62 protein-coding genes, 1 tRNA gene and 1 pseudogene (2 of these 64 cut by a window edge) are annotated in these 54,319 nt (G+C 60.8%); 37 read left to right on the top strand and 27 right to left on the bottom strand.

The features are described from left to right. From G9X67_RS23485 to truA, 6 genes are all read left to right on the top strand, one after another. Positions 1-431: the final stretch of a globin-coupled sensor protein gene (locus G9X67_RS23485; protein WP_171599819.1), read on the top strand. The gene continues 1,054 nt to the left of window position 1, outside the view; the window shows 431 of its 1,485 coding nt (coding positions 1,055-1,485); the start codon falls outside the window, past its left edge; its stop codon occupies positions 429-431. Positions 432-528: 97 nt separating this feature from the next. Continuing rightward, the gene (def, locus tag G9X67_RS23480; protein ID WP_020397424.1) at positions 529-1,044 is read left to right on the top strand and encodes a peptide deformylase; all 516 of its coding nucleotides are present in this window, start codon (positions 529-531) and stop codon (positions 1,042-1,044) included. A 63-nt stretch (positions 1,045-1,107) separates the two neighbouring features. Then, a complete protein-coding gene (locus G9X67_RS23475) occupies positions 1,108-1,392 on the top strand; it encodes a plasmid stabilization protein (protein ID WP_171599818.1) in 285 nt (94 codons plus the stop codon). Beyond that, on the top strand, positions 1,389-1,811 hold the full coding sequence (locus G9X67_RS23470) for a type II toxin-antitoxin system VapC family toxin (protein ID WP_171599817.1): 423 nt from the start codon (positions 1,389-1,391) through the stop codon (positions 1,809-1,811). The genes G9X67_RS23475 and G9X67_RS23470 overlap by 4 nt, the downstream gene beginning before the upstream one ends. Before the next feature lie 20 nt (positions 1,812-1,831). Further along, positions 1,832-2,767 carry a methionyl-tRNA formyltransferase gene (gene fmt, locus G9X67_RS23465; RefSeq protein WP_138388327.1) on the top strand — a complete coding sequence of 312 codons (936 nt, stop codon included), beginning with the start codon at positions 1,832-1,834 and terminating at the stop codon, positions 2,765-2,767. Continuing rightward, complete coding sequence (gene truA / locus G9X67_RS23460) at positions 2,767-3,585, top strand: tRNA pseudouridine(38-40) synthase TruA (RefSeq protein ID WP_171599816.1); 819 nt, start codon at positions 2,767-2,769, stop codon at positions 3,583-3,585. Before fmt ends, truA begins: the two co-directional genes overlap by 1 nt. A gap of 6 nt (positions 3,586-3,591) precedes the next feature. Here truA and G9X67_RS23455 read toward each other — a convergent pair whose 3' ends face one another. The 3 genes from G9X67_RS23455 to dapD form a co-directional block, all read right to left on the bottom strand. Continuing rightward, positions 3,592-4,188, bottom strand: coding sequence for a hypothetical protein (locus G9X67_RS23455; RefSeq protein ID WP_171599815.1), 597 nt, complete (start codon positions 4,186-4,188; stop codon positions 3,592-3,594). Beyond that, positions 4,175-5,368 carry a succinyl-diaminopimelate desuccinylase gene (gene dapE / locus G9X67_RS23450; RefSeq protein ID WP_171599814.1) on the bottom strand — a complete coding sequence of 398 codons (1,194 nt, stop codon included), beginning with the start codon at positions 5,366-5,368 and terminating at the stop codon, positions 4,175-4,177. The genes G9X67_RS23455 and dapE overlap by 14 nt, the downstream gene beginning before the upstream one ends. Positions 5,369-5,468: 100 nt before the next feature. Continuing rightward, positions 5,469-6,329 (bottom strand): 2,3,4,5-tetrahydropyridine-2,6-dicarboxylate N-succinyltransferase, encoded by an 861-nt coding sequence (dapD, locus tag G9X67_RS23445; protein ID WP_171599813.1) that lies wholly within the window; start codon positions 6,327-6,329, stop codon positions 5,469-5,471. 193 nt (positions 6,330-6,522) lie between these two features. Between dapD and G9X67_RS23440 the strand changes: the two genes are divergently transcribed. Beyond that, positions 6,523-7,389: an LOG family protein gene (locus tag G9X67_RS23440; protein ID WP_138332330.1), complete on the top strand. Its 867-nt coding sequence runs from the start codon at positions 6,523-6,525 to the stop codon at positions 7,387-7,389. A gap of 75 nt (positions 7,390-7,464) precedes the next feature. On the opposite strand, the gene G9X67_RS23435 is transcribed toward G9X67_RS23440, so the two are convergent. Together G9X67_RS23435 and G9X67_RS23430 are read right to left on the bottom strand one after the other, a co-directional pair. Further along, positions 7,465-8,103 (bottom strand): EF-hand domain-containing protein, encoded by a 639-nt coding sequence (locus G9X67_RS23435; protein WP_138388323.1) that lies wholly within the window; start codon positions 8,101-8,103, stop codon positions 7,465-7,467. 104 nt (positions 8,104-8,207) lie between these two features. Beyond that, positions 8,208-8,915, bottom strand: a complete 708-nt coding sequence (locus tag G9X67_RS23430; RefSeq protein ID WP_138332332.1) for a pyrimidine 5'-nucleotidase — start codon at positions 8,913-8,915, stop codon at positions 8,208-8,210. A gap of 102 nt (positions 8,916-9,017) precedes the next feature. On the opposite strand from G9X67_RS23430, the gene G9X67_RS23425 reads away from it, so the two are divergent. Next, a complete protein-coding gene (locus G9X67_RS23425) occupies positions 9,018-10,091 on the top strand; it encodes a trifunctional transcriptional activator/DNA repair protein Ada/methylated-DNA--[protein]-cysteine S-methyltransferase (RefSeq protein WP_171599812.1) in 1,074 nt (357 codons plus the stop codon). Continuing rightward, on the top strand, positions 10,088-10,858 hold the full coding sequence (locus G9X67_RS23420) for an isocitrate lyase/phosphoenolpyruvate mutase family protein (RefSeq protein ID WP_171599811.1): 771 nt from the start codon (positions 10,088-10,090) through the stop codon (positions 10,856-10,858). Before G9X67_RS23425 ends, G9X67_RS23420 begins: the two co-directional genes overlap by 4 nt. A 170-nt stretch (positions 10,859-11,028) precedes the next feature. Here the strand turns inward: G9X67_RS23420 and G9X67_RS23415 are convergent, their stop codons facing one another. After that, complete coding sequence (locus tag G9X67_RS23415; RefSeq protein ID WP_130700798.1) at positions 11,029-12,177, bottom strand: alpha-hydroxy acid oxidase; 1,149 nt, start codon at positions 12,175-12,177, stop codon at positions 11,029-11,031. A 69-nt stretch (positions 12,178-12,246) separates the two neighbouring features. Then, positions 12,247-13,134, bottom strand: a complete 888-nt coding sequence (gene argB / locus G9X67_RS23410; protein ID WP_011650234.1) for an acetylglutamate kinase — start codon at positions 13,132-13,134, stop codon at positions 12,247-12,249. 143 nt (positions 13,135-13,277) lie between these two features. Here argB and G9X67_RS23405 point away from each other — a divergent pair, with 143 nt between their 5' ends. The 3 genes from G9X67_RS23405 (at position 13,278) to G9X67_RS23395 (ending at position 15,225) form a co-directional block, all read left to right on the top strand. After that, positions 13,278-13,817: a sigma-70 family RNA polymerase sigma factor gene (locus G9X67_RS23405; protein ID WP_138332336.1), complete on the top strand. Its 540-nt coding sequence runs from the start codon at positions 13,278-13,280 to the stop codon at positions 13,815-13,817. Beyond that, entirely contained in the window at positions 13,814-14,533 is a 720-nt protein-coding gene (locus G9X67_RS23400; RefSeq protein WP_171599810.1) for an anti-sigma factor, read from the top strand. The genes G9X67_RS23405 and G9X67_RS23400 overlap by 4 nt, the downstream gene beginning before the upstream one ends. Before the next feature lie 137 nt (positions 14,534-14,670). Next, positions 14,671-15,225, top strand: coding sequence for a fasciclin domain-containing protein (locus tag G9X67_RS23395; RefSeq protein ID WP_171599809.1), 555 nt, complete (start codon positions 14,671-14,673; stop codon positions 15,223-15,225). A gap of 272 nt (positions 15,226-15,497) precedes the next feature. On the opposite strand, the gene G9X67_RS23390 is transcribed toward G9X67_RS23395, so the two are convergent. The 8 genes from G9X67_RS23390 to rpmH all read right to left on the bottom strand — a co-directional run bounded on the left by G9X67_RS23390 (position 15,498) and on the right by rpmH (position 21,083). Further along, complete coding sequence (locus G9X67_RS23390) at positions 15,498-16,574, bottom strand: histidine kinase dimerization/phosphoacceptor domain -containing protein (RefSeq protein ID WP_138332338.1); 1,077 nt, start codon at positions 16,572-16,574, stop codon at positions 15,498-15,500. A gap of 121 nt (positions 16,575-16,695) precedes the next feature. After that, the gene (locus tag G9X67_RS23385; protein ID WP_003556110.1) at positions 16,696-16,971 is read right to left on the bottom strand and encodes a hypothetical protein; all 276 of its coding nucleotides are present in this window, start codon (positions 16,969-16,971) and stop codon (positions 16,696-16,698) included. 121 nt (positions 16,972-17,092) lie between these two features. After that, on the bottom strand, positions 17,093-17,317 hold the full coding sequence (locus tag G9X67_RS23380) for a hypothetical protein (protein WP_024323875.1): 225 nt from the start codon (positions 17,315-17,317) through the stop codon (positions 17,093-17,095). Between the two features lie 132 nt (positions 17,318-17,449). Beyond that, positions 17,450-17,659, bottom strand: coding sequence for a cold-shock protein (locus tag G9X67_RS23375; protein ID WP_003545000.1), 210 nt, complete (start codon positions 17,657-17,659; stop codon positions 17,450-17,452). 267 nt (positions 17,660-17,926) lie between these two features. Continuing rightward, positions 17,927-18,580, bottom strand: a complete 654-nt coding sequence (yihA, locus tag G9X67_RS23370) for a ribosome biogenesis GTP-binding protein YihA/YsxC (RefSeq protein WP_062939810.1) — start codon at positions 18,578-18,580, stop codon at positions 17,927-17,929. A 153-nt stretch (positions 18,581-18,733) separates the two neighbouring features. Then, the gene (gene yidC, locus G9X67_RS23365) at positions 18,734-20,527 is read right to left on the bottom strand and encodes a membrane protein insertase YidC (RefSeq protein WP_171599808.1); all 1,794 of its coding nucleotides are present in this window, start codon (positions 20,525-20,527) and stop codon (positions 18,734-18,736) included. Further along, positions 20,527-20,928, bottom strand: a complete 402-nt coding sequence (rnpA, locus tag G9X67_RS23360) for a ribonuclease P protein component (RefSeq protein ID WP_029873867.1) — start codon at positions 20,926-20,928, stop codon at positions 20,527-20,529. Before rnpA ends, yidC begins: the two co-directional genes overlap by 1 nt. Before the next feature lie 20 nt (positions 20,929-20,948). Beyond that, on the bottom strand, positions 20,949-21,083 hold the full coding sequence (gene rpmH, locus G9X67_RS23355) for a 50S ribosomal protein L34 (protein ID WP_003545006.1): 135 nt from the start codon (positions 21,081-21,083) through the stop codon (positions 20,949-20,951). Between the two features lie 419 nt (positions 21,084-21,502). On the opposite strand from rpmH, the gene G9X67_RS23350 reads away from it, so the two are divergent. From G9X67_RS23350 to G9X67_RS23335, 4 genes are all read left to right on the top strand, one after another. Further along, entirely contained in the window at positions 21,503-23,500 is a 1,998-nt protein-coding gene (locus G9X67_RS23350; protein ID WP_171599807.1) for a methyl-accepting chemotaxis protein, read from the top strand. 218 nt (positions 23,501-23,718) lie between these two features. Next, on the top strand, positions 23,719-25,239 hold the full coding sequence (locus G9X67_RS23345; RefSeq protein ID WP_171599806.1) for a HAMP domain-containing sensor histidine kinase: 1,521 nt from the start codon (positions 23,719-23,721) through the stop codon (positions 25,237-25,239). Between the two features lie 122 nt (positions 25,240-25,361). Further along, positions 25,362-25,438: transfer RNA gene (locus G9X67_RS23340), tRNA-Arg, on the top strand. Positions 25,439-25,913: 475 nt separating this feature from the next. After that, a complete protein-coding gene (locus G9X67_RS23335; RefSeq protein ID WP_171599805.1) occupies positions 25,914-27,785 on the top strand; it encodes an adenylate/guanylate cyclase domain-containing protein in 1,872 nt (623 codons plus the stop codon). Between the two features lie 22 nt (positions 27,786-27,807). Here G9X67_RS23335 and G9X67_RS23330 read toward each other — a convergent pair whose 3' ends face one another. Continuing rightward, a complete protein-coding gene (locus G9X67_RS23330) occupies positions 27,808-28,002 on the bottom strand; it encodes a hypothetical protein (protein ID WP_138388315.1) in 195 nt (64 codons plus the stop codon). A 386-nt stretch (positions 28,003-28,388) separates the two neighbouring features. Here G9X67_RS23330 and G9X67_RS23325 point away from each other — a divergent pair, with 386 nt between their 5' ends. Further along, complete coding sequence (locus G9X67_RS23325; protein WP_171599804.1) at positions 28,389-29,420, top strand: adenylate/guanylate cyclase domain-containing protein; 1,032 nt, start codon at positions 28,389-28,391, stop codon at positions 29,418-29,420. Next, positions 29,350-30,279 (top strand): tetratricopeptide repeat protein, encoded by a 930-nt coding sequence (locus G9X67_RS23320; protein WP_171599803.1) that lies wholly within the window; start codon positions 29,350-29,352, stop codon positions 30,277-30,279. Before G9X67_RS23325 ends, G9X67_RS23320 begins: the two co-directional genes overlap by 71 nt. On the opposite strand, the gene G9X67_RS23315 is transcribed toward G9X67_RS23320, so the two are convergent. Both G9X67_RS23315 and G9X67_RS23310 read right to left on the bottom strand, forming a co-directional pair. After that, positions 30,269-30,514, bottom strand: coding sequence for a DUF982 domain-containing protein (locus G9X67_RS23315; protein ID WP_064245140.1), 246 nt, complete (start codon positions 30,512-30,514; stop codon positions 30,269-30,271). The genes G9X67_RS23320 and G9X67_RS23315 overlap by 11 nt on opposite strands. A 175-nt stretch (positions 30,515-30,689) precedes the next feature. After that, positions 30,690-31,211: a hypothetical protein gene (locus G9X67_RS23310; RefSeq protein WP_171599802.1), complete on the bottom strand. Its 522-nt coding sequence runs from the start codon at positions 31,209-31,211 to the stop codon at positions 30,690-30,692. Between the two features lie 201 nt (positions 31,212-31,412). Between G9X67_RS23310 and G9X67_RS23305 the strand changes: the two genes are divergently transcribed. Together G9X67_RS23305 and G9X67_RS23300 are read left to right on the top strand one after the other, a co-directional pair. Beyond that, positions 31,413-31,595: a hypothetical protein gene (locus tag G9X67_RS23305; protein ID WP_017958768.1), complete on the top strand. Its 183-nt coding sequence runs from the start codon at positions 31,413-31,415 to the stop codon at positions 31,593-31,595. 32 nt (positions 31,596-31,627) lie between these two features. After that, positions 31,628-31,924 carry a hypothetical protein gene (locus G9X67_RS23300; RefSeq protein ID WP_171599801.1) on the top strand — a complete coding sequence of 99 codons (297 nt, stop codon included), beginning with the start codon at positions 31,628-31,630 and terminating at the stop codon, positions 31,922-31,924. 26 nt (positions 31,925-31,950) lie between these two features. Here G9X67_RS23300 and G9X67_RS23295 read toward each other — a convergent pair whose 3' ends face one another. Both G9X67_RS23295 and G9X67_RS23290 read right to left on the bottom strand, forming a co-directional pair. Further along, positions 31,951-33,429 carry a hypothetical protein gene (locus tag G9X67_RS23295; RefSeq protein ID WP_171599800.1) on the bottom strand — a complete coding sequence of 493 codons (1,479 nt, stop codon included), beginning with the start codon at positions 33,427-33,429 and terminating at the stop codon, positions 31,951-31,953. A gap of 214 nt (positions 33,430-33,643) precedes the next feature. After that, positions 33,644-34,069: a hypothetical protein gene (locus G9X67_RS23290; protein ID WP_171599799.1), complete on the bottom strand. Its 426-nt coding sequence runs from the start codon at positions 34,067-34,069 to the stop codon at positions 33,644-33,646. A gap of 280 nt (positions 34,070-34,349) precedes the next feature. Between G9X67_RS23290 and G9X67_RS23285 the strand changes: the two genes are divergently transcribed. Further along, positions 34,350-34,937, top strand: coding sequence for a hypothetical protein (locus G9X67_RS23285; protein WP_171599798.1), 588 nt, complete (start codon positions 34,350-34,352; stop codon positions 34,935-34,937). A gap of 89 nt (positions 34,938-35,026) precedes the next feature. Here the strand turns inward: G9X67_RS23285 and G9X67_RS23280 are convergent, their stop codons facing one another. Beyond that, positions 35,027-35,725: a class I SAM-dependent methyltransferase gene (locus G9X67_RS23280; RefSeq protein WP_011650257.1), complete on the bottom strand. Its 699-nt coding sequence runs from the start codon at positions 35,723-35,725 to the stop codon at positions 35,027-35,029. Positions 35,726-35,924: 199 nt separating this feature from the next. Between G9X67_RS23280 and G9X67_RS23275 the strand changes: the two genes are divergently transcribed. The 13 genes from G9X67_RS23275 (at position 35,925) to G9X67_RS23215 (ending at position 46,707) form a co-directional block, all read left to right on the top strand. Then, positions 35,925-36,245, top strand: coding sequence for a hypothetical protein (locus tag G9X67_RS23275; protein WP_029873856.1), 321 nt, complete (start codon positions 35,925-35,927; stop codon positions 36,243-36,245). Positions 36,246-36,434: 189 nt separating this feature from the next. Beyond that, positions 36,435-36,806 carry a hypothetical protein gene (locus G9X67_RS23270; protein WP_062939820.1) on the top strand — a complete coding sequence of 124 codons (372 nt, stop codon included), beginning with the start codon at positions 36,435-36,437 and terminating at the stop codon, positions 36,804-36,806. A 154-nt stretch (positions 36,807-36,960) separates the two neighbouring features. After that, the gene (locus G9X67_RS23265) at positions 36,961-37,263 is read left to right on the top strand and encodes a hypothetical protein (RefSeq protein WP_138388306.1); all 303 of its coding nucleotides are present in this window, start codon (positions 36,961-36,963) and stop codon (positions 37,261-37,263) included. Between the two features lie 332 nt (positions 37,264-37,595). Next, a complete protein-coding gene (locus G9X67_RS23260) occupies positions 37,596-38,267 on the top strand; it encodes a methyltransferase domain-containing protein (RefSeq protein WP_171599797.1) in 672 nt (223 codons plus the stop codon). A gap of 19 nt (positions 38,268-38,286) precedes the next feature. Next, positions 38,287-38,922, top strand: a complete 636-nt coding sequence (locus tag G9X67_RS23255) for a TetR family transcriptional regulator (protein ID WP_171599796.1) — start codon at positions 38,287-38,289, stop codon at positions 38,920-38,922. Positions 38,923-39,231: 309 nt separating this feature from the next. After that, positions 39,232-40,113 (top strand): aldo/keto reductase, encoded by an 882-nt coding sequence (locus tag G9X67_RS23250; protein ID WP_003545036.1) that lies wholly within the window; start codon positions 39,232-39,234, stop codon positions 40,111-40,113. A 726-nt stretch (positions 40,114-40,839) separates the two neighbouring features. Next, positions 40,840-42,117: an alpha/beta hydrolase gene (locus G9X67_RS23245; RefSeq protein ID WP_171599795.1), complete on the top strand. Its 1,278-nt coding sequence runs from the start codon at positions 40,840-40,842 to the stop codon at positions 42,115-42,117. A 183-nt stretch (positions 42,118-42,300) separates the two neighbouring features. Beyond that, on the top strand, positions 42,301-43,551 hold the full coding sequence (locus G9X67_RS23240; protein ID WP_171599794.1) for an FAD-binding oxidoreductase: 1,251 nt from the start codon (positions 42,301-42,303) through the stop codon (positions 43,549-43,551). Between the two features lie 9 nt (positions 43,552-43,560). Further along, the gene (locus tag G9X67_RS23235; RefSeq protein ID WP_171599793.1) at positions 43,561-44,271 is read left to right on the top strand and encodes an SDR family oxidoreductase; all 711 of its coding nucleotides are present in this window, start codon (positions 43,561-43,563) and stop codon (positions 44,269-44,271) included. Positions 44,272-44,286: 15 nt separating this feature from the next. Further along, on the top strand, positions 44,287-45,324 hold the full coding sequence (locus G9X67_RS23230; RefSeq protein ID WP_171599792.1) for a 4-hydroxyproline epimerase: 1,038 nt from the start codon (positions 44,287-44,289) through the stop codon (positions 45,322-45,324). 50 nt (positions 45,325-45,374) lie between these two features. Then, positions 45,375-45,737 (top strand): pentapeptide repeat-containing protein, encoded by a 363-nt coding sequence (locus G9X67_RS23225; RefSeq protein ID WP_138332361.1) that lies wholly within the window; start codon positions 45,375-45,377, stop codon positions 45,735-45,737. A gap of 280 nt (positions 45,738-46,017) precedes the next feature. Continuing rightward, positions 46,018-46,296 carry a hypothetical protein gene (locus G9X67_RS23220; protein WP_138332362.1) on the top strand — a complete coding sequence of 93 codons (279 nt, stop codon included), beginning with the start codon at positions 46,018-46,020 and terminating at the stop codon, positions 46,294-46,296. Positions 46,297-46,353: 57 nt separating this feature from the next. Continuing rightward, positions 46,354-46,707, top strand: coding sequence for an ADP-ribosylation/crystallin J1 (locus G9X67_RS23215; RefSeq protein ID WP_138332363.1), 354 nt, complete (start codon positions 46,354-46,356; stop codon positions 46,705-46,707). 278 nt (positions 46,708-46,985) lie between these two features. Here G9X67_RS23215 and G9X67_RS23210 read toward each other — a convergent pair whose 3' ends face one another. Next, positions 46,986-47,654 carry a TetR/AcrR family transcriptional regulator gene (locus G9X67_RS23210; protein ID WP_138332364.1) on the bottom strand — a complete coding sequence of 223 codons (669 nt, stop codon included), beginning with the start codon at positions 47,652-47,654 and terminating at the stop codon, positions 46,986-46,988. 81 nt (positions 47,655-47,735) lie between these two features. On the opposite strand from G9X67_RS23210, the gene G9X67_RS23205 reads away from it, so the two are divergent. Continuing rightward, positions 47,736-48,476, top strand: coding sequence for an SDR family oxidoreductase (locus G9X67_RS23205; RefSeq protein ID WP_129417765.1), 741 nt, complete (start codon positions 47,736-47,738; stop codon positions 48,474-48,476). A gap of 148 nt (positions 48,477-48,624) precedes the next feature. Here the strand turns inward: G9X67_RS23205 and G9X67_RS23200 are convergent, their stop codons facing one another. Then, entirely contained in the window at positions 48,625-49,440 is an 816-nt protein-coding gene (locus tag G9X67_RS23200; protein ID WP_171599791.1) for an oxidoreductase, read from the bottom strand. 488 nt (positions 49,441-49,928) lie between these two features. Here G9X67_RS23200 and G9X67_RS23195 point away from each other — a divergent pair, with 488 nt between their 5' ends. After that, positions 49,929-50,561 (top strand): TetR/AcrR family transcriptional regulator, encoded by a 633-nt coding sequence (locus G9X67_RS23195; RefSeq protein ID WP_171599790.1) that lies wholly within the window; start codon positions 49,929-49,931, stop codon positions 50,559-50,561. Positions 50,562-50,623: 62 nt separating this feature from the next. Here the strand turns inward: G9X67_RS23195 and G9X67_RS23190 are convergent, their stop codons facing one another. Both G9X67_RS23190 and G9X67_RS23185 read right to left on the bottom strand, forming a co-directional pair. Then, positions 50,624-50,920, bottom strand: coding sequence for a YciI family protein (locus G9X67_RS23190; RefSeq protein WP_171599789.1), 297 nt, complete (start codon positions 50,918-50,920; stop codon positions 50,624-50,626). A gap of 242 nt (positions 50,921-51,162) precedes the next feature. Next, positions 51,163-51,555: pseudogene (locus G9X67_RS23185) on the bottom strand (TetR/AcrR family transcriptional regulator); the annotation flags it as partial. 1 nt (position 51,556) lies between these two features. Here G9X67_RS23185 and G9X67_RS23180 point away from each other — a divergent pair. Then, positions 51,557-51,724 (top strand): hypothetical protein, encoded by a 168-nt coding sequence (locus tag G9X67_RS23180; RefSeq protein WP_246413135.1) that lies wholly within the window; start codon positions 51,557-51,559, stop codon positions 51,722-51,724. 53 nt (positions 51,725-51,777) lie between these two features. Here G9X67_RS23180 and G9X67_RS23175 read toward each other — a convergent pair whose 3' ends face one another. Both G9X67_RS23175 and G9X67_RS23170 read right to left on the bottom strand, forming a co-directional pair. Beyond that, complete coding sequence (locus G9X67_RS23175) at positions 51,778-53,322, bottom strand: EAL domain-containing protein (protein ID WP_171599788.1); 1,545 nt, start codon at positions 53,320-53,322, stop codon at positions 51,778-51,780. A 469-nt stretch (positions 53,323-53,791) separates the two neighbouring features. Continuing rightward, on the bottom strand, positions 53,792-54,319 hold the 3' portion of the coding sequence (locus G9X67_RS23170; RefSeq protein ID WP_171599787.1) for a hypothetical protein. It continues 147 nt past the right edge of the window; the window shows 528 of its 675 coding nt (coding positions 148-675); its start codon lies off the right edge, out of view; it ends in the stop codon at positions 53,792-53,794.

Genomic DNA, 54,319 nt, shown 5'->3' with positions numbered 1-54,319 from the left:
CCGGTGATGCCGGCAAGGGTTTTGCCGTCGTCGCCCAGGAAGTCCGCCAGCTCGCCCAGCGCACCGCGGAGGCGGCCAAGGAGATCAAGAACCTGATCTCGCAGAGCTCGACCCAGGTCAATCAGGGCGTCGGCATCGTCTCCAGCACCGGCGAGGCGCTGAATGACATGATCAGTCGCATCGACATCATCAACCGTTTCGTCGCCGATATCGCCGCCGCCGCCCGCGATCAGGCGACCGGCGTCAACGAGGTCAGCCTCGCCGTCCGCAACATGGGTGCGATCACCCAGCAGAATTCGGACATGGTCGAGCACTCTTCGGCGGAAACCCGCCGCCTCAAGGACGAGGTGGAGACCCTGATCGAGTTGCTGCAGCGCTTCCGTGCCCGGCCGGAGGGCCGTTCCGCCGGTGCTGCCCGCCGGGCGGCCTGAGGCGAATATGGCGAAATTCCAGGCGGGGATGCAAAAAAGCGTATTCCCCGGCTGCCGGATAATTCCATAGTCGGAAAAGATGGGTTATGGGAACGCCATGACCATCAAGCCACTCATCATTCTTCCCGATCCCGTTCTCCGCCAGCTGTCCAAGCCGATCGAGCGGGTGGATTCCGACCTGCAGCGTCTTGCCGACGATATGCTGGAAACCATGTATGACGCGCCGGGCATCGGCCTTGCCGCGATCCAGATCGGCGTGCCGCGCCGTATGCTCGTCATCGACATCTCGCGCGAGGGCGAGGAAAAGCAGCCGCAGGTCTTCATCAATCCTGAGATCGTCAAATCCTCCGACGAGCGCTCCGTCTATGAGGAAGGCTGTCTTTCGATTCCGGATTATTATGCCGAGGTCGAGCGTCCGGCTGTCGTCTCGGTCAAATATCTCGACCGGAACGGCAAGGAACAGACCGTGGAAGCCGACGGCCTGCTCGCCACCTGCCTGCAGCACGAGATCGACCACCTGAACGGCGTGCTGTTCATCGATTATATCTCGCGGCTGAAGCGGGAGATGGTGATCAAGAAATTCACCAAGGCGGCGAAGTCGAAGGCGCTCTGACGCTGCGTTGAAAATTCACTGCCGAGGCACTATGATATCACTGATATCATAGTGAGGCGCCGAATGGGTGATTTTCTGATCAGAAATATTTCCGAAGCAATGAAGCGAGGCATTGCGGAATCGGCGCAGCGGAGCGGAAACAGCCTTTCTGACGAGGCCAAGGAGCTTTTGCGGGAAGCGCTGAAAAGAAAAACAGAAGCAAAGCCCGAAACTTTGTCGGCGTATGAAGCAATACGCGCCGCTTTCGTCAGCGAAAACGCAGTCGACGATGAATTTGCTGCAATCATGGACGAAATCGAGGCCGCGCGGAAAAAGGATTTCGGCCGGCCGTTCGAGGATTTCGAATGATCGTTCTCGATACGAATGTGATTTCCGAGTTCGCCAGGCCAGTGCCGAATGAAAAGGTGAAGGCCTGGATGTTGCGGCAGGATGGCGCGAGAATCTGGCTTTGCACGGTTGGCTTGATGGAGCAGATTTACGGAGCCGAAAGGGTTTTCTTGAAGACAGGATCGGACCGCTTCTTTCGCGCGATCGAGAATTTGGTGAAAGGCCAGTTTCGCGATCGTATCGCCGGCTGGGATTCGGAAACGGCCATGGCAACCGGTCGCTTGCGGGCGAAACGTGAAAACATGGGGCGGCCGATTTCGGTCCAGGATGCCATGATTGCCGCCATCTGCTTTGAAAACGGCGCGACGCTTGCGACCCGCAACACCAGAGATTTCGAAGGGCTTGATCTCAAGCTCGTAAACCCGTTTGAAGACGGTTGATCCTCAATTGGCGATATAAAATGTCTCTTCGCATCATCTTCATGGGAACCCCGGAGTTCTCGGTTCCGACCCTGCGCCTGCTCGTCGATGCCGGCCACAGGATCGTTGCGGTCTATACGCAGCCGCCACGGCCGGGAGGGCGGCGCGGCCTCGATCTGCAGAAATCGCCGGTGCATCAGGCGGCCGAACTGCTCGGCCTGCCGGTCTTCACCCCGGTCAATTTCAAGGACCCCGAGGAGCGCGAGAGGTTTCGTGGCCTGAATGCCGATGTCGGCGTCGTCGTTGCCTACGGACTGTTGCTGCCGGAAGCGATTTTGAACGGCACCCGCGATGGCTGTTACAACGGTCATGCCTCGCTGCTGCCGCGCTGGCGGGGTGCGGCACCGATCCAGCGGGCGATCATGGCCGGTGACGCAAAGACCGGCATGATGGTGATGAAGATGGACAAGGGTCTGGATACCGGCGCCGTGGCACTCACCCGCGAGATCGAGATCGGCCTGAACATGACGGCTGGCGAACTGCACGACCGGCTGATGCTGGTCGGCGCCAAGGCGATGGCGGAAGCCATGGTGAAACTCGAAATGAACGACCTGCCGCTGACGCCGCAGCCGGAAGACGGCGTGCTCTATGCCGCCAAGATCGACAAGGCCGAGACGCGCATCGATTTTTCCAGGGATGCCAGCGACGTGCACAATCACATCCGCGGCCTGGCGCCGTTTCCGGGTGCCTGGTTCGAGCTTGAGATCGGCGGCAAGCCGGAGCGGGTGAAGGTGCTGGCGTCCGAACTGGCTGAGGGGCAGGGTGCTGCCGGGCGATTGCTGACCGATGATCTCGTGGTCGCCTGCGGCTCGGGCGCGGTGCGGCTGACCAGGCTGCAGAAGGCCGGCGGCAAGCCGCTGGCGGCCGCCGATTTCCTCAGGGGCACGCCGCTTGCGGCGGGCACGAGGCTTTCCTGATGCCGCGTTTCCGCATGACCGTCGAATATGACGGCGGCCCCTATGTCGGCTGGCAGCGGCAGGAAAATGGCCACTCGGTGCAGGGCGCGATCGAGGCGGCGGTGCTTTCGCTGACCGGTGAGACGGTCTTGGTGCGCGGCGCCGGCCGTACCGATTCCGGCGTCCACGCCATGGGGCAGGTGATCCATGCCGATCTTTCGAAGGAGTGGTCGCCCTACCAGCTGCAGAATGCGTTGAACGCGCATCTGAGGCTTGCCGGCGAGCGCGTCTCCATTCTCGACGTCGGGGTGGCTCCCGAGTTCTTCGATGCGCGTTTTTCGGCGCTGCGGCGCCATTACCTCTATCGCATCGTCAGCCGCCGGGCGCCGCTGGCGCTCGAAGCCGGCAAGGCCTGGTGGGTGCCGAAGGTGCTCGACCACGAGGTCATGCATGCTGCCGCCCAGAGGCTGGTCGGCAAGCACGATTTCTCCACCTTCCGCGCCGCCCATTGCCAGGCAAACAGCCCGGTGCGCACCCTCGACCGGCTGGATGTGACGCGCAACGGCGAACTGATCGAGATCCGCGCCACGGCGCAGAGTTTTCTCCACAACCAGATCCGCTCCTTCGCCGGCACGCTGAAGCTCGCCGGCGAAGGCAAATGGACGCCTGATGATGTCGAGGCGGCGCTTGAAGCGCGCGACCGCAAGGCCTGCGGCCCAGTGGCGCCGCCGGACGGGCTCTATTTCATGCAGGTGGATTATCCCGACGTGATCCCCGATCGCCGAAGGCCGGTCACCGATACCGATGCTAATGACAGGGATGCTGACGATCCCTCGTAAGTTTACTCAGACGGGATAGATGCCGAGGAAGTGCTGCAGATATTCCGAAAGGATCATCGATGGCACGAGCAGCACCAGTGTCAGCGCCCCGACCATCAGCGCATGACCGTGGCAGATCATCCGGAGAATGCGCGCCAGCACGAAGACCTGCGCCAGCATGAAGGCGAGCAGCAGCAGCGAGACGAGGCCGACGGAGCCGGGCAGGAAGAACACCAGCGCCAGCAGCAGCCCGTTGATATAGGAGAGCGGCACGCCCAGCCAATTGACGCTGACGACGACCGGGGCAAAACGCTCGCCCATGCGGACGGCAAGCAGCAGCAGCCCGGCAAAGACCAGCGGCACGAACCAGTTGGCGACCTCGACGAGGCCGAGCCTGATATAGAAGGGAAAATCGACATCGGCTTCCGGCGGCATCGCCCGCAGGAAGGCCTGTCGCCACCAGAGCCAGGAAATGCCCATCGGCGGCAGGCACCAGAGCATCGCCCAGAACGAACGGTTGACGCCGCGCTCGGACATATCGAGGTAGCGGAAGCCGCGCGGATCCAGCCGGATCAGCAGCCAGAGGCCGGCCAGATAATATTGAACCTCCCTAAAGCCCGGCATTGGCGAACCAGCGGGCGATGAAGGTTTCGTAGATCACCGTCAGCGTCTCCAGGTCAGCGACAGCGACGCGTTCGTCGACCATGTGCATCGTCTGGCCGACGAGGCCGAACTCGACGACCGGGCAATAATCCTTGATGAAGCGCGCATCCGATGTGCCGCCGGTGGTCGAAAGCCTCGGCGACTGGCCGGCAACGCTTTCGACGGCTGAAGACAGCGAGGCGATCAGCGCATTGTTGCGCGTCAGGAAGACATGGCTCGGCCGGTCGGCCCAGACGATATCATAGGCCACCGGTTGGCGGCTCGGCCGCAAGGCGCCATCCCGGGCGGCGGCATCGAGGCGGCGCAGGATTTCGGCACGCAGCGTCTCGACCGTCCAGCTGTCGTTGAAGCGGATGTTGAAGCTTGCCGATGCCCTGGCCGGAATGACGTTGGTTGCCGGATTGCCGACATCGACCGTGGTCACTTCGAGGTTCGACGGCTGGAAATCGTCGGTGCCGCCGTCAAACGGCGGGTCCATCAGCGCCTGCGTCAGCTGCAGCATGCCGCGCACCGGATTGTCGGCAAGATGCGGATAGGCGGCATGGCCCTGCACGCCGTGCACGGTGATTTTACCCGACAGCGAGCCGCGCCGGCCGATCTTGATCATGTCGCCGAGCCTGTCCGGATTGGTCGGCTCGCCGACAAGGCAGGCATCCCAGCGTTCGCCGCGTTCGGCCGCCCATTGCAGCAGCTTGATCGTGCCGTTGATTGCCGGACCTTCTTCGTCGCCGGTGATCAGGAAGGAAATCGAGCCCTTGGGCGGCCCGTTTTTCTCGATATGGCGGGCGACGGCGGCGACGAAACAGGCGATGCCGCCCTTCATGTCGACGGCGCCGCGGCCGAAAAGCTCGCCCTTCGAAATCTGGGCCTCAAACGGCGGATGCGTCCAGGCGGCTTCGTCGCCGACCGGCACGACATCGGTATGGCCGGCAAACATCAGATGCGGGCCATCCTTGCCGAGGCGGGCATAGAGGTTTTCGATGTCGGGTGTTCCGGCTTCGCTCGCCTTCACCCTGTCGACAGAAAAGCCGAGCGGCGCAAGCATCGCCTCCAGCGCCGACAGTGCGCCGCCTTCGGCGGGCGTCACGGACGGGCAGCGAATCAGCGTCTGAAGATTGGCGACGGGGTCGGTAGCGGTCATGGCGGTCGAACTATCCGGCGGGAATGGCAAAGACATGGCAAGGCGGGGCCGCCTCGCGTAAAAGACGCCGTCTGTTTACCGGATCAACGTCCCGGTGTCATCAATCTCTGAGCAGCTCGTTGATGCCGGTCTTCGATCGGGTCTTTTCATCGACGCGCTTGACGATGACGGCGCAGTAGAGATGCGGCGCCGGCTGGCCGTTGCCCATCGTCGCATTGCCCGACGGCATCGAGCCGGCGACGACGACGGAATAGGGCGGCACTTCGCCAAAGGTCACCTCGCCGGTGGCGCGGTCGACGATCTTGGTCGACTTGCCGATAAAGACGCCCATGCCGAGCACCGAGCCCTCGCGGATGATGCAGCCTTCGACCACCTCGGAACGGGCGCCGATGAAGCAATTGTCCTCGATGATCGTCGGGCCCGCCTGCATCGGCTCCAACACGCCGCCAATGCCGACGCCGCCGGAGAGATGCACATGTTTGCCGATCTGCGCGCAGGAGCCGACCGTCGCCCAGGTATCGACCATCGTGCCTTCGCCGACATAGGCGCCGAGATTGACGAAGGAGGGCATCAGGATGGCGTTCGGGGCGATGTAAGCCGAGCGGCGCACGACGCAGTTCGGCACGGCGCGGAAGCCGGCGGCGCGGAAGTGGTTCTCGCCCCAGTTCTCGAATTTCGAGGGAACCTTGTCCCACCAGGTCGAGTTCCCCGAACCGCCCTTGACCACGTCCATATCGTTGAGGCGGAAGGACAGCAGCACGGCCTTCTTCAGCCATTGATTGACCGACCAGGCGCCGTCGGCGGAGCGTTCGGCGACACGGGCCTTGCCGGCATCGAGCAGATCGAGCGCTGCTTCGACCGCATCGCGAACCTCGCCCTTCGTCGACGTGTTCACATTGTCGCGATTGTCGAAGGCGGCTTCGATGATCTTTTCGAGGGATGCGAGGTCGGTGGCGCTCATGAGAATTCCTTAAACTTCGATCTTTATCGTGGAGACGGCGGGGTCTCCGGAATGCGGTTGGCAGGGATGTATCCTGCTCTACAGCATGAAGCCGTAGAACGGAATGATTTTTCCGACAAGATCATATCTGGATTCAAGGCGTTATAGCGACATATCCGGCTTGGTGGCCGGCAATACTGAAAGGCATTTCGACATGGCGAAGGGACGAAACGGCGGTTCGCGGCGCAAGGATGGCGTATGGGACCCGCTGAAGAGCAGCTCGACCGACAGGCAGCGCGCCGAAGCCGTGCCGAAAACTCCGCAGACGATGTCGCCTGCCTATCGCCTTGCCTATGTCGACGAGGATTTCCTCTGCCGTGAGGAGCTGCGGCCGATCCGCCTGCAGCTGGAACTGATGAAGCCGGAGATGATGCTGACCGAACGCGGCATCAAATCAACAGTCGTCATGTTCGGCGGCGCCCGCATTCCCGCCCCCGGCCAGAGCGCCTGGGCAGCCCGCAACGACATCCAGCGCGTCAACCTGGAGGCAGCTTCCGTCTATTATGACGAGGCGCGCAAATTCGCCCGGCTCTGCTCGAAATATTCTGCCACCTTCAATTTCCACGAATATGTCATCGTCACCGGCGGCGGCCCCGGAGTGATGGAGGCCGGCAATCGCGGCGCAGCCGACGAGGGCGCCCCTTCGATCGGCCTCAACATCGTGCTGCCGCACGAGCAGGCGCCGAACGCCTATGTGACGCCGGAGCTCAGCTTCAACTTCCACTATTTCGCCATCCGCAAGATGCATTTCATGGTGCGCGCCAAGGCGATCGCGGTCTTCCCGGGCGGCTTCGGCACGCTCGACGAATTCTTCGAATGCCTGACGCTGATCCAGACCGGCCGCATGGAGCGCCTGCCGCTGATCCTCTTCGGCGAGACCTTCTGGAGGAGCATTATCAATTTCGAGGCATTGGCCGAATTCGGCACGATCGCGCCCGACGACGTCAAGCTGATCAGCTTCGTGGATACGGCAGAAGCCGCTTGGAAGATCGTCCAGGATTTCTACGAACACCGCGAATAGGCGCTTCAGAGGCACAAACTGCGGAGCCTCTCCCCGTCGAGCCGGGGAAAGGCAAGGGCAAGTCGTCGCTTGGCTTTAGAGAAGTGGCCGGTCCGGCATGTCGTCGATCGAGATGACGCCGTCCTTGTTGCGGTCCATTCGAGTGAACAGCTTGTCCATGCCGGCTTCAGCTTCCTGTTTGGAAATCTGGCCGTTCTGGTCGGTGTCGACCCGGTGCATCATGATCGAGGCACGCATGATGTTGCCGCCATGGCGCATCCAGCGATGTCCGTCACGACCCTCGTGACCACCCTGAGGCGGCCGGCCCTGGTCGTTATTATCAGGCGTCGCGTCTGCGGTCTTCACATCCTTGTTATTGCTGGCATCCTGCTTGCGCTGATCTCTCATCGCCTGCATCTGCGCTTTCTGGTATGCGCCGATTTCGCCTGGGGTCAGCGAGCCGTCCTTGTTGGTGTCGATCGCAGCGAAGATCTTGTCGATGCCGGCGGTCGCCTCGTCCTTGGAGATCTGTCCGTCCTTGTTGGTGTCGAACTGCTTGAGCATTCTGACATACGTGATTTCGCGGAAGGCGGCAGGCCCCGGACCGTGCATGGGACCGTGCCTGCCGGGGTGCTGACGCGGCCCGTCACCGGGCGCTGCATAGCCGGCTCCGGCGGCTGCGCCGAAGATGAGGGTGGAGGAAAGCGCTGCCAGTATCAGCTTGTTGCGGTACATCGTGTTTGCCTTTCGTAAGGTGTCCCCTCACGAAAGAAGCTATGGCAGCAGGCCCGCAAGACCCAGTTAAACATCGGTAAGCTAAGTGAAAACTTGGTAATGCTTCAGCCGGTAATCTTGCCGAGAAAAGCGGCGAGGTCGTCGGTGACGAAATCGATATGATCCTCTTCGCCGCTGGTCTTTTCCCACCATTCGACCACTGTCTCTTCCAGATTGCGCGGCACGAGCAGCACGGTCTGCATGCCGAGCGCCTTCGGCACTGTCAGATTGCGCGGCAGATCCTCGAACATGGCCGCCTTGGTGGTTTCGACGCGCTTCAGCGCCGTGAACTTGTCGTAGGTCGCCTGCGCCGGCTTCGGCACGTAGTCGGCCGCGACGATATCGAAGATGTCGTCGAAATGTTCGAGAATGCCGAGCGCCTCCGCCGTCATTTCGGCATGCTTGACGCTGCCATTGGTGAAGATGAACTTGCGCCCCGGCAGCGCCTTGATCGCCTCGCCGAGTTCCGGCTGCGGCGTCAGCGCCGTGTAGTCGATCGCATGCGCTTTTTCGAGGAAGTCATTCGGGTCGATGCCGTGATGGATCATCAGGCCCTGCAGCGTCGTGCCATGCTCGAGGTAATATTGCTTCTGCAGCTTGCGCGCCTCTTCCCGCTCCATCTGTAAGAGCGCCGCGACATAGGCGGTCATGTTCTTGTCGATCTGCGCGAAGAGATTGACATGATGCGGATAGAGCGTGTTGTCGAGGTCGAAGACCCAGTCTGTGACGTGCTCGAAATCGGTTTTATCAGGCGTGCGGTCGATCTTGGTCATGGCGGTCTTATGGCACGGCTTATCCGCCAAGGAAATCGACAAGAAAGAATAGACGCCCGATTTTCGGCGGACGGCGCAGGCATGGAATGCTAGAAAGCGGTCATGCTTTTCGAACGCCCCGATGACGATACGCTCTATGATGCCCTGATCGCGCGCAGCGCCGATTATGAGGGCCAGGCCTATGTCTGCGTCAAGACGACAGGCATCTTCTGTCGCCTGACCTGCCCGGCACGCAAGCCGAAGCGGGAAAATACGCTCTTCTTCGACACGATCGCCGCCTGCATGCATTCCGGCTTCCGCCCGTGCCAGCGCTGCAGGCCGCTGGAGCAGCCGGGCAGGGAGCCGATCGTCGATGAGCTGCTTGCCGCGCTCGACCGTGAGCCGCAGCTGCGCTGGACCGAAGATGAGCTTGTGCGCCGAGGCCACGATCCCTCGACCGTGCGTCGCGCCTTCAAGCGGGCGCTCGGCATGACCTTCCACGATATCGTCCGCTATCGCCGACTGGGTGAAGCGGCCCGGCAACTGGCCGATGGCGCGCGCGTCATCGATGCGCAGCTCGATGCGGGATATGACTCCCCAAGCGGTTTCCGGGCGGCTTTCCAGCGGCTGGTCGGCAAGGCGCCGGCGCTGTGGCAGAACCGCGAACTGCTCTTTGCCGACTGGTTCGACACCCCGCTCGGGCCGATGATAGCCGTCGCCGACCAGACGCATCTGCATCTTCTCGAATTCCACGACCGTAAGGCGCTGCCGACCGAGCTCGAGGCGCTGCAGAAGCGCATCCGCTCGTCGGTCGCGATCGGCCGCACGCCGGCGATTGATCAGATCGCGGCGGAGATCCGGGATTATTTCGAAGGACGGCTCACCGTCTTCAAGACGCCATTGGCGCCCGGCGGCACACCCTTCGAAAAACATGTCTGGGCAAAGCTCATGGAGATTCCTGCTGGCCAGACGCGCGCCTATGGCGATCTCGCAAGGGAAATGGAAAGGCCGGAAGTGGTGCGTGCTGTCGGCCGCGCCAATGGCGCCAACCAGCTTGCCATCATCGTGCCCTGCCATCGCATCCTCGGCGCGGATGGTTCGTTGACCGGCTATGGCGGCGGGCTCTGGCGCAAGCAATGGCTGCTGCGGCATGAAGAGAAGATCAGCACGCAAGCAAAGATGGAGGAGACAGCATGAACCAGAACGAAAAGGCCAAGGCATTCGGCGCATCGCATCGCAAGGGCGCCCCGGTTGTTCTTTACAATATCTGGGATGCCGGCACGGCCAAGGCCGTCGCCGATGGCGGCGCCAAGGCGCTTGCCACAGGAAGCTGGTCGGTCGCGGCTGCCCATGGTTATGCCGACGGCGAGAAGCTGCCGATGTCGGTGCTGGTCGAGACCGCGAAATCCATCACCGCTGTCATCGACCTGCCGCTTTCGGTCGATTTCGAAGGCGCCTATTCGGCCGAGGCTGAGGGTGCGGCCGCCAATGTCGCCAAGCTGGTGGAGGTCGGCGCTATCGGCATCAATTTCGAGGATCAGGTGGTCGGCGGTGGCGGGCTTTATCCGGCCGAGAGGCAGGCGGCCCGCATCCGCGCCATTCGCGCCATGGCGGAAGGCAAGGGCATTCCCTTCTTCATCAACGCCCGCACCGATCTCTTCCTGGCCGAGAGCGATCTTTCCAAACATGCCGGACTGGTGGACGAGGCGATCGAGCGAGGCAAAGCCTATGCGGCGGCCGGCGGCAGCGGCTTCTTCGTTCCCGGCTTGATCGATCCCGCCTTGATCGAGAAGATCTGCGCGGCATCGCCGCTTCCGGTCAACATCATGATGCGGACAGGCGCCCCGGATGTGAAGACGCTGGCAAAACTCGGCGTCGGCCGCGTCAGTTATGGTCCGGGGCCTTACCGATCAATGATGGAGAAGCTGAAACAGGAGGCGGCGGCGATTTATAGCCTGCTCTGACGTCGAATGCCCGAGGGCCGCAGATCTAAAGCATGTCGCGCAAAAGTGTGCAGCGGTTTTGCGACAACGGCATGCGTAAAAACAAAGAGCTAAAGCGCGACGAGCGAATCCGAAAGATCGCGACGCGCTTTAGTGCGAAAGCTGCGGCCCGGAATGAAATCCCGTTCCGCTCAGGAACGGAAGCGCAGATTCCGCCGGCTGAGCTGGCTGACCGAGGTGCAGCCCATCAGCTTCATGCCGCGCTCGATCTCGGTGCGCATCGTCTCCAGCGCCCGTTCGACGCCGGGCTGTCCGGCAGCGGCAAGCGGGAAGAGATAGTAGCGCCCGAGCCCGACGGCCTTCGCCCCCAGCGACAATGCTTTAAGAACATGCGTTCCCCGCTGCACGCCGCCATCCATCATCACGTCGATCCGGTCGCCCACGGCGTCGACGATCTCGGCCAACTGGTCGAATGCGCTGCGCGAGCCGTCGAGCTGGCGCCCGCCGTGATTGGAAAGCACGATGCCGCTGCAGCCGATCTCGGCCGCGCGCTTGGCGTCCTCGACCGACATGATGCCCTTCAGGCAGAATGGCCCGCCCCATTCGCGCACCATCTCCGCCACGTCGTCCCAGGACATCGAGGGGTCCAGCATCTCGGTGAAGTATCGGCTGATCGACAGCGTGCCGCCATCCATCTTGACGTGGTTTTCGAGCTGCGGCAGCCGGAAGCGCTCGTGCGTCAGCCAGTCGATCGCCCAGGAAGGCTTGATCGCGAACTGGGTCATGCCGGCAAGATTGAGCTTGAAGGGAATGGCAAAGCCGGTGCGTTTGTCGCGCTCGCGGTTGCCGCCGGTGATGCTGTCGACCGTCAGCATCATCGCCTGCACGCCGGCATTTTTCGCTCGCGCCATCATCTCGCGGTTGAGGCCGCGGTCCTTGTGGAAATAGAACTGATAGACCTGCGGCCCATTGCTGATCTGTCTCGCTTCCTCCAGGCTGATCGTGCCGAGCGAGGAGACGCCGAACATCGTCCCATGTTTTGCCGCCGCCGCCGCGACCGCCCGCTCTCCCTGGTGGTGAAAAAGCCGCTGCAGCGCCGTCGGTGAGCAATAGACCGGCATTGCGAGCTTCTGGCCCATGACGGTCACCGACATGTCGACATCGGCCACACCGCGCAAAACGTCGGGCACCAGATCGCAGGCCTCGAAGGCCGCGGTATTGCGCCGGTACGTCACCTCGTCATCGGCACCGCCGTCGATATAGTCGAATATCGGTCCGGGAAGACGCCGTTTAGCCATGCGCCGGAAATCGTGAAAATTATAGCAGTCTGTCAGGCGCATTTGTTTCCTCGATACCCTGTTTCCGCGTCAGGAAGATCCGCTCTTCGCAAGTGAAGGGCGCAGCCTGGTTCAGGGAACGATCAGCGTTCCGACGCCGTGCTCGGTGAAGATCTCGAGCAGCACGGAATGGGCGGTCTTGCCGTTCAGGATAACGACGCCCTGCACGCCGGCCTTGATCGCATCGATGCAGGTCTCGACCTTGGGGATCATGCCGCCCGAGATCGTGCCATCGGCGATCAGCGCATGTGCTTCGGCGACCGAAAGCTCCTTGATGAGCTGGCCGTTCTTGTCGAGCACGCCGGGCACATCGGTCAGGAACAGCAGTCGAGTGGCGTTCAGCGCGCCGGCAATGGCGCCGGCAAAGGTATCGGCGTTGATATTGTAGGTGGCGCCGTCACGGCCAGGCGCGACGGGGGCGATGACCGGGATCATCTCGGAGCGGGCGAGCAGATCGAGCAGCGTCCGGTCGACCTCGACCACTTCGCCGACGAAACCGAGATCGAGCACGCGCTCGATGTTCGAATCCGGATCCTTCACGGTCTTGCGCGCCTTTTCGGCGAAGACCATGTTGCCGTCCTTGCCGCAAAGGCCGATCGCCCATTCGCCGGTCTGGTTGATGAGCGCGACGATTTCCTTGTTGATCGAGCCGGCGAGCACCATCTCGACGATCTCGACCGTTTTCTGGTCGGTGACGCGAAGGCCGCCCTCGAATTTCGATTCGATGCCCATCTTGCTCAGCATGGCGCCGATTTGCGGGCCGCCGCCATGAACGACGATCGGGTTGACGCCCGATTGCTTCAACAGCGCGATGTCGCTGGCAAAGGCCTTGCCGAGCTCGGGATTGCCCATGGCGTGGCCGCCATATTTCACGACAATCGTCTTGTTCTCGTAACGCTGCATGAAGGGCAGTGCCTTGGCCAGAAGCCGTGCCTGCATTTCGCTTTCGGTTTCGTTCATGGGAACCCCGCAGAATTGTTCGCGGCCTTTTATCGCAAGTTTCTGACAGAGGGAATAATCCAGAGGGCAATAGTTTTTCGTATCTGTCGCGGAGCCGGACGCCGTTACCGTCTGGCGCACGCAAGCTTGAGATGAGGAACGGCATGCAAGGCGATGAGATCGCAGACTTGATCGGCCGCGTCGCACTCGGCGATCGCAGGGCTTTCGTGGCCCTCTACAATCAGACCGCACCGAAACTTTTTTCGATCTGCCTGCGTATCTTGAAGGATCGCACGGAAGCCGAAGAAGCTCTGCAGGAAGTCTATATCAGCATCTGGCAACGCGCTCGCAGCTTCTCCGTCGCCTCGGGTTCGTCCTCGGCATGGCTGGCGGCGATCGCCCGCAATCGGTCGATCGATGCGCTGCGGGCGCGCAAGCCCGTCGCCGACGAATTGGACACGGTCTACGATCTTGCCGATGCCGGACCCGACCCGGAAATGCAGACGGTGACCAAGGATGAAGGAAGGCGGATTGACACCTGCATGGAAGAGTTGGAAGCTGATCGTGCGGTCGCGGTGAAACGGGCTTATGTCGAAGGGCTGAGCTATCAGGAACTGGCCGATCAGTTTGGTGTCCCGCTGAACACGATGCGGACCTGGCTCAGACGCAGCCTCTTGAAACTGAGAGAGTGCATGGAACGATGACATCGCCCGACAAAAGCAAGGGAGACCGCTCCCGCGACGAGGTTCTCGCCGGCGAATATGTGCTTGGCGTCCTGTCGTTGCAGGATCGCCGGGTGGTGGAAGAGCGCATGCGCCACGACCGCCCCTTCGCTGCGATCGTCAGCCGCTGGGAAACCAACCTCTCTTCCTTCAACGACGAGTATGAAGGCGTTGCTCCGAACCGGGAAACCTTCAAGCAGATCGAGGCGCGGCTGTTCGGCGATGGCCAAAAGCCCCCATCCTTTTCGCAGGGGCTCTGGAATTCCGCCGTTTTCTGGCGTTCGCTGAGCTTCGCTTGCATCGTTGTTGCCGTCAGCGCCGTCATCTTCGCCTCCGGCGTGGTGCCGGAGCCGCAGGGACCGGCACCGCTGGTGGCCTCGCTTTCGGGCCAGAACAGCACCATCAATCTTCTTGCCTCCTACGAGCTGCAGAGCGGCCGGCTGAAGATCGTGCCGGTCGCCGCCGGTAAGCCGGAGGAGAAGTCGCTGGAACTCTGGCTGGTACCGGGCAGCGGCATGACGAGATCGCTCGGCGTCTTCCAGCCGGGCGAAAGCGGTGAACTTGTCATTCCCGCCGAACTGCGCAGCCAACTCGCCGATGGCGCAACGCTTGCCGTCAGCCTCGAACCCTTCGGCGGCTCGCCGACCGGCCAGGCAACCGGTCCGGTGATCGCAAGCGGCCCCCTGCGCCGACCCTAATCGCACCGGTCATGATCGTGTCGGTCATAAATCATTTCTCCTGTCTGAAACTCTTCGGCGCGGCCCTCCGTAGTTCGAAATGTCCGGACGACGCTCAGGCATAAAGCCGGCGGACTGTATCCGGTGAGGAGAAAATCATGATCAAGTCCGTATTGCGCGGCTTCGCGCTCGCCGCCGCCATGTCCGCTGTCGCCTTTGCCGCCGCGAAAAACCCGACGGTCGGCGGTGCGGCGATGTTCGATAGCAAGAACATCATCGAGAACGCCGTGAACTCCAAGGATCACACGACGCTGGTCGCAGCCGTCAAGGCAGCCGGCCTGGTCAGCACGCTCGAGGGCAAAGGCCCCTTCACCGTCTTTGCGCCGACCAACGAAGCTTTCGCCGCCCTGCCGAAGGGCACCGTCGATACACTGCTGAAGCCGGAAAACAAAGCGACGCTCACCAAGGTTCTGACCTGCCACGTCGTTGCCGCCGATGCGATGGCCAAGACCGTCGCCAAGATGATCAAGGATGACGGAGGCGAGCACGACATCAAGACCGTCGGCGGCTGCGTGCTGAAGGCCAAGGAAAACATGGGCAAGATCACGCTGACCGATGAAAACGGCGGCGTCTCCCATGTGACGATCGCCGACGTCAAGCAATCGAACGGCGTCATCCACGTCGTCGACAAGGTGCTGCTGCCGAAGATGTAGGCCCGCTCGTATCGGCAGATGCATTGGGGCGCTCCTAGAGCAATTCCAGGAAAAGTGCAGAGCGGTTTTCCGTCCGGAATTGCGCAAAAACAAAAGGTTAGAGCGGTTCTGCGCTTCCATAAAAAGCTGAACCGCTCTAAGGGCGCCCCAAACACAATTGATGAGGTGGCTAGCGCATAACCCCGAAAATCGGAATCGATTTTCGGAAAGGATTACGCGCAGATTCAAAGTGATAGAGCGTCCCTAGCGCGTCTGAAAAGACGCACGGCGCTCTATCGGGCCGCTTCAGTTCTCGGGAAGACGAGGGAAACACTCATGCCGGTGTCAGGGGATGAGCTGACTTCAACCTCGGCGCGGGCATTCTGTTTCAGCGACTGTACGATCATCGCGCTCAGCTTTCCCGGCTGCGGCCAGGTCACATCCTGGGGAAGACCGACCCCGTTATCAGCAACGGTGATCCTGCACCCGGTATCGCTGACGACACAGCGGAGCGTGATTTCGCCGCCATCGCGCCCCAAGAAGGCATGCTTCAGCGTATTGGTGAGGAGTTCGTTGATGACGAGGCCGGCCGGCATGGCGACATCGACCGAAACCGGCCAGGTATCGACCTTCATGTCCAGCCGGATCCCTTCCACGGCATGGGCCGCCATCACCGAGGCGGCAATCTGGCTGACATAGGTACCAAGATCGACTGTGGCGCCTTTCTCTTCGTCTGACAGCGAGCGATAGAGCAGGGCCAAGGCTTCAATCCGCCCGGCAAGCCGTGCAAACCTTTCGCTTTCCTCATTCTGTTGAGCATTGCGCGCCTCCATTCGGATGAGCGCCGTGATCATCTGAAGATTGTTCTTCACGCGATGCTGTAGTTCCCGCAGAAGGACATCTTTCTCCGTCAGCAGTTCGCTGAAGCTCTCAGCGGCCGTCGCCTCATTGCGGGCAGCAAAGGCCACCAATCGGAAGAGTGGGGTGTCATCATCGTCGACGATCGTATTCGACCAAACATCGATAATGACGGTGCTCTCGGGTTCGGCGGCGAGCGAGAAGGCACCAACATACTCTTCCGCAGAGGTCACCGCGGCTGTGAGCGGCACCTCTCCGGAGACGGCGGTGGAGTTCAATTTAATTTCCGGCCAGGGTTTTCCCTGGACCTCGGTTGCCTCAAGCGCCGTCAGCCGTTCGAATTCGAGATTGACATAAACCAGCGGCTCGTCGCCACCGAGTTCTGAGACAGCCACCGCGAATGGCACATGATCGAGAAAGTGTCGAAACCGGTCGTCATCAAGGGCTTCGGCAAGATGGGGCAAGTTGCCGACGCCTTCCGGCGAAATCGGCTGGTCTTTGCTATCGGTCATCAAATATTACTCTTGGACGCGGCTTTTCCCGCACAGCAGGAGAACTAGGGTTGCTTTAAAAACTGCTGGGACGCAAGCGTTGATCGGCGGCACGTCCATCGATTTCCTGCCACAGGGTGATTTAAGCCCGGTCATAGGTAAATGACGTCAGCAGGGTCGTAACGAAATTGCTCGCCCTTTCCTTGACCAGCACTTCCGTCCATTCATCAGTCCCGCGCAGCCGCAAATCCGTGTAAATACTGTCGACGGCCGCTTCTTCGATACGCTTGATATGCGTCTTGAACGAAGCCTCGCCGCCGCCGTGATACATGTCTCTGATCACCATGCGCAGAATTTCCTGAATGGCGATCTGCCAGGCAGTATTGATCGACTGAAGTTCCTGCGGAGTCTCTGCCATTGATGCTTCCTTGATGCGAGTGAATGTCAGCACGCCTTCGCCCATGCTGCAGCGAGCGATCTGCAAGCCCGTCGATTCAGACGCGTTTTAAATCTCGAGGCTTGGCGATCGGGTTGTGATCTCAGCGGGCCCTGGCGCGTTTCGCAACGAGGGCAGAGGTTGCCGACACCCGGTCACTCTGTTCCCTGGCAAGCCGGGCCTCCCGAAGCCGCAACGTCTTTGCCTGTTGCGATTGGGCGTCGGATTCGAGCTCTTCGGCCGCCTGGTTCTTCGCGAAGAACTGGGTCTGGACGTTGCCGAAGGCAATCTCCGCCCGCTGTCGAGATTTGCTGTATGTCTCTGTCATGTTGGCTCCGATACGGATGGGCTCGACGCGCGAGCGAAAACAAAAAAGGCCAGGCAAATTGCCTGGCCTTGGATTGATAACGTGCTTCCGGCAGTGCCAGTACATCCGTGGTCAAAGGGAAGCGATACCGATTTAAGCGTTCTGGAGATTGCAAGCGGACATCTTGCCCGACTTGTTGTCACGCTCGAGGTCGAAGCCGATCTTCTGGCCTTCGACGAGTTCGCGCATTCCGGCGCGCTCGACGGCGGAGATGTGAACGAAGGCGTCGTCGCCGCCATTATCAGGCTGAATGAAGCCGAAGCCTTTGGTGGAATTGAACCATTTAACGGTGCCAGTGGCCATGATGATGAACCCTTTCATAGCAATATTGAAGAACCGCAACGCCAAGGCGATGCGGATGGTGATAGCGATTTTTGAAAGGAAGTTCGTTCAGAGCGCGGTGCCAATCGCGCGATAACCAAGCCAGCAAGCAAAATTCGATGATCGATGTCTAGCTCATCGAGCTTGCATCGTCAACCTTTAGTTTTCAATTGGAAACATATTCAACTTTGAGGTGTCGCGGAGGCCTTTACACCAGACAGGTCGCCGCGTCCGGGCCGCTTACGCCCTCTACTTCCAGCGGGCGATGCCGACGGTTTCGGCGATCGCCTGGCGCAGTTCGTCCAGCCCGTCGCCCTTTTCGGACGAGGTGGACAGCACGCCGGGATAGGCGGCCGGGCGCTTGCGGATCTTTTCCGCCGTTTCGGCAATGAGCTTCGGCACGCCAGCCGCCTTGATCTTGTCGGTCTTGGTCAGCACGATCTGGTAGGAGACGGCGGCCTTGTCGAGCAGATCAAGCACATCGTCGTCGTTCTTCTTGATGCCGTGGCGGCTGTCGATCAGCACATAGACGCGCTTCAGCGTCGCGCGGCCGCGCAGATAATCGAAGACGAGCTTGGTCCACTTGTCGACCTGCTCCTTCGGTGCCTGCGCATAACCATAACCCGGCATGTCGACGATCGCCGTCGGCGGCAGGTCTTGGCCTTCGCCGGAATAACCGTCCGGCACGAAATAATTGAGTTCCTGCGTGCGTCCGGGCGTGTTCGAGGTGCGCGCCAGGCCCTTCTGGCCGACCAGCGCATTGATCAGCGAGGATTTACCGACATTAGAGCGACCGGCAAAGGCCACTTCCAGCGGCCCTTCCGGCGGCAGGAAGTTCAGGGACGGCACGCCGCGGATGAAGATCCATGGGTGGCCGAAGAGCGGCTTTTCGGTTTCGGGCATGCGGGCTCTGCAATCTCTGGGTTGGGTCTTTTACCGGGCTTCATGGTTTTGCGGGCGGATGTCAAGCTTTTCAGGCGCCTGCGCGGCATGCCTTGTGTCCTTCGTCCGCCACCCGGAAATGAAAAGCCCCGCCGGAGCGGGGCTTGGCAAGCGTCATTTCGACGGCGCTTCTTTTCGTCGGAACAGACCCTTCAGATTGTCGAAGAGTTCGACCTTGACGCCGTGGCGCTTCATGATCAGCCCCTGCTGCGCCACCGAGAGCGTGTTGTTCCAGGCCCAGTAGATGACCAGACCGGCCGGGAAGCTTGCCAGCATGAACATGAACACCAGCGGCATCCAGTTGAAGATCATCGCCTGCGTCGGATCGGGCGGCGTCGGGTTCATGCGCATCTGCACGAACATGGTGACGCCCATGATCAGCGGCCAGACGCCGAGGTGCAGCAGCGTCGGCCCCTCGAAAGGCAGCAGGCCGAACAGATTGACGATCGTCGTCGGATCGGGCGCCGAAAGGTCCTTGATCCAGCCGAAGAAGGGTGCGTGCCGCATTTCGATGGTGATGTAGATCACCTTGTAGAGCGAGAAGAAGATCGGGATCTGCAGCGCCACCGGCCAGCAGCCGGCGATCGGGTTGATCTTTTCTTCCTTGTAGAGCTGCATCGTTGCCTGCTGCAGCCCCATGCGGTCGTCGGCGAATTTCGCCTTCAGTTCCTCCATCTTCGGCTGCATGCGCTTCATGTTCGCCATCGAAGCGTACTGCTTGCTGGCGAGCGGGAAGAACAGAGCCTTGACGACGATGGTGGTGCACAGGATCGCCACGCCGAAATTGCCGAAGTAGCGGAAGAAGAAGTCCATCAGCTTGAACATCGGCTTGGTGATGAAATAGAACCAGCCCCAGTCGATCAGCCGGTCGAACTTCGGGATCGAGTAGCTGGCCTCATAACCGTCGATGACGGGCACTTCCTTGGCGCCGGCGAAGACGAGGTTCTTCAGCGCGATCGATTGGCCAGGCGCAACGGTGAAAGCATCTTCCTTGTAGTCGGCCTGATAGCGCGGCTGACCGTCGGCAAAATGCGAGAAGCTTGCCTCATAGGGAGCGCTCTGCGGTGGAACGATCGTCGCGGCCCAGTATTTGTCGGTAATGCCGAGCCAGCCACCGGTGGATTTGGCCGGCTTGACGGCTTCCTTTTCGGCGGCGGTATATTTGGTTTCGATCAGGCCGTCATCGCCGATGACGCCGATGAAGCCTTCATGCAGCACGTAGACGGAGGGCGTCGTCGGCTTGTTGTAACGCGTGACACGGCCGTAAGAATTGAGCGAGGCGGGAGCCTGGCCGGCATTCTCGATCTTGTCGGCGACGGTGAACATGTAGCGTTCGTCGACGGAGATGGTGCGGGTGAAGGTCAGGCCCTTGTCATTGGTGTAGGAAAGCGTCACCGGCGTCTTTTCGGTAAGCTTGGCGCCCTCCGGCGCAGTCCAGAGCGTCGAGGGACCGGGAACGCTGCCCGTCGCGTCACTGCCGATATAGCCGAGCTCGGTGAAGTAACCGTCCTTGGTTTCGGCCGGGCTGAACAGCGTGATGATCGGGCTCGAGTCGTCGACGGTCTCGTGGTAGCCCTTGAGCTTCAGGTCGTCGAGGCGGGCGCCGGCAAGGTTGATCGAACCGGAAAGGGCAGCAGTGTCGATGACGACGCGCGGGGTCTTTGCCAGCGCCTGTTCGAGCGTCGCTGTTGCGGCCGCCTGGCTGGAAGGTGCCGCACCGCTCGGCTGGGCCGGCGTCTCGCCGCCGGCTGCCGGCTGCTGCACCTGCTCGGTCTGTTGCTGCGCCTTCTGGGCTTCCTGCGCCTTGCGCTGGGCCTCGATGCGCGGATTCATATAGAGAAACTGCCAGCCGAGGACGATCAGCACCGAGAGAGCGATCGCAATGAAATAATTGCGGTTGTTTTCCATCATACGTTCCTGGGGCGTCCGTCTCCGGAGCGCCGGTGTTTCGGCCTGGTTTCCACGCGGGATTTCAGTTCCGCGGCCAATTCCTGGAAGGACGCGTCAAGCACGTCCCTGCGCGCGACAACCACATAGTCGTGTCCGGGCTGCATTGCAAACCCCGCATGAAGCCGCACCGCCTCTTTCAGGCGGCGGCGCATACGGTTCCGTTCGACCGCGTTGCCATGTTTTTTGGTGACTGTAAAACCGACGCGTGCCTGGCTGTCGGGTTCCTTCCGGTCGAGGACTTCGAGAAGGAAGAAGCCGCCCCGGCGTTTTTCGCCCTCGCGCGCGGCAAGAAACTGCGGGCGGCTCTTCAGCCGCCCGACAGTGTGTTTCTTCTCACTGATCGTCAATTCGCCCGCCATCTCTTACCGGGCAACCCGGCTTACGCCGACAGACGATTGCGGCCCTGCGCGCGGCGGGCTGCGATGACCTTGCGGCCACCCTTCGTGGACATGCGGGCACGGAAACCGTGGCGACGCTTGCGAACAAGCTTGGATGGTTGGTAGGTACGCTTCATTTATTTTAAACACCGCGGAGTGCGGCCCTTCTTGAATTTGCATAATGCAAGGAGCGTTGTTTTTCGAACGGGCGGGCCATGAAAGGCCTGAGTGACCGGACGTGCGCGGGCTTATAAGGATGAAGCCCATAAAAGTCAATTATGCCGGATAATTTCACTCTGCGCTGCCGGTCCCGAAAGTAATTTCGCACTCTGGTGTTAAGAAATTAGGCCTGCCCTGAGTGGTTGTAATTTTGCGCCGCGGCAGATCGATCGCCCCGGTTTTCAGGCGTTTACGCCGCCCGACCGTATTCGGCATGGATCAATTCCGAAGCCATAATCGTAAATATTAGAAATCTAACTTTAATAAATTTCGCCGATATTCAACGTATCGACTGGGAATTTGCTTTCCAGGCAGTGGCGTAGCTAGGAGCATTGCATTGAAGATCCGGGGCAAAATTAATCTGCTGGTTTGCGTGATGGGCGCGGTCGCACTTCTGATCGGTGCGACGGCATTGTCCGCCATGCACGAATACAGTCGCAACCTGACGGCTTACGAGCAGGCCGCCAGCCGCGCCTATGCCGGCGAACGCCTCAATCGTTTCGTCACCGCCGTGGTCATGGAATCGCGCGGTATCTATGCCGCCAAAACGATCAAGGATACGCCGAACTTCGCCAAGGGCTTGCTGGCCGGCCTCGACGAGATCGACAAGGTCATCTCGGGCTGGGCGCCGCTCGTTCCCGAGGATGAAAAGGACGATTTTGCCAAGCTTGTCGCGCGCGCCGCGGAATTCCGCACCTTCCGCACGGAAACGGCCCGCCTCGGCACGGAAGTCGGCCCCGAAGCCGCCGGCCAACAAGGCAACAATGACGCCAACCGCGCCAACCGCAAGGCGTTCCAGGCGGAAATCGATGCCGTCGTCGCCATCGACAAGGCAGCGCTGGAGACCGTCAACGCCGAGATCGAGAGCTTCCGCTCCTGGGTGCTGATGCTTGTGCTCAGCATCACCGGCATCGGCATCGCGGTCGGCGTCGGCATGGGCTTCTATATCGGCACCAGCCATCTCAGCCGCCCGATCAAGCGCGTCACCCATGCGATCAAGGAAGTTGCCGACGGCAATTTCGACGCCGAGGTCCCCTTTGCCGGCCGTCCGGATGAAATCGGCGAGATGGCCGCAGCGGTAGCGGTCTTCAAGGCGAACGGCCTTGCCGTCAAGCGCCTGAACGCCCAGGAGGCGGCGATGCGCGCCAAGAGCGACGACCTGCAGTCGAGCATGTCCGTCGTCGTGGCTGCGGCAGCAGCCGGCGATTTCGGCCACCGCATCAGCAGGGACTACGAGGACGATAACCTCAATCAGTTTGCCGGCAACATCAACATGCTGCTGTCGAGCGTCGATGCCGGCATCGGTGAGACCCGCCGCGTCATCGCAAGCCTTGCCGAAGGCGACCTCACCCAGACGATGAGCGGCAACTTCCAGGGCGCCTTCGCCGAGCTGCAGCAGAACGTCAACAATACCTTCGTCACCCTGCAGGCGACGATGCGCGAAGTGCGCGAGACGACGGAAGCGATGAACGGCAACACCGCCGAGCTGCGCAATGCCAGCGACGACCTGTCGAAGCGCACCGAGCAGCAGGCAGCCGCCCTCGAAGAGACCTCGGCAGCACTCGACGAGATCACCGCCGTCGTCCAGAATTCCACCGAGCGGGCGCATGAAGCCACCATCATGGTGTCCGAAGCCAAGGAGAATGCCGGCCGCTCCGGCGTCGTCGTGGGCAATGCCGTCGAGGCCATGGGCCGGATCGAGCAGGCCTCGCGCGAAATCAGCCAGATCATCAACGTCATCGATGAGATCGCCTTCCAGACCAACCTCTTGGCGCTGAATGCCGGCGTCGAGGCGGCACGCGCCGGCGATGCCGGAAAGGGCTTCGCGGTGGTCGCGCAGGAAGTGCGCGAACTCGCCCAGCGTTCGGCAACGGCTGCCAAGGACATCAAGGCGCTGATCACCAAATCGGGCAACGAGGTGCAGGTTGGCGTCAAGCTGGTCCAGGCGACCGGCGAGGCGCTGGCCGAAATCGGCACCCGCGTCATTGCCATCAACGATCATATCCATTCGATCGCGACGGCTGCGACCGAACAGTCGACCGGCCTCAAGGAAGTCAATACCGCCGTCAACCAGATGGACCAGGTTACACAGCAGAATGCGGCAATGGTGGAAGAGACGTCCGCCGCCACGCATAGGCTGTCGGCCGAAGCTGGTGGACTGGTGCGCCTCATTGCCCGCTTCAAACTGCCGGATGATGCGCCGGCACCCGTGGCGCTCGTCCGCCACGAGCCGCAAAGACCGGTTGCCTCGCCCGCCCGCCGGGCGATTGCCAAGGTCGCCCGCGCCTTCGGCGGCAATGCGGCCGCAGCCGAGCAGAGCTGGGAAGAGTTTTGATCCTCAGAGCAATTCCAGGAAAAGTGTGAAAGCGATTTTCTGTCCGGAATTGCGTAAAATAAAAGACTCGAGTCACGCCACTCTAACGCCGCCTCCGGGCGGCGTTTCTTTGTGACGACATGACGCTGCTCGCAAAGATTTGAAAGCGGAGCATCTTGGTCTAATATAGAGCTCAACGGTAAGGGCGGCCTGGGTGCTGCCGATCGGGCGAGACGAGAATGCCGATGAGAGACCAGGCCGACAATCCTTCGGCGGAAAACCCGGCGGCCGGCGAGGCCGTAAGGGCGCCGTGCCCGCCTGCCCGTATGTTCGGCGGCCTCTCCGGCAAGCTGCTCTGGCTCACCGTCTTCTTTATCATGCTGGCCGAAATCCTGATCTTCTTTCCCTCGGTCGCCAGCATGCGCGTGCGCTGGCTGCAGGACAGGCTGAACACCGCCGCTGCCGCCGCCATCGTCATCGATGGGCTGCAGCCGGTCGAGCTGCCGCGCGCGCTGCAGAAGGAGACGCTGGAGGCGACCGGCACCAAGGCGATCGTGCTGCGCAAGGACGGCACCTCGCGGCTGCTTGCGACGACCGACATGCCGGCCTCCGTCGATGAAGCCTATGATCTCACTGACGTGCCGCCGGTAACGGCGATACGCGACGCACTCGATACGCTGGTCTTCGGCGGCAGCAGGATAATCCGCGTCTATGGCCCCGTCGGCGAAACCAACACCGGCGTCGAGGTGGTGATGAAGGACAGGCCGCTGCGCAGGGCGATGTTCGTCTATTCCCGCAACGTCCTCTTGCTGTCGGTGCTGATCTCGCTGTTCACGGCGACGCTGATCTTCTTTGCGATCAACCGCATCCTCATCGGCCCGATCCGCCGGCTGACCGGCAGCATGCAGCAATTCTCCTCCGATCCCGAGAACCCCGCCCATATCTATATCGGCGACGGCGGCCGCGACGAACTGGCGGTCGCCGGCCGCAACCTCACCTCGATGCAGATGGAGCTGCAGAAGACGCTGAAGCAGCAGAAGAACCTGGCCGCTCTCGGCCTCGCCGTTTCCAAGATCAATCACGACATGCGCAATATCCTGGCGTCCGCGCAGCTGATGTCGGACCGGCTGGTCGATGTCGATGACCCGATGGTCAAGAGCTTCGCCCCGAAGCTCTTGCGCACCATCGACCGCGCCGTCGGTTATACCACCGAGGTGCTGTCCTACGGCAAGGCGAGCGAATCGGCGCCGCGCCGCCGCCATATCCTGCTTTTGGAACTGACCCAGGAGGTCAAGGACATATTGGCGATCGATCCGCAGAGCGGCATCGAATTCGTCGAGCAGATCGGCGCCGATCTCAAGGTCGATGCCGATGGCGAGCAGCTTTTCCGCGTCATCCACAATCTCTGCCGCAATGCGCTGCAGGCGCTGACGTCGCCGGGCGAGGGCGGCCCAGGCTCCCTGAGGCGCATCACCGTTTCCGCCCAGCGCGTCGGCAGCGTCGTCAGCATCACGGTGGATGATACCGGCCCCGGCATGCCGCTGAAGGCGCGCCAGAACCTTTTTGCCGCCTTCCGCGGTTCCGCCCGCTCCGGCGGCACCGGCCTTGGCCTCACCATCGCCCGCGAGCTGGTGCTCGCCCATGGCGGCACGATCGCGCTGGTGGAAAAACCGACGGTCGGCACCCAGTTCCGCATCGAGATCCCCGACCGCCCGGTTTCGCTGGAGGATTACCGCAGCCGGACGCATATTGAAAAGTGACGGGGTTTGGCAAGGCGCGGCTGCGGAGAGACAAAGACGCGATTTTTTCAGAAATGCTCTTGCATTGTCCCGAAGGACGTTTTAGAGGATCGCCACGCAAGCGGCACCGCCGCATTTTGCACGCACCCGTAGCTCAGCTGGATAGAGCACCAGACTACGAATCTGGGGGTCAGGAGTTCGAATCTCTTCGGGTGCGCCATTTTTCCATACAAAACTGGGCGCTCCAGCCGCAGCCTCTCCGCTCATCACCAGACGTTCCAGAACGTCCCGCCTTCCGAAGATGCGGTTTCCATCGACTTCGACCTGATCGATAACGGAGCGAAGGTAGGCGCGGCGGAAAGGTATCGGCCCTTGCGTTGCCTTCTTCCGCATGAGGCGGGCGACGCGTCGATCTTCTCCTCAGTCCCGCGCGTGTCAGGACGCAACGCCGCGAACGCTCGCTCCAGCGCGGCCTTCGCGTGATCGCGCTCGCCCTCATCGGTGAGGCGACGGGACGGCTCCAGACGAAGTAGAGGCCGGCGGACCGCCAAATTGAGGGACCGTCTAAATATTCACGCATTTATGAGCTGTATTGATTACCGCTTCCCGAATTGCAGGACTAGTCTGAATGATCGCTGCACACCAATTGTTAGCAGTGACGGCCGTGTGCCAAGCCACTCCGTTGGGAGACTGAAATGCAACGCAAGCTCGCGGCAATCATGGCCGCTGATATCGTCGGCTATAGCCGGCTGATGGCCGAGGACGAGTCTTCCACCTATGCAGAGCTGCGCACCGTTTTTGACCATCTGATCGACCCGACTGTCGCCCGCCATGGCGGAACCACCTTCAAAACGACGGGTGACGGCTTCCTTGCGATGTTCCCGAGCGTCAACGCGGCCGTTGATGCGGCACTTGCCATCCAGCAAGGTTTTGACGACGGGCCTTTCAAGCTGCGTATCGGCATCAACCTCGGTGATGTCATCGAGGATAATGGTGATGTCTATGGGGATGGGGTGAACGTCGCGGCCCGGCTTGAAGCCATGACCGAGCCCGGCCAGATATTCGTCAGCGGCGCTGTGGTGATGGCCGCCGAGCGCAACCGCGGCGATCTGTTCGCCCGAGTCGGCCGCAGGCGCGCCAAGAATATTCCCGAGCTGCTTGAAGTGTACCGCGTAAGGCGGGCGGGCTCTTCCTGGTCGATCTGGCGGCAGGTGCCACATGTCCTGCGCTGCAGCGCGGCGCGCTGGTCTTATGGCGTTGCTGCCATCGCTCTCATTCTTATCGGCACCCAGATTTCACCTCTTCCGCTGGCAGCGATGGTGAGCGGCATCCCAACTGCACTCTCTCTGGACCAGACCCGTCGAGACCCCAGACCCTCGATTGCCGTCATGCCGTTCGCAACCATGAGCGGCAGCGGCAACCAGCCTTACTTTGCGGACGGACTGACCGAGGACGTGACCACGGCGCTCGCTCGTAATCCCGAGCTTCAGGTCATCGCCCGCGATTCCACCTATGCCGTGCGCAGTCAGGAGACGGATGTGCGTAAGCTCGCGGCAAAGCTTGGCGTTGATTACGTGGTTGAAGGCAGCGCGCGCCGGGAAGGCGACCAGCTCCGCGTTTCGGCGCAGCTCATTGATGTAGGCACGGGCGCGCACTTATGGTCGCGCAGCTTCGACAAGAAGGTTGCTGACGTTTTCACCGTCCAGAGCGAGCTCACCACGGAAATCGTCGCGCAACTCGCGCCCTATATCGGCCGAAGCGAAGCGGCAGCGGCGGCGCTGCGGCCGACGGATAGTCTGCAGGCCTATGATCTCGTCTTGCAGGCCCGCGACCGTTACCGGCACGGCGCCACTGACCATAACGCTATTCTCGCCGCCCGTGGCCTGTACCAGCGCGCCCTGGAAATGGACCCGGCTTATGCCGCAGCCCGCGCAGGCCTTGCGTTGACCTATATCGGCGAAGTGGCGCAAAGGCCCGGCGGTCAAGCCGCAGCGCCCGAGCTGGATTTGGGGCTCAGTGAGGCGCGGCAGGCCGTGCGGCTCGATCCCAATCTCGGTTTTGGATATCAGGTAATCAGTTTCGGACTTGCGCTGCAGGCGGACTATTCCGGCGGACTTCAGGCGGCGCAGCGTGCGGTCGAACTGAACCCCAACGATCCCGACAGTATGATTGCGCTGGCCAAAGCGCAGGTCCGGTTCGGAGACTATCCGGACGCTGTCGCCAACGCGGAGCGGGCGCGCCGACTGCACCCCATGGCGCCGGAATACTATGCCTACGTGCATGGTCAGGCGCTTTATGCCGATGGCCGCCGCGAAGAGGCGGCCACGGTCATCAGCGAGTGTCTTGTCAGAGCGCCCCGCGATGCGAATTGCCTTCTCATCCAAGCCGCGTTGCAGGGTGGAAGCGGAGAGCTTGAAAAGGCGCAGGCTACCATGGCGAGCCTTGTTGAAGCCCATCCGGCATTCTCGCTGGAAGCGGAAAGGGCTTATCGCCGGTTCGGCGACGAGCCCTTGATGGAAGAGTTCCTGCAGGACCTGGCGAGAGCCAAAGCCCCGGAGACGGCTTGACGTTCCTGTCAGCGTCGCGGTTTTAGAACGATCCGTTCGTGGACTTGGACAGCTCTTCATAGGCATCCAGCTCAATGAGGCGCTGCTCCAGAACAGGGACCACCGCTGATATGGCGTCACCGCCCGCCATGAACTGCTTCGGCGGGTTTTCCAGGCCGGCGAACTGCCGAGAACCGCACTGCCGATTCGCCGTATTCCTCCCGTCGCCGGTCTTCACCGGCTTTCCAGCTGCTTCTTGAGGCTCTCCGATTCACCCCGTGATGGCGCACCCTAGCAGGCCGGGCTCTACGCGAAGCCCCGCGCGATCTCGTCTCGGCCTCTGCAGGTAACGATCCCTTGCGCAAGAAGAGGCTCTGGAATACGCCACCAAAGCAGATGCTCCCGTCTTTATCGCCGTCATCAACGACCGCTACAGCCAGGGTACCATAATTGGATGGTCGCCCGGCAGCGGCTTAGGGCGTCAGTGTTTCCGGAGGAGCCAATTGCACCCAAAGCGGCCACCCAGCGGCTCACCTTTAGCGTCTGCTATTTTCCCGACATGATTGCGCCGGATTCTAAGCGCTACGATCAAGCATTGCGGTCAACAGGGTGTGGGGTCTTCCGATGCAACGCAGGCTGTCGGCGATCCTCTCAGCTGACATCGTCGGCTACACCCGTTTGATGGAAATCGATGACATCAGTACGCTGAGCCGCCTCAAGTCGTTGCGGCATGACTTGGTCGACCCCTGTATTGCCGCTCACAACGGACGGATCGTCAAGCTGATGGGTGATGGGATGCTGGTGGAGTTCGCCAGTGTCGCCGATGCCGTAAGGTGCGCGACCGAGGTTCAACGCGGGATGGCTAGAGCCGAACCTCAGGAGGCCGCCCAGGACCGCCTCGTATATCGCATCGGGGTCAATCTCGGCTACATCATCGTCGATGGCGACGACATCCATGGTGACGGGGTCAACGTCGCGGCGCGCCTGCAATCCCTTGCCGATCCCGGCGGGGTCGCGATCGCCGGCATTGTGCGCGATCACATCGGCAACGGGTTGGGGATCGATTTCGAGGATTTCGGCCAACATTCCGTGAAGAATCATGAGAGGCCCATACAAGTCCATATGGCGCGCTTCGCACACCCATGGTCGCCGCCGAAGCGGCCCGCTGCGGCGGCCGCCGCCGAGCGCGACGGCGCGTCTATCGCGGTGCTGCCGTTCACCAACATGAGCGGCGATCCGGAACAGGAATACTTCAGTGACGGCGTCACTGAGGACATCATTACCGATCTTGCGAAAGTGTCGGCGCTCAGCGTCATCGCCCGCAATTCAAGCTTTGTCTACAAAGGTCGCTCCGTGGACATCAAGCAGGTGGGACGCGAACTCGGCGCGCGCTATGTGCTGGAAGGCAGCGTGCGCAAGGCCGGAACCAAAGTGCGCATTGCGGCTCAGCTCATCAATGGAATGGATGGCCGGCACGTGTGGGCGGAGCGGTACGACCGCGACCTTGAAGATATCTTCGCGCTGCAGGACGAAATCTCCAAGCACATTGTCGACGCGCTAAAGGTGCGGCTCCTCGCAAAGGAGCTTGAGACCATCACCAAGCGGGGGCAATCTGGAGGCCTATCAAATTTATCTGATGGGGCGATCGTTCTTTAACCGTGGACACGAATCGAGGAGCATAAAGGCAGCCCGGGGTCTATTCGCGAAGGCCATCGACGTCGATCCGCTCTATGCGCGGGCATATGCCGGACTGGCCGACTGCGACTCCTACCTTCTGCTCGCCAACGATCCGACCGCCACATATGACAACATCATAGGCAACGCCGACCGGGCTCTGGAGCTCGATCCAGGTCTCGCCGACGCCCATGCATCGCGAGGCATCGCAATGTTTAGCAAGGGCCTACGCGCTGAGGCGGAGGCCGAGTTTGAGCTCGCCCTCGAACGAGATCCGACCTCTTTCGAGGCGAACTTCTTCCATGGGCGCAATTTTCACGCGCAGGGCCAGTTCGAAAGGGCGCGCGGCTTCTATGAGCGCACCATCACCTTGAAGCCAGATGATTATCGGGCCTGGGACCAGTTGCGAGCGGTCCATGTATCCCTTGGACACCATCAAGAGGCGGTACAGTCGGCGCGAGAATGCCTCCGACTGATAGAAGGAGAGATCGCCGCACATCCCGACGAGCCGATCCTTATGTGCTACGGCGGCTGTTTGCTGGCGGATTTGGGCGAGATGGAGCGTGGAGCGTCGTGGGCGTCCCGTGCCGCCGCAATCGCTGGGGACGATCTCAGAGTCCTCTATAATCTCGCTTGTTGCTATGCGAAGCTCGGCAAACCTGCAGAGGCCATCGCCTGCCTCGAGCGGCAGGCGTCCGGGTCGCCTACCTATGTCGCATCGGTCGTGGCCTGGATGAAAAAGGACAGCGACCTAGATCCTCTCCGGAACCATCCGCGCTACCTGGCTCTCGCCGACCGGATGGAAGTTCAGCTAGCAGAGCCTCCTGGCCCTATTCCTTAATCGGGATTCCGGCTTCGATCGCAGCGTCGATGAACGCCTGCCGCGCCTCTTCCCGGTTTCGTTTTCCCGCCATGACATCCGCGCAAACCGCGCAGGCCTTGTCCAAGGCAGGCCCCTCTTCGGTCGGCCAGTCTTCGACCAGCGCCCATGTCGCGGCCTGGGTCGTCTGGATCACCACCCACTGATCCGGGCCTTCAAGGGCGAGCGTTACCGGCTTCTTCCAAATGGTTTGCATGATCTCAGGACCTCCGCTGCGTGCTCTCTGCCGTTGCAGCCTGCACACATAGGGCGATTCATCCGGCGTGGCGAGGCGCAGTATGCACGAGATGCCTTTCTCGGTCAGCGAACTGCTGGGATGTGCTTTTCAAAAGGGTTTCGTGCCGCCGTTTTGCGCGCCTATGCGACGCCTCTTAGAAATCCTGAACGAATTCACACGCCAGCAAGGTTTTGCCTGGCAGGGCGTTGCCTTGGCGAGCAACGATAGAGACCTTTCCGGGGCCGGCCATTCCGGGTTCCGGCTGCAGATCTGCAGGAAGTTCAAGCGAAAAGCCCTTCGTGGATGTGCCGAGCAGGTCCGAGGTCTCCGGCTTCAAACCGTATTTCGCGGCCAGATCGTCGGCGCGTTCGCCCTCGATCAAGACGCCAACAGCGTTGTTAGCAAAGAAAATCTCGGTCGACTTAAAGCCGTCGCGGCCTATCTGGTTCGGGAGTTTGTAGATCGCCGCGCCCAAGGATGATGTGTCCGGCTTGGCCAGAGCTTCCACGACATCATAGATCTTCATTGCCGATGTCATCGTATAGGGCGGCTTGCAAAGGGCTGCGTCAAAGAACTTGTCGTTGGCCGAATCGGCCAGAACCTGCCCGGCCTGAAATGCCGCAAAAGCGACGCATGCGGAGAAGGCAGCGTAACGAATGAATTTGGCGTTGTGCATGAAACATTCCCGAGAAAGTGGCTGTAGCGGATTCGTGTGTACGAGTTCGAATGCCTAGGGGATTCGAGGTAATTATGCTACCCAAAGTTTAATCTCTCAGATCCACTCTTCTCTTCCGTCTGGCCGTGCTGATGGGTAGGATGAGTGGTATTGGACGCGGAGACGGAGATATCGCAGCGCCGATCCGAAGGCAGGAGAGTCATGATCGCAGCCTATATCGACGAAATCATCATGTTTTGCGCCGGCCTGTGGATGACGTCCGTCGGCTTTGGTTATCTGCCATATCCAGGCAAGCCGGCCAGCCGGCCGCCGTTGGTTCGCCATTTCAAGTGGATGGGTCCGTTGCTGCTCGCGATCGCCATCGTTCTGGCCGCCGCCTCCTAGAGCCGCGTGCGTGCTCATGCCGGAGTGAAGCAATGACCAATATGTTGGCCTGCCCGTCCTGCGGATTGGACAAAACAGAATCGATTGTCCACCGCGGTTCGTATATTCTTCGATGCGCCGCCTGCGGCGAAGCGATTGTCGCCACATCATTCATGGCGATGCTCGACTCGGATCACCAGTGTTCGGCCTTTATCGATCCGGGTCCCGGAAAACACCCTCCGCCAGAGACGCTCGTCGCGCGTGGGCCGTTCCGGCAGATCGCAACGGCAATCAGTGCCGCGGCGAGTGACGGAACTCTGATACGTCTGATCTCTGAAGCGAAAGATTGAAGTCCGCCTTTACACAGCTGGCGCCCTCATGGGCGTAACCGGACGAGAATCTTGGCCCCGGGAACCCTCAACTGTTCCGCCATCGCTTCCAGATCTTTCCTATCCGTTCCCGCCAGAACGATGCGACCATCCATGATCGGCTCCCTCATCCAGGGTTCCATGACGACCTTGTCGTTGATCAGCATCTGCGTTTGTCGTCCCAATACCGCCTGCGTGAAATCGCGGAATGTGGCGGCGCTTTCCGGGGTGAGCACGATATTCAGGCCATGGTCGTAGGACACGGGAGACAGGCTTATCTCCGCACTCTTCACCTCAAGCGAGACAGGCGCGATCGCCTTGGCCGCGTCATTGTCTGCAGCAATGGCCGCCTCTTGCGGTGCCGTCGGTGGGGCAGGCGGTGTCGAAAGCTCATCCAGGATGCCCGGCCCGGCCTTGGCCGATGGCAGCGGCTCGATATGCAAATCGGGCGCCTGCAGGTCTTTTGCTGTCAGCACGGCGGGGAGCAGCAGGCTGGCCGGCATATCCTCGCGTTGGATGTGGGTATATGTGCGCAACCTCGTCCCTCCTGCCTCAACGGTTACGATCTCCGACGCTTCGAGTGTCGAACCATCGTCCAGGGACACCACGAGCTCGACGCTTCGGCTCTTGCTGGCGCGTTTGAGGAAAGCCAGCTGATCGGCCGTGAGGTTCTTTGCCCGCTCGGCAAAGCCCGTCATCAAATTTGCGATTGCCGGCTGCTGCGATTGGCTGAATGCCGAAGCGTCGGCTTCCTCCGACAGGGAAAGGGTTGCCGTGTGTGCGGTCGCGTCGGTGGATTTCAGGGTCCAGGTCGATGTCACCGGAACACTGACGCCGCCATAATCTTCGTCCCGCGAGGTCGCCGAGGCCGGTCCGATGTCCATGGTCTCATCCTTGTAGGATTGTCCCGTGGCGAGCAGTTGCGCCTCCGGCACCAAGGCGGCAACAATTTGAAGAGGGTTTGCCTCCAGCTTGGCGATGATGTCATAGACCCCGCTTTGTGGTGCCACGGGAACTCCACCCGGTCCATTGGCCGCCATCGCCCGCATGTGCGCCACGATCTGATCGACACCGGAGAGATCGCGCGGGTTGCCGTTCAGGTCGGTTTCGAGTTCGAGCGCAGCGGTGCCATAGGCCGTGAGGGAATTGCGATAGAGCAGGTTCATCTGATAGCTGTCGGCAAGGCCCGCAAGGCCTTCCGGCAAATCGGCGCTGAGGGACCAGCGGACCCGCATGCCGTCTTCATCCCGCGACAGGACGGTCATAGCCTGGCGAAACGCGCCGCGTGCCGTCACCGGCGGGGCGCCTGATTTGTCGAACCAGAACGACATATCGGTCTCCGTCGCTTTTTGAACGCGGTAGCTGCGCTCGACGCCGGTCGCTGGCGCATAGCCCGGGATCTCGATGCCGCCGGCGGACCATGCCGGATGGGAGAGTATGAGGCAAACGCAAAACCAGACAAATCTCTTCCAGCACAGTGATGTCATGCGGGCAGGGCCTCTGAACATTGAAGGTTGTAGGGCGCCTTCCGGCTGCCGGCCGCGAGCTTATTGGCTGATGAAGAGAATGGGTAGTGCTGACGCTACGATAATCGTTTTGCGCGAAACTGCTTCAGGTTTTCAAGATCGAGATCGGGAGATCAAGGTTAAGCACTTTTCATCGACCGCCCCAGTCTCTGCCCCAAGGCAGCGAAGCGAAAAACTATTGAGCGGTCGGGTGGTCTCTCTCATAGGCTTCCCTTTCTTCCTTCCCGACCAAAGATGCGTAATAGCCGCTGCAAACCAGATATGAGCACTCATCCGGGTTGCCCGTTTGCCATCCCGGCTGGCAGAGGACGACGCGCTGGAATTTGGCGTTGCAAAGCCCGTGGTTTGCCAAGAGCCGCGGATCATTTCCGAAATACGCGCTTATGGCGTCCTTGCGAGTCCACGCGGGAACGATTTTCCAATCAGCGGCGCCGCCCTCAGCGCTCACATTGCCGGTCGCACAGAAGGACCAATTCGAGATCACGACCGGCTGATCGCAGGAAAAAGCCTGAACGGCGCTTCCCAGCAGGATCGAAATCAATGCCAGCAGCCGCTTGCCGCAAACCACCACGCTCTTTTCCCTCATGCCGATCATTCGCATCGCGCTCCTACCCCTCGATATTCAGGCGCTGATCGTAGCAGGCGCAACCGAACAATGTAAGATCAAAACTAAGAATATTTTCCTAGTTCGTGGATCGTTCTTGCGCTAGGTTGCCCGTGATTGCAACCATGGAATGCCGGATGTCGAGCAAATTTTTCCCTATCGGCGAGTTGGTCGCCGGGACGAGCCCGGGCCGTCGGCCGCTTTATGAACAGAATTGCCGGTCTCGCAGCACAGGCAGACTGCCGAAGGATCGGCCGGCGACGGGGGCGAGGGGCTGATGGCGGAATTCAACCCTCGCGACAAAAGCCGAACCAGTCAGGGAAAGACGCGGGCGATGGTGCGCAAGCATACCGCTCCGCCGAGCGGCACGGACGACGGCAGCCTTCGCTGGCAATGGTTCACCATTCAGTTGCTGGAATCTGCGGCCTTCACGACATTGAGTGCGAACGCCTGCCGCGCCTTCTTCCGCATCGTCATCGAGCACACGTCGCACGCTGCCTTGGAAAACGGCAAGCTGATCGTGACCCACCCTCAGTTCGTGTCTTACGGCGTGACCGGCGAATATGTGGCCGATGCGATCGATGAGCTCGAATATAAGGGGCTGATAAAAGTTCGCCGCGGCCGGGCAGGCAGTGGCGTCGCGCATCCCAACCGGTTCACGCTGACCTTTGTCGGTGACCATGAGGGTGCGCCAGCGACGGATGAATGGAAACGATGCACGGCGGAAAGGTGCCGGAAATGGTCCGAGACCGATCGCAAGATTGCCGCCGACAAACGCGGGCGCGTCGGCAGGAAGAAAAAAGTCCCACTTCGGAATCCCGAAATCCCCCCGCTTCGGCATTCCGAAATCCGCCGCGCTTCGTGAGCTGTCGACAGGGAGAAACGCTGAATGATTTCAATGCCGCAACCAATTTCGGGATTCCGAAGTGCTATATAGATCTTGGTGGGGTGTCCCTAACGAAGGCACTTTGCCACGATCAGGAACTCCGTCTCCCGACCCCCGATCTTCCCGGCCGAAACCGTGCGAAGCACAAGACCGAAAGCTTCATAGAGCCAATAAAGCGGGGGAATTCTATCCTTGAGCGCATGCACCTGCGTCGACACATATTCGCCGACAAAGACGACATCCATCCCGAGGTCTTTCAATGTCCCGGCAATCTCCGAATGGGATGCCTCTGCGGCATGCTCGACGCGGAACGGGGCATAGCCCGGCTTTCCGGCGTTTTTCTGCCTGAGAACGTAGCGATAGAACAAGACGTGTGTCCACCAGGGCGTCAGGTCGGTGAAGATCCCTTTGGCTGAATTCAGGATCGGACCCTTGACGAACACCAGACCACCGGGAGACAGGGTATCATGGGCTCTCAACAAAGCAGAGCGCGGGCTTTCCAAATGCTCGAGAACGTCCCAGAAGACGCAGGCGTCGAAGTGACGATCTCCATAGTCGATGGTTTGAGCATCGCCGAGGATCCTCTCAGCGGCGTCCTGGTTCTTTTCGAGTTGCTCCTTGGAGATGTCGACAACGGTATATCGCGCACCTTTCAAGGGGATATGCGTGCGGGAGCCGCCCCCGACCTCAAGGATATTTGTATCAGTCTTGCTGGAAAATGCTGATTGTGCGTGCGAGAGCGCGTCGTTTACCCACGGCGAAGCCATAATCTTTCCCTCCCGAAAGATTAGCGTTTACGACTACAAGTAAGCATTAATATAATATTTTAGCAATATTTTAAGCATCTCTGGTCAGGTGGTGCGTCCGGTCGGGATTGGCGGGCAAGCCGTCAGCCTAGTTTCGCGCAACCTTCCTGATGTATCCGCAGGTCAGATGATCTTTAAGGCGCTTCAGCCGGAGGAATGCATGGCGGTGGGAATTTTTCGGGCTCTGGCTGCCCTGGCGATGATGACGGCCCTTGGCGGCTGCATCGACCACGCCAATGATCCCGTGCTCCTGGCGGTCGGCGTGCCGGTCAATCCGCCGGTCGTTGCGCACGGCCTTTGCATGACCGACGGCAACGCCATGTATGACGAGGCGAGGAAGCAGTATCAGCTGCGCGCCCAACTGACCGGATATGCTCAGGCCGATGAGCTTGAGGCCGAAACGATAGCGCGCGCTGCCGCCCATCGCCAATATGTCGCCTGCCTCTCCGGCCAGGGCTACCGGACATTATACGCGAATTGAGAACAGAGAATTCACGTTTCGTCACCAGCGCTGTTTGAGCCCTTTCCTGATCGCGACTTTTCACGTTTTTTGGCGATTTAGTCACGCCGGATCGCCTGCAATCACGAGTTTTGGAATTGCGTGTGAGCCATGGAACTCCGCTCGTCTGAAAGGCATTCTTCCGAGATAAATCCATAAGGAGGGTTTATCATGAAGATGTTCAGGCTTGCCCCATCCACCGCCGCGCTCGGCGCCCTTCTCGCCCTCACGTCGATCATCCCTGCGCAGGCAGCACCCGTTCAAACGGCTCGACCGCCCGCCGTCTCGGATGTAAAAATGGTGCAATATAAACCACATGCCGGGTCCTGGCATGGCTATCAGGGCTTTCGCACCGAGCGCCCAGGCACCCGCCGCCATTCCGATGGCTACTGGTATCCGCTTGCCGCCTTCGGCGTCGAGGCCGGCACCACGGGCTCCATCGTCCGCGCGCCGGTGAACAGGCCCGCAGCTCCGGAAATGTGCAACCCTACGTTTTCCGGATCGATCGGCCCCGGCAGCATGCCTTGCGATAACGGCTATTGAGCCGGCAAATGAAGGAGGCGGCGATGAGCCGCCTTTTTCTTGATCGGGCCGCCGCTCACATGTCCGTGACCTCTGCTTTGGCACCGTAGTATGTGACAGATCGCCTTCCTAACTCCGGGGCGTAAATTCCCCGAATCCTCCCAAGGAGACGATTATGACCACGACTTTCAAGAACGGCCTGATGGCCGCTGCCTTCGGCGCAATCCTCGGCCTCTCGGCCTTCTCGGCCACGGCAGCTCCCCTCCAGTCGAGCGCGACAGAGCAGGGCGCAGCCGAGCGTCCGGTTGCGAGCCAAGAAACCACGGTTGAGCACGACAGGCGCACGACCGGTTCGATCGGCGAGCGCGCCTCGGAAACCAGGGGCTCGACACATTATATGATGAACCCGAAGAAGCCGCTCAACATGGATTGCAAGCTCGGCTTCAACCCGACGAGCAGCTCCAGCTGCAATTACTGACGAGACGCTCGGCCGTTCGCCATCGCGAGCGGCCCCGTCTGAGCTGAAGGGCGGCCTCCGAGCCGCCCTCAGTTTGTTAGCAGACCTCGCTTTTCCCTCGGCGCCATCCTCGGCCTTGCCAGCCGGGTACGGCATGTCCTTCCCCAATTGTCGTTCGTACGATGTTGCATCGAATGCAAAAATGCAATAAGTACAAAATCAGCAAGCTGTTGACGGTGGGTGTTGCGAAAAGCCGCAGCGACGAGCGATTGACGCCTCTGCCTTGGAATTGCCATGCTCGCCGCGATGGTCGCTTTTCATAATCAATCGAATTTCAGACAGGTGGGATAGTCATGACTGCAAAGGCCGCATGCTCCGATTTCCTGCATTTTTTCCGCTCTTGGATCAGCAACCCGCTTCGGGTCGCGGCCATCGCGCCGTCGGGGGATTCGCTTGCCAGGATCATGACCAGTGAAATTGCCGCACTCGACGGTCCGATCATCGAGCTCGGCCCGGGAACCGGCGTCTTCACCCGGGCGCTGCTGGCGCGCGGGGTCAGCGAAGCGGATCTGACCCTGATCGAGTACGGTCCGGAGTTCATCTCATCGCTGCAGGCGCGTTTTCCGACGGCGCGCGTGTTGCAGATGGATGCCGCCCATCTCGCCCATGCCGATATTTTCGAAGGCGAACCGGTCGGCGCGGTTGTCAGCGGCCTGCCGCTTTTGTCCATGTCGCCGCGCAAGATCGCCTCGATCCTGGCCGGCGCCTTCGCCTATATGCGCCCGGGCGGCGCCGTCTATCAGTTCACCTACGGTCCGCGCTGCCCGGTGCCGCGGCCGATCCTCGACCGTCTCGGCCTGAAGGCGGTGCGCATCGGCGGCACGGTGCGCAACCTACCGCCGGCCTCCGTCTACCGGATTTCGCGCCGCAAGCCGCTGGAACTGTCGCGCGAGCGCTTCAGCTATCGCGCGGGCGCGGCTGACATCGACGATGTCGCCGCCTTTTCCAACGAAACCGGCGGCTGAACGATGATGCCGGGCCGGAATGGCTGAGAACAAGCGGACGGAAACGACGGAAGGCAGGCGGGAACGCAAGCGGCGGCAGACGCGCGAGCGCATTGAGCAGGCGGCGATGACCCTCTTCCTGCAGCGCGGCTTCGAGGCCACGACGATCGAGGACATCACCGAGGCGGCCGATGTCTCCAAACGCAGTTTCTTCGATTATTTCCCCTCCAAGGAAGAGGTTGTCTTCGCCTGGCAGGATGCCTTCGCCGATCGCCTGATGGTGGCAATCGCTGCAAGGCCGGCGGACGAATCCTCCGTCGCGGCGGTCGAGGCGGCGATCACCGCAACCGTCATCGCCTCCGTCGACGAGCCTGGTCTGGCGCGTGGGGACCTCATCCATCGCACGCCGGCGCTGCAGGCCCGCGACCAGCTGAAATATGCCAAGCTCGAACAGAAGCTCGCCGAGGCGCTGCTGCTGCGCAAGGGAGGTGATCCGCTTGAACGGCCCCGCATGCGCGTCCTTGCGGCCATCGTCATCGGTGCGCTGCGCGTCGGGGCTGAGCTCTGGCAGCAGCGCCCGCCAAGTGCTTCGCCGCAGGATTTCGCCCGGGAGATTTTCACTGACCTCTGGAAGATGCTGGCGGAATTCGGCGACGAGGCAAAGACCAGGCGTTGACGCGGGACCGCCTGCGCCGCCGTGCGCACTTTCAACGACATCGGCTCGATGTCAATGTTTCCGCTCATCCCTGTCATCAGGCCCTGTTATCGGAACCGGGCCGTCCTATATCTGCAAGCGTCGCAGCGGCCACATTCTGATGATCCCCTCGATAGGCGGATCATCACCATGCCGGGCATCGCTTTCGATCAGGGCAGACATTCGCGCTCGAAGGTATCTCCGAAAGCCTCGGCATTCGTGCCGCCGCTGTTCAACCGCCTCCGACCGTTCCACCGATTTCAATGATTGATTGATAAGAGAGGAAAGACCATGTCCAGTTACAACGCAGCAAAGTCAGGCACCTTCAAGATCGGCGGCGATATCGAGATCAATCGTCTCGGTTTCGGCGCCATGCGCGTCACCGGCAAGGGCATCTGGGGCGAGCCTTCCGATCATGCCGAATCCATCCGTACGCTGAAGCGCCTGCCGGAACTCGGCGTCAACTTCATCGATACGGCCGATTCCTACGGCCCCGATGTCTCCGAGTGGCTGATCAAGGAAGCCCTGCATCCGTATGGCGGCAAGTCGGTCATCGCCACCAAGGGCGGGCTGACCCGCCACGGTCCCGATATCTGGCTGCCCGTCGGCCGTCCGGAATACCTGATCCAGCAGGCGCATAAGAGCCTGCGCAATCTCGGCGTCGAGCAGATCGATCTCTGGCAATTGCATCGGATCGATCAGAAGGTGCCGGCCAAGGAACAGTTCGATGCGATCAAATCGCTGCTCGATACCGGCCTCATCCGCCATGCGGGTCTGAGCGAAGTATCCGTTGCCGACATCGAGGCCGCCTCGAAGCACTTCAAGGTCGCGACCGTCCAGAACCGCTACAATCTCGTCGACCGCACCAGCGAGGATGTGCTCGACTATTGCGCCAAGCACAATATCGGCTTCATCCCGTGGTATCCGCTCGCCGCCGGCGACCTCGCCAAGCCCGGCTCACTGCTCGATACGATCGCCAAAAAGCACAATGCAGCACCCAGCCAGATCGCGCTCGCCTGGGTGCTGAAGCGCAGCCCGGTCATGCTGCCGATCCCCGGCACCTCCAAGGTCAAGCATCTCGAGGAAAACGTCGCCGCCGTCGACATCACCCTCTCTAACGAGGAATTCTCCGCCCTCGACGCAGAGGGAAGCAAGGTCTTCAAGGCTGCTTGACGGGCAAACCCAAGGCTTTCCGGTTTGCGCTAGTCGCTGCCCCTCACCCTAACCCTCTCCCCGTAAAAGATGGGGAGAGGGGACGTGCCCTGCGATGGGTGGGTGGGGAACGGAGAGGGTGCGGCATACCCCCTTCGCCCCGCGAGCGGGGCGAAGGTGCCGGCAGGCGGATGAGGGGCAACGCCGACGATCCAGGCCGAGGCCGCAATTTTCGGCATAAATTTGACCATCCGGTCAAACATGCTGCAAAATGAGGCGGCGGCCTGTTATTTTGAGGGCAAGCATTGCGTCCAGCGCATTGCTGCATTGCGGTATTTTCGCTATTCCGAATCAAAAGAATTGGCTATTACTATCTTCGTAAGCAGCGCACTCCTCCTCCCAGCGCTCTTACATCGGACTGACAACACTCCTCCTCCCAGTTGTCAGTCAGGATCAAGAGCCCGGCGCACCTCCTCCCGCGTCGGGCTTTTTTCTTTTCCCCCCAAGTCTTTTCCCCCCAAGTCTTTTCCCCCCAAGTCTTTTCCCCCCAAGTCTTTTCCCACCAAGTCTCCTCGCCCTAAGTCGAAATCGACCAATTACCGATCCGGGCAACGCCGGTCCTGCGGTTTTCACGAGGGATTGCGCAAAACAAAGGCTTCCACCTCCGGCGGTTTGACTCGGCAAGCCTCGTCGGACTATTTGAACGGGCGCCGCCTGTCCGGTGCGGGAACCGATTGGAGTTTGGTCATGATCGGCAAAAGACGCGGCTTGCCCGCGGCTCTGACAGGTCTTCTGGTTGCAACGATGGTGCTTTCCGGCTGCGGCGGTAGGCCGGTCGGTGTCATGCAGGCGGCTGGCACCGCGGCCCCTGGCACCTCCAAGGTCGACCTGCTCGTCGCGACGACGCGCGCTGCCGACGACAATCCCGCCGTGCTTTTCTCCGGCGAACGCGGCACCGGGCTCGCCGTCAATGCCGTCGACGTCTCGATCCCGCCGGAAGCCAATCGCAAGGTCGGCCAGGTGCAATGGCCAAGCCGTCTGCCGGCCGATCCGTTGCGCAATTTCGTCACCGTTTCGGTCGATCCGCTGGAAGGCGAGCGAGCCGGCGAGACCTGGCTGCAGACCCATATGCCGAAGAGCCGCCGGGTGCTCGTCTTCGTGCACGGATTCAACAATCGTTATGAGGACGCCGTCTACCGCTTTGCGCAGATCGTCCACGATTCGCATGCCGACGTCGCCCCCGTCGTCTTCACTTGGCCGTCGCGCGGCAGCATCTTCGATTATAATTACGACAAGGAAAGCACCAACTATTCCCGCGACGCGCTGGAGGAGTTGCTCACCCGCACCGCCGCCAATCCGGCTGTCAGCGACATCACCATCATGGCGCATTCGATGGGCACGTGGCTGACGGTCGAAGCGCTCAGGCAGATGGCGATCCGCAACGGCCACGTCGCACCGAAGATCAACAATGTCATCCTCGCTTCGCCGGATCTCGATGTCGATGTCTTCGGCCGCCAGTTCGCAAGCCTCGGCAAGGAAAAGCCGCACTTCACCATCTTCGTCTCGCAGGACGACCGGGCTCTGGCACTGTCGCGGCGCATCTCCGGCAATGTCGACCGGCTCGGCCAGATCGATCCTTCCGTCGAACCCTATCGCAGCAAGCTCGAGGCGGCCGGCATCACCGTGCTCGATCTCACCAAGCTCAAGGGCGGCGACCGGCTGAACCACGGCAAGTTCGCCGAAAGTCCCGAGGTGGTGAAGCTGATCGGCGACCGGCTGATTGCCGGCCAGGCGATCACCGATTCCAATGTCGGGCTCGGCGAGGCCGTCGGCGCGGTGGCGATGGGCGCTGCCCAGACCGCCGGAAGTGCTGTCAGCGTTGCCGTCAGCACGCCGATTGCGATCTTCGATCCGCGCACCCGGCGCAACTACGATGCCCAGCTGAAACGTCTCGGCCAGTCGATGAACAACACTGTCGGCTCGGTCGGCGACAGCGTCGGTGCGGGCCTGCCGGAAAGCCAATAAAAATTCCACAGAGCAATTCCAGCAAAAGTGCACAGCGGTTTTGCGTTTCGGAATTGCGAAATAACAAAGAGATAGAGAATTTCCGTGATTCGGAAAAAACGGAAATTCTCTAGGCATCGCATCTTGATGTGATATATCAGATTCACGACGGCAATTCTGTCTGCCGTGCGATGGGTTGATGGCATGGCGGATGAGATGAAGAAGAGGGTAGCGGTCGTCGGCGCGGGCGTGATCGGCGCCTCGATCGCTTTCGAGCTGCAGCGGCGCGGCCTTGAAGTGACGCTGATCGACAAGGGCGAGCCCGGCCGCGGCACCTCTTTCGGCAATATGGCAAGCATCGCGCTTGATTTTGCCGCCGGCTCCGGCCCTTCGACCTGGAAGAAGATCCCCGGCTGGCTGCTCGATCCGGAAGGCCCGGTCTGGCTGCGGCCTTCCTACGCCGCCAGGATGCTGCCCTGGTTCCTGCGCTTCCTCGCCGCCGGCCGGCCCTCGCGTCTCCGAGAGATCGAGGATGCCGGCATGAGCCTATCGAACCGCGCGCTCGGCGATTTCAGGCAGATGCTCGAAGCGATCGGCGCACCCGACTTGATGACCGAGGAAGGATGTCTGGCGATCTATGAGACGGAGGCGGAATTTGCCGCCGATCGCGGCCATCTCGCCATGATGCAGCGCTACGGCCTCGAATTCGAGGTCTTGAGCAACGGCGCCATCCAATATTACGAACCCACTTTGTCGCCGGCGATCGCCAAAGCCGTGCTGCTCCCCGACAACAAGTCGATCCGCGACCCCTACAAGCTGGTGGTGAAACTCACCGACGCCGCGAAGGCTGCAGGCACGACCTTCGTCTCCGGCACTGTGCGGAATATCGAGCGCCGGGGCGATGGCACCGCCCTCGTTCTCCTCGAGGATGACAGGCGGATCGAGGCCGGTTCGGTCGTGCTTGCCGCCGGCGTCCACACCCGTTTCCTTGCCGAAAAGCTTGGCGAGCCGATCCCGCTCGAAACCGAGCGCGGCTATCACACGCAGATCATGAAGCCCGGCATATCCATGCGCTATTCGGTGATCTGGCCGCATCGCGCTTTCATGGTGACGCCGACGGCGGGCGGCATCCGGGTCGGCGGCAATGTCGAACTCGCTGGCCTCGATGCCGCACCGGATTTCCGCCGTCCGCGGGTGCTGGTGCGCCACGCCCAGCGCGCGCTGCCCGGCCTGAAGGTCGAGGAGACGACGGAATGGATGGGGCATCGTCCGGCGCTGCCCGATACGATCCCGATCATTTCGCCATCGTCGAAGATGCCGGGTGTTTTCTATGCGACCGGGCACGGCCATCTCGGCCTGACCTTTTCGGCAACGACAGCGCTGGTGATCGCCGATATGGTGACCGGGCTCAAACCATCCCTCGATGTGACCCCGTTCCGCATAGACCGCTATTAGGAGGCCCCGATGTCCGATACCACGAAACCCCTAGCGCTGATCACCGGCGGCGGCCGCGGCATGGGCGAGGCAATCGCCCGCGAGCTCTCGGCGCAGGGCTATCAGCTGGCGCTGATGTCGCCGTCCGAAAGCTGTGAGAAGCTGGCGGCCGAACTCGGCGGCGTCGCCGCGCGCGGCGTGGCCGAAAAGGCCGAGGATCTCAAGGCGATCTTCGAGCTGACGATGAAGACCTATGGCCGCATTGACGCCGTCGTCAACCTGAGCGGCCATCCACCGAAGGGCGACCTGCTCGATATTTCAGACGAGAACTGGACGCTCGGTTCCGACATGATGATCCTGTCGCTGGTGCGCATGGCCCGCCTGGTGACGCCGGTCATGCTGAAACAGGGCAAGGGCGCCTTCGTCAACATCACTACTTTTGCGGCCTACGAGCCGTCGCTGGTCTTCCCGGTTTCCTGCACCTACCGCGCCGCTGCCGGCGCCTTCACCAAGCTCTATTCCGATCGTTATGCGGCCGACAATATCCGCATGAACTGCATCCTGCCGGGGTATATCGACAGCCTGAACCACAAGCCCGAGACCGCCGAGAAGGTGCCGATGAAGCGCATCGGCCATGTGGAGGAGATCGCCAAGACCGCGGCCTTCCTGCTCTCCGACGGCGCGGGGTATATCACCGGCCAGAATATTCGCGTCGATGGCGGCGTCACCCGTCACGTCTGATCTGGAGTTTTCGATATGAGATGGAAGCGCACCATCCAGCTGCTGGATGTCCACGCCGAAGGTGAGATCGGCCGCGTCGCGATCGGCGGCGTGCCGAAGATCCCCGGCGATACCATTGCCGCCCAGCTGCATTGGCTGAACACCGATCCGAAGGGTGACGAACTGCGCCGCTTCCTTTGCCTGGAGCCGCGCGGCGCGCCCATCGGCTCGGTCAACCTGCTGCTGCCGGCGCGCCACCCGGAGGCCGACGCTGCCTTCATCATCCTGCAGCCCGATCAGGCGCATGCGAGTTCCGGCTCGAACTCGATCTGCGTCACCACGGCCTTGCTCGAATCCGGCATCGTCGAGATGAAAGAGCCGGAGACGATCGTGACGCTCGAAACTGCCGCCGGCCTCGTCAAGGCGACGGCGACCTGCCGCGACGGGCGCTGCGAGAAGGTGAAGCTCACCATGGTGCCCTCCTTCGTGCATGAACTCGATGTCGGGATCGACACGCCGCATTGGGGAAGGATCAAGGCCGATATCTGCTATGGCGGCATCTTCTATGCGCTTGTTGATGTCGGCCAGATCGGTCTGACGATCGAGAAGGCCAATGCCGCCGGCCTCGTCCAGGCCGGCATGATCCTCAAGGAGCTGATCAACCGCGACATCAAGGTCGTCCATCCCGAGATCCCGGCGATCTCGGGCGTCGCCTATGTGATGTTCCGCGATACCGAAGCCGACGGCACGGTGCGCACCTGCACCACCATGTGGCCAGGCCGGGCCGACCGCTCGCCCTGCGGCACCGGAAATTCCGCCAATCTCGCCACGCTTTATGCCCGCGGCAAGGCCAAGGTCGGCGACACCTTCACCTCGAAATCGATCATCGGCTCCGAATTCGAAGTCGGCCTCCAGGCGGTGACCGAAGTGGCTGGCCGCCCCGCCGTCATCCCCACCATCACCGGCCGCGGCTTCACCTTCGGTCTGACCCAGGTAGCGCTCGACCCCTTCGATCCGCATCCGAACGGTTTTGCGCTGACGGATGTCTGGGGGCCGGCGGCTGGGGAGATTTGACCGGTTAGAGCATCTGTCGCAACTGACATTTACTGTTTTAAGGTGTGGATATGAACCGCGACATCAAATCGAAAGAAATCCTCGCGCGCTATGCAGCGGGGGAACGCATTTTTCGGGACCTGGACCGCGGCGACGGCATTTACGATTTCAGCCATTCTGATCTTCGTGGCGCCATTTTTACTGGAAATCACCTTTTTGCCAGCTTTAGGGAGGCTAACCTGGAGCGCGCGGACTTCTCCCATTGCAACGTCAAAACGTCCGACTTCTCGCAAGCCAATCTGGCATCGGCAACATTCTTCGGATCGGCAATCGATGCGGCCGTGTTTGATGGTGCGGACTTAACAGGCACCATTTTTGAAGGGGCCAGCGCTTTCGGATATGTTTTCGGCAGGGACGAATTACCGCCACGCTGATTGCACGGAAATAGTCGAGTTATTTTCTGAATCCACGACCCAGCAGACGAAGGGGCCGACCTCGGTGATGCCAGGCGCGCGAGTATCGGCCTCTTTCGGATAGATCACGCCCTTGCGCGGGATCATGTTGGCATAGAGCGTGGCTTGCCGGTCTGGGCCACCGCACGGGCGGCCCGCACTCCTGGAACGCTTCAGGTCGTGAACGAATGAAAAGCCCCTACGCTGCGCATGGTTTAGTGATATGCACCATCCCTATAACCGATCTGCTTGTGAGTGACCGATGCGCAGCGAAGACGTCGATATTTTTTCGGACATGACCAATGCCGCCGTGATGCGTCATCCCGGCCGAAAGTTTCCCGGCATTCTCGTTCAGGGTGATAATCTCTATGCCATGTGCCTGCGGGCTGACGTTGCATGTGAAAAAGTTGGTCGCGGAACGCCGGGCTACGAGGATTTGAACGGTCTTCGCAACACGCTTTGGTCTTACCTTAATCACTATAAGTCGACCCTTGACGAGCACGGCATTAATTTGCCTTTCTCTGAAGATCGCCGGTTTTGAATGACGCCCGAAGATAGGTTCGCCGCTAGACTGTCGGATTACCGCAGAGAGACGAAGATGAGCGAAGATATCGAAACTATTACCCTGTGGCGTCCTGTCGGGCCTGGGGAACTGGCGCTTATTCGCGATCTCGACATGCGCGGATTTCCTCCGCGCTTGCCAGACCAGCCGATCTTTTATCCCGTGCTGTCGGAAGATTATGCCATCAAGATCGCGCGCGACTGGAATGTGCCGAGGAGCGGCTCTGGCTTCGTCACGAAGTTTGACGTGAGAAAGGATTACCTCGGCGGCCATGCGGTTCAGGAAGTGGGCGGCCGGGCGCATCTCGAATATTGGATATCTGCCGAGGAGATGGATCAGTTCAACGCGGCGATCGTCGGAACGATCAGGGTCACGAAGACCTTTCCGTAACCGCTTCCCGCCGGCGTCGTCCTGACGGGACGGTTCGCGCGAATGGCTGCCCCTCACCCTAACCCTCTCCCCGTAAAAACGGGGAGAGGGGACGTGCCATACAAGACGCCAATGGCGAACGGAAAGGGCGCGGCATATCCCCTTCGCCCCGTTTACGGGGAGAAGGTGGCGGCAGCCGGATGAGGGGCAGCGCCACACGCCGGCGATCCTACCAAGCTGCCGCGAGCAACTAACCAAAGGTGACGCAGGAGCATCCGCTTACAATATTCGAAACGCGATCAGCCCTGCCTGCGCTCAGCAGCCCCGGTTCGAGTGTCCCAACCCAGCATGGCCAGGTCGGCGACGGCCTCCAGTTCGCCACGGGTCGCTTCGTCACGGGCGAGGATCGACATGCCGTTCTGAACGGTCTGCACGAAGCGGGCCAGCGCGTGGACGTCGGTCGAGACCGGAATTTCGCCTGCTGATATCGCCTGGTTCAGGCGCGCCTTCAGGCGGTCGAGCGTGACGGCGCGGGCGGCTCGTACGAGTTCGCCGAGTTCCGCGTGGCCCTCGCTGCCGACCGAAGAGAGCGCCACCATGCAGCCGCGGGGAATATCCACGACACAGCCGGTCAGGGCAGCGGCCGAATCCATCAGAAACGACATCACCGCCTCACGGGCCGTGCCCGCGGAAAAGAAGCCTGCCCAGACGAGCGCCTCGTTGTTGTCGCGATAGTGGCGCAGCGCCTCGGCATAGAGCGCCTCCTTCGAACCGAATGCCGCGTAAAGGCTCGGCGATCCGATCCCCATCGCCTCGGTGAGATCGGCGATCGAGGTCGCCTCGAAGCCCTTGATCCAGAACAGCCGGGTCGCTTGCGCCAAGGCTGCTTCCCGGTCGAACGCCCGCGGCCGCCCGCGACTGCGGGCAGGGGTTTCATTGACGTTCGACATCTCATCCGATTTTTGCATCGATCATTATATAAACCCATTGACACCCCATCGCAACGTGCCTAGCTATTTATGTGTCGATCACTACAGAAAGAGAAGATCATGACAGAACTGGCTGGAAAGCGTGCCCTCGTCACAGGTGGCTCGCGTGGCATTGGCGCCGCCATCGCATTGGCGCTTGCCGACAAGGGCGCAGATGTCGCCATCACCTATGAGCGTTCGGCCGATCGCGCCGCCGAAGTCGTCCGGGCGATCGAGGGCAAGGGCCGCAAAGCGCTTGCCATCCAGGCCGACAGCGCCGATCCGGCGGCCGTGAAGCGCTCGGTCGACGAGGCCGCCCAGGCACTTGGCGGTCTCGACATCCTCGTCAACAATGCCGCAATCGCGCTTTACGGTGCGATCGCCGACGTCAGCGTCGAGCAGATCGATGCGCTGCTTGATGTCAATGTGCGGTCGCCTCTGCTCGCTTCGCAGGCGGCCATTCCCTATCTGCAGGCGGGAAGCCGCGTCATCACGATCGGCTCGGTCGGCGCCGAACGCATCGTCGGCGACACCGGTACGGTCTATTACATGACAAAATCCGCGCTCCACTCGTTTACCCGCGGCCTCGCACGCGAACTCGGATCTCGCGATATCACCGTAAACCTCGTCCAGCCGGGTTCGACCGACACCGAAATGAATCCCGCCAATGGCGACTTCGCCGACTTCCAGCGCGCCCTGATTCCACTTGGACGTTACGGCGAGCCGGAAGATGTGGCCGCCGCTGTGGCTTTCCTCGCAAGCCCGGCAGCAAGGCACATCACCGGAACCATCCTCACAGTGGATGGCGGCTTGAATACCTGAATCGGGATCTGTTGCCTACGAACGGCAGAAGACAGGGGGGATCGACGGAGGTCGGTCCCTTCGAATGCGAGCCGATCGCCTATGAGTGTCTTGCCTGCGTCTCATGCCGGATACCGGCATGAGACGCATTGTTGAGCCGCAGGCTGTGTCAGTCTGGCAGCTTCATCTGCTTGCGCAGGCTCTTGTCGAATGCACTGGCGGGAACGAAGCGGCGCAGGAAGTGCAATTGACGGGCGGCTTTGCTGGCGGGATAGCGCAGTTTCGGCGATTTCGCGGTGGCTGCCTTGACGACCGCTTCGCCAACCACTTCGGGCGCATCGCCTGCCTTGATCGCGCTGTTCCAGACAGCTTCTGTCGTCTTGCGGCCGCCGTCGTAGACACCAGTCATGCGGTCGGGCTGCGTCGAGTTATGGTCGAGAGCTGTGCGGGTAAATGCAGGTTCGACGAGCAGGACGCGGATCCCCAACGTGCGGACTTCGTGATCGAGCGATTCGGAATAACCTTCGACAGCATGTTTCGTCGCAGTGTAGAGCGCGCTGAACGGGCTCGGAATGAAGCCGACGACCGAACTGATGTTGATGATGCGGCCGTTGCGCTGGTTGCGCATGATCGGCAACACCTCGTTCGTAACACGAATGATCCCGAAGACATTCAGGTCGAAAAGTGCCTGAGCCTGTTCGATCGAGGACTCTTCCGCTCCGCCGATCAGTGCGCCACCGGCATTGTTGACTAGAACGTCGATGCGGCCAGCCTGTTTGATGACCTCGGCGATCATGCCCGCGACCGATTGACTGTCCGTCACGTCGCAGGTCAACATCGTGATGCCATTGGCAGACCCGGCTGTCGCCTTGCGGCTGGTTCCAAAGACGCGGTAGCCCGCGGTTACCAGAGCCTTTGCCGTGGCGCGGCCGATACCGGCCGCTGCACCTGTGACGACGGCGACGCCGCGGTTGTTGTTGCTCATTTCAATTTTCCTTCGGATCGTGCCGCCAACGGCAATGGGGTTGTGGGATATTACGGTCGTCGTTTTGGGTCGGGTGGCCTCGTGGGACCGCCCGGTCGGAACCTGATGTTGAAAGGGATTGCTGGTGTGACTTAGTTCAGCACGCCAGTGCCGGGGCGGAGTTCAAGCACACGACCGGTCCCCCGCGAAAATCTCTTGAGTGATCGCCGTGGCGAGATGCAAACTCGACGGAACCACCGATGCAGCGCGTAGGGGATTTGCGATCCAACCCACCCTCGAAAGAAGTCGATCTGTTCGGACGAGCGCAGACCTGCGAGGCCATTTGCTCTTCCTGGCCGATAAGGGCGACTGATATACTCATGGATGCAAATCCCTGAAGTTTCGGTTATGCGTGGACTGGGCAGGCATGATCTATACACTGCATAAATCCCGTGTAAAGGGGAATTTATGCAGTGTATAGATTTCGGTGCAATTTTTGAGGAATTAACGTGAGCGTGACAATCCGGGAAAACTACCATCACGGCGAACTTCGCTCGGCTTTGATCGCGGCCTCGGATGAGATCATCCGGGAAAGCGGCGTCGAGGGATTTTCGTTGCGGGAGGCAGCCCGCCGGGCCGGCGTGTCACCCGGCGCGCCGAAACACCATTTTGGCAGCATCGTCGGCCTGCTCACCGAGGTGGCGATCGCGGCCTATGGGCAACTAGCTCGGTATTTGTCCGATGCTCTCGTTGCGAATCAAACTGCTGAGCAGAAGCTCCAGTCGCTCGGGACGGCCTATGTCAGATACGCCCTCGACAATCCCGGTCATTTCCGCCTGATCTGCCGCAGGGATCTGGTCAACCGCCATCACCCCGACTTCGAGCCTGCCGTCTATTCCGCCATGACTGGCTTCGTCCTTACCGCCGCAGAATATTATGGATCGACTTTTCCACCTGAAACGGACCAAGCCGTGCATCCCGGCATCGTCGCGGCTGTGTCGACGATCCATGGGATTGCCCACATGGCAATCGAAGACAAATTCTCCTTCGTGCTCAGAAGCGACGAGCCGGAAGCCGAGCTGCTGGGCACCTTGCTGCCGTCGATGTTGAACTTCCATTGGCCGGTGAGAGATCCGCAATGAGCCGGTCAACAGCTCGCTGAGAAAGTGCTCCCTCTCGGGCTGGCAACAGTGCCGATGCGACGTCAGCCACGCGCCTTCAGATGAAGCATTGGATGATGCTCATAATGGCCGGCGCCGTTCTTCACGATCGGATCTTCCGACGTGATCGCCTGAATGTCTTGATCATCGCCAATCTGGTAGAGCGAGACGCCGTAGCCGCCGGCAGGATCCATCACCGGACCATGCGCGACGATCTTTCCTTCCTGGAGGCGCGTATCGAGGAAAACCCCGTGCTGCTTCATCCATTCCTGCTCGTCGGCAGACATGGTCGCCAGAAAGTCTGGGCGGGGCGGAATGTATTTGCACAGGTAGTATTTCATATCTGACTCCTGAGTTGCCGGAACACTGAAGACGGTCCTACGCCCCCCACAGCTGAGCCTTGCCCCTTTCGGGCCGTCTTCTGCGATGGAACATCGACCCGCATTTGGTTACTATCAATTTAAGACTAAGTCACTATCAAAAAGATATCGATACGAAGAATCTTCACGGGCCGAACGACCGTCGTCGCAGGCGCTTTGCTCGATGGTGAGCGCGGCGAAGGGCAGCACCCGTCGCTTGAGGTTTAGGATGAATTTTCGGAGAGCGTGGAACGGTCGGTCGGCCAGGTGGACAGCGCTTGCTCGGCAACGGCCTCCAGCATCTCGCGGCTGAATCCGGCTTTGGCCAGCACCGCCATGCCATGCGTGAGAGCCATCACGAAGGCTGCAAGGGCATCGGCTTTTGCCGTCTCCGGCAAGTCGCCCTCGGCCTTGGCCCGTTCGAAGCGTTCACGAAGCTGCGCCTGGCCGGCCGCACGAAAATCGATCAACGCTTGCCGCACGGGTTCCGCTTCATCCGATCCCGCCACGGCGCCATTGATGCCGAGACATCCCGTATGGTCGGGATAAGCCGGTCTTCCGCCGGCAGAGTTGAAAGAGATCCCGCAGGTAGCGGCAACCTCGGTCTGGGCCGCAGTCGTGGCTGACAAGGACGAAATCGGCGGACACTATCTCGAAGATTGCGCGGTCGCGCCGATCAATGACACGCCCAACCCCTTTGCCGACGGCGTCAGGTCCTATGCGCTCGACGCCGACAAAGCCAAGCAGCTTTGGGCGAGAAGTGAGGCATTGATAAGCGTAACTTGAAGTCGGTAAGCTCGTATCGGCTCTGATTCAGAGCCGACATACCGCGGCCCCCATCAACCGCGTTGCAAAATTCTGGGGCTGACCTGACCTGTGACAAGCTTCTCGGCCGGCGCTGGCCTACCAAGCAGATATCCTTGGCCGATGTCGCAACCCAGATCCTGAAGCCGCTGAAGTTGGCTCTCCTCTTCGATACCCTCGGCGGTTATCGTCACGCCAAGTCCCACACCGAGAGCGATGATGGCCTTGATCACCTTGTCCTGCTTGTCATTGGTTTCGAATGTAGAGACGAAACTCCTGTCGATCTTGATCTTGTCGAACCGGTAGTTGGAGAGTTGTGAGAGGCTGGAATAGCCTGTTCCAAAATCGTCGAGGGCAATCCTGACCCCAGCGTTCACCAGATCGTCGAGCACGATTCGTGCGGTGACGGCGTCTTGGATGATGGCGCTCTCCGTCACTTCCAGCTCGACCCTGTGCGCCGGCAGACCGACATCACCCAATATCTTGAGAATTCTGAGCCCCAGCAACCGATCGCTCAGCTGGATCGGAGAAAGGTTGAATGATAGGACGAGCTCACTTGGCCAGGAAAGCGCATCGGTGCAGGCGTGGCGAAGCAGTTGGTCCGTCAATTCGACGATCAGACCGGCTTCCTCTGCCACAGGAATGAATTCGTTCGGCGGGATGAATTCGCCGGAGGCGGTCTTCCAGCGTGCCAGCGCCTCAAAGCCGATAATCTTGTTCGTCTTCAGGTCCACGAGCGGTTGATAGTAGGGAACGATCTCAGCCTTCCTAATGGCGGCTCTTAGATCGGCTTCCACCCGAATCCGCTTCGCCAACTCGTCCTGCATCGAAGGCATGAAGGGCTTCACCAGATTGCGCCCCTGCTTTTTGGCGACATACATCGCGCAGTCGGAATGTCGAATGACCTGACCGAGGTCATCGCCGTTCTCCGGAAAAAGCGCGAAGCCGACACTGGCGCCGAGGTCGACGGCGACACCATTGAATGTGAACGGCTTGCCGATCACGCTCACGATGCGGTTCCCCAACGCGGCAAGATCGGGATTTCCAGTGCGCCGCGCCAGAACGATAAACTCGTCTCCGCCAAGACGAAAAACGTGCTCACGCGGAAAGAGGGAAGAGAGCCGCTGAGCGACAGTCTTCAGCACCGCATCACCGTGATCGTGTCCCAGGAGATCATTGACCTTCTTGAAGCCGTCGAGATCGATGCTGAAGACGGCGTAGGTTTCTTCCCTTTGATCGCTCATCGCCTGCGCGCAGATGGAATCCAGAAACCTGCGGTTCGGCAGTTCGGTCAGCGTGTCGTGACAGGCAATCCAGTCTACGTTCTTTTCGGCCTGCAGCCTGCGATGAACCTCCCTCGAAAGATCGCGGATCCTCAGCGCGGAATAAATCAGCCCGAGAAACCCGGAGATATTAAGGGCAAGGAGCGCGTGGTCGAGCGGATAGTCATGATGCTTCTCGATGAACGCATCCAGCCCCTCATGCCAGTCGAAGGACCACGATAGGCAGAAGAGAAGCAGGAAGGCCGCGAGCCAGACAACGATCTCCACCTGGGGTCTGGTCGGTTGGATGCGAGGCATATAACAGGCTCCTGTTGTGTGGCGAGCCGTCATGGCCAGTTTGGAGAACCGCATCGTCCCCGACATGTTTTCAATCAACAGCCGACATGGCTGATGCTCGTATCACCGAATGCCGGGTCGGGCATTGCAGTCGTTGATCAAGCTGCGCAGCACCGACAAGTCCGTAAGATTGTCTGACCTTCGAAGGTTAATGGCGGGTTGCATTGACGAAGGTACGGGCGTTTCGCTGCGTGAATTGGATATCTTTCCCGTAAATCGGATGGGGCCTCGATTCCATGGTGTCTGCCGGTCGCCGCTATCTGCCATTCTTCGAACGGCTGAAGAACCCGCCGGAGGATTAAGTAGTCCTTGAAAAGGAATGGGTGTGATGGGTTTACAGCGCCCCCGCGTCTTTTCAGCATCTGCGCGTCGCCGGCGACCGCGGACCGGCTCGGCAGTCTCGCCAGGGTAGGGCGCACCCCGGAGCCGATCAATCTGCCAGCATGGTATCCGCCAGGCTGTAGCAGTGGCTCGCCTGATAGGCGTTTCGACCTCGGTTCATGTGCGTCACATTGAAAGTCCGAATGGCGCACAAGATGCGGCGCTCCGCGAGGAATTTGCGGATCGAGGCCGAGCCCCGCACAGTGATGCCGAAAATGTCCTCGCCGCGCGGAAAAAAATAACCGACGTCTTCGGGCGTCGTGACGCAGTGCTCGAGAAAAGCCTCGTCGACATCGCCCTGCGCGGGTGAATGGTCGGTGGTGAAATGCGAAAGATGCACCAGGAATCGTGCACGCAGGCCCTCGCTGTCGGCATAGAGCGTGAAAAGCTCCATCCAGCTCGCATTAACGCGGATGAGCGGCTTGTCTGAGGTCGAGGGCAGACATGAAACCGACCAGTAGTGACGCTCGGTCGTGCGCGGGATGGGGATGCAGGTCTGCCCGTATACCCTGAGAATTTCCAGAACGTCTTGCGTCTGCGGGCGACGAAGCAGCTTCTGGAACCGGGCGACGTACTT

This window comes from Rhizobium sp. WYCCWR 11152 (assembly GCF_013087615.1).
Classification (GTDB): domain Bacteria; phylum Pseudomonadota; class Alphaproteobacteria; order Rhizobiales; family Rhizobiaceae; genus Rhizobium; species Rhizobium indicum.
This window is presented reverse-complemented; position numbering and strand designations above follow the sequence as displayed.

Bases quoted from the DNA above. Each gene is read 5' to 3' on its own strand.
- G9X67_RS23250 (WP_003545036.1), top strand. From the start codon at position 39,232: ATGTCCAGTTACAACGCAGCAAAGTCAGGCACCTTCAAGATCGGCGGC.
- G9X67_RS23270 (WP_062939820.1), top strand. From the start codon at position 36,435: ATGAAGATGTTCAGGCTTGCCCCATCCACCGCCGCGCTCGGCGCCCTT.
- G9X67_RS23260 (WP_171599797.1), top strand. From the start codon at position 37,596: ATGACTGCAAAGGCCGCATGCTCCGATTTCCTGCATTTTTTCCGCTCT.
- yihA (WP_062939810.1), bottom strand. From the start codon at position 18,580: ATGCCCGAAACCGAAAAGCCGCTCTTCGGCCACCCATGGATCTTCATC.
- G9X67_RS23230 (WP_171599792.1), top strand. From the start codon at position 44,287: ATGAGATGGAAGCGCACCATCCAGCTGCTGGATGTCCACGCCGAAGGT.
- yidC (WP_171599808.1), bottom strand. From the start codon at position 20,527: ATGGAAAACAACCGCAATTATTTCATTGCGATCGCTCTCTCGGTGCTG.
- G9X67_RS23220 (WP_138332362.1), top strand. From the start codon at position 46,018: ATGCGCAGCGAAGACGTCGATATTTTTTCGGACATGACCAATGCCGCC.
- G9X67_RS23425 (WP_171599812.1), top strand. From the start codon at position 9,018: ATGCTTTTCGAACGCCCCGATGACGATACGCTCTATGATGCCCTGATC.
- G9X67_RS23210 (WP_138332364.1), bottom strand. From the start codon at position 47,654: ATGCAAAAATCGGATGAGATGTCGAACGTCAATGAAACCCCTGCCCGC.
- G9X67_RS23385 (WP_003556110.1), bottom strand. From the start codon at position 16,971: ATGGCAGAGACTCCGCAGGAACTTCAGTCGATCAATACTGCCTGGCAG.
- G9X67_RS23470 (WP_171599817.1), top strand. From the start codon at position 1,389: ATGATCGTTCTCGATACGAATGTGATTTCCGAGTTCGCCAGGCCAGTG.
- G9X67_RS23315 (WP_064245140.1), bottom strand. From the start codon at position 30,514: ATGCAAACCATTTGGAAGAAGCCGGTAACGCTCGCCCTTGAAGGCCCG.
- G9X67_RS23430 (WP_138332332.1), bottom strand. From the start codon at position 8,915: ATGACCAAGATCGACCGCACGCCTGATAAAACCGATTTCGAGCACGTC.
- G9X67_RS23295 (WP_171599800.1), bottom strand. From the start codon at position 33,429: ATGACATCACTGTGCTGGAAGAGATTTGTCTGGTTTTGCGTTTGCCTC.
- fmt (WP_138388327.1), top strand. From the start codon at position 1,832: ATGTCTCTTCGCATCATCTTCATGGGAACCCCGGAGTTCTCGGTTCCG.
- rnpA (WP_029873867.1), bottom strand. From the start codon at position 20,928: ATGGCGGGCGAATTGACGATCAGTGAGAAGAAACACACTGTCGGGCGG.
- G9X67_RS23400 (WP_171599810.1), top strand. From the start codon at position 13,814: ATGACATCGCCCGACAAAAGCAAGGGAGACCGCTCCCGCGACGAGGTT.
- G9X67_RS23205 (WP_129417765.1), top strand. From the start codon at position 47,736: ATGACAGAACTGGCTGGAAAGCGTGCCCTCGTCACAGGTGGCTCGCGT.
- G9X67_RS23415 (WP_130700798.1), bottom strand. From the start codon at position 12,177: ATGCGCCTGACAGACTGCTATAATTTTCACGATTTCCGGCGCATGGCT.
- G9X67_RS23175 (WP_171599788.1), bottom strand. From the start codon at position 53,322: ATGCCTCGCATCCAACCGACCAGACCCCAGGTGGAGATCGTTGTCTGG.
- G9X67_RS23375 (WP_003545000.1), bottom strand. From the start codon at position 17,659: ATGGCCACTGGCACCGTTAAATGGTTCAATTCCACCAAAGGCTTCGGC.
- G9X67_RS23395 (WP_171599809.1), top strand. From the start codon at position 14,671: ATGATCAAGTCCGTATTGCGCGGCTTCGCGCTCGCCGCCGCCATGTCC.
- dapE (WP_171599814.1), bottom strand. From the start codon at position 5,368: ATGACCGCTACCGACCCCGTCGCCAATCTTCAGACGCTGATTCGCTGC.
- G9X67_RS23435 (WP_138388323.1), bottom strand. From the start codon at position 8,103: ATGTACCGCAACAAGCTGATACTGGCAGCGCTTTCCTCCACCCTCATC.
- G9X67_RS23245 (WP_171599795.1), top strand. From the start codon at position 40,840: ATGATCGGCAAAAGACGCGGCTTGCCCGCGGCTCTGACAGGTCTTCTG.
- G9X67_RS23235 (WP_171599793.1), top strand. From the start codon at position 43,561: ATGTCCGATACCACGAAACCCCTAGCGCTGATCACCGGCGGCGGCCGC.
- G9X67_RS23275 (WP_029873856.1), top strand. From the start codon at position 35,925: ATGGCGGTGGGAATTTTTCGGGCTCTGGCTGCCCTGGCGATGATGACG.
- G9X67_RS23345 (WP_171599806.1), top strand. From the start codon at position 23,719: ATGCCGATGAGAGACCAGGCCGACAATCCTTCGGCGGAAAACCCGGCG.
- G9X67_RS23215 (WP_138332363.1), top strand. From the start codon at position 46,354: ATGAGCGAAGATATCGAAACTATTACCCTGTGGCGTCCTGTCGGGCCT.
- G9X67_RS23200 (WP_171599791.1), bottom strand. From the start codon at position 49,440: ATGAGCAACAACAACCGCGGCGTCGCCGTCGTCACAGGTGCAGCGGCC.
- G9X67_RS23475 (WP_171599818.1), top strand. From the start codon at position 1,108: ATGGGTGATTTTCTGATCAGAAATATTTCCGAAGCAATGAAGCGAGGC.
- def (WP_020397424.1), top strand. From the start codon at position 529: ATGACCATCAAGCCACTCATCATTCTTCCCGATCCCGTTCTCCGCCAG.
- G9X67_RS23455 (WP_171599815.1), bottom strand. From the start codon at position 4,188: ATGCCGGGCTTTAGGGAGGTTCAATATTATCTGGCCGGCCTCTGGCTG.
- G9X67_RS23280 (WP_011650257.1), bottom strand. From the start codon at position 35,725: ATGGCTTCGCCGTGGGTAAACGACGCGCTCTCGCACGCACAATCAGCA.
- rpmH (WP_003545006.1), bottom strand. From the start codon at position 21,083: ATGAAGCGTACCTACCAACCATCCAAGCTTGTTCGCAAGCGTCGCCAC.
- G9X67_RS23265 (WP_138388306.1), top strand. From the start codon at position 36,961: ATGACCACGACTTTCAAGAACGGCCTGATGGCCGCTGCCTTCGGCGCA.
- G9X67_RS23305 (WP_017958768.1), top strand. From the start codon at position 31,413: ATGATCGCAGCCTATATCGACGAAATCATCATGTTTTGCGCCGGCCTG.
- G9X67_RS23240 (WP_171599794.1), top strand. From the start codon at position 42,301: ATGGCGGATGAGATGAAGAAGAGGGTAGCGGTCGTCGGCGCGGGCGTG.
- G9X67_RS23390 (WP_138332338.1), bottom strand. From the start codon at position 16,574: ATGACCGATAGCAAAGACCAGCCGATTTCGCCGGAAGGCGTCGGCAAC.
- G9X67_RS23290 (WP_171599799.1), bottom strand. From the start codon at position 34,069: ATGCGAATGATCGGCATGAGGGAAAAGAGCGTGGTGGTTTGCGGCAAG.
- G9X67_RS23300 (WP_171599801.1), top strand. From the start codon at position 31,628: ATGACCAATATGTTGGCCTGCCCGTCCTGCGGATTGGACAAAACAGAA.
- G9X67_RS23335 (WP_171599805.1), top strand. From the start codon at position 25,914: ATGCAACGCAAGCTCGCGGCAATCATGGCCGCTGATATCGTCGGCTAT.
- G9X67_RS23310 (WP_171599802.1), bottom strand. From the start codon at position 31,211: ATGCACAACGCCAAATTCATTCGTTACGCTGCCTTCTCCGCATGCGTC.
- truA (WP_171599816.1), top strand. From the start codon at position 2,767: ATGCCGCGTTTCCGCATGACCGTCGAATATGACGGCGGCCCCTATGTC.
- G9X67_RS23325 (WP_171599804.1), top strand. From the start codon at position 28,389: ATGCAACGCAGGCTGTCGGCGATCCTCTCAGCTGACATCGTCGGCTAC.
- G9X67_RS23285 (WP_171599798.1), top strand. From the start codon at position 34,350: ATGGCGGAATTCAACCCTCGCGACAAAAGCCGAACCAGTCAGGGAAAG.
- dapD (WP_171599813.1), bottom strand. From the start codon at position 6,329: ATGAGCGCCACCGACCTCGCATCCCTCGAAAAGATCATCGAAGCCGCC.
- G9X67_RS23225 (WP_138332361.1), top strand. From the start codon at position 45,375: ATGAACCGCGACATCAAATCGAAAGAAATCCTCGCGCGCTATGCAGCG.
- G9X67_RS23440 (WP_138332330.1), top strand. From the start codon at position 6,523: ATGGCGAAGGGACGAAACGGCGGTTCGCGGCGCAAGGATGGCGTATGG.
- G9X67_RS23405 (WP_138332336.1), top strand. From the start codon at position 13,278: ATGCAAGGCGATGAGATCGCAGACTTGATCGGCCGCGTCGCACTCGGC.
- G9X67_RS23420 (WP_171599811.1), top strand. From the start codon at position 10,088: ATGAACCAGAACGAAAAGGCCAAGGCATTCGGCGCATCGCATCGCAAG.
- argB (WP_011650234.1), bottom strand. From the start codon at position 13,134: ATGAACGAAACCGAAAGCGAAATGCAGGCACGGCTTCTGGCCAAGGCA.
- G9X67_RS23255 (WP_171599796.1), top strand. From the start codon at position 38,287: ATGGCTGAGAACAAGCGGACGGAAACGACGGAAGGCAGGCGGGAACGC.
- G9X67_RS23380 (WP_024323875.1), bottom strand. From the start codon at position 17,317: ATGACAGAGACATACAGCAAATCTCGACAGCGGGCGGAGATTGCCTTC.
- G9X67_RS23190 (WP_171599789.1), bottom strand. From the start codon at position 50,920: ATGAAATACTACCTGTGCAAATACATTCCGCCCCGCCCAGACTTTCTG.